The organism is Methylorubrum sp. Q1, from assembly GCF_004683995.1.
GTDB lineage: Bacteria > Pseudomonadota > Alphaproteobacteria > Rhizobiales > Beijerinckiaceae > Methylobacterium.
On sequence record NZ_SRHQ01000013.1, the window covers coordinates 114,597 to 155,275 of the forward strand.

The window sequence follows — 40,679 nt, forward strand, 5'->3', positions numbered from 1 at the left end:
CCAGCCAGAACCAGAGGCTGAGCAATGGACGCGATCCCGTTCGTGCGGAGATGGCTTAAATGGCGGCCTTCTCGATCAGGGCCTCACGGATGAAGCGCTGACGGGAGAGGCCTCGACGCTGGGCTGCGGCGTCGATGGCGCTGAGAGCCCGCTCGTCGAGGAGAGCGTCTTCATCGACGGAAACGACAACGGCGGCATGCCCCGCTGCCAGAGCCTCGGCCACCTCCGGATCCTCACGCAGGACATCGAGGCTGCGCACGGGCGGCGGTGTCATGCCGTCCTCGGCCAAACACTCAAGATAGAGCCGCAAGACCTCCGGTGCCTGACGTAGCGCGCCCTCAGCCGTGTCGGCCGCCGTCGTGCACCCGATTAGATCTGGGAACCATACACCCCACAGGGTGCCTGGCTCCTTCTCCAGAATGCCGATGGAGTGAATCATCGTTGTGATCCCTCAGCGAATCCAGCCGGCGCACGCGCGATGCTGCGTGCCGTGCCAAGCGGCAGGTCGCCGCGTCCGCGCGAGATCGGGATGTGCTGGGGTTTGTCGGGATGCTTGTCGACATCGTGATTCCCGCCCCGCGACTTGATCAGCCGCCAACCCTCGCGCTCCAGCCGACGGCGGATTTCCAGATTATCAAGCTCGAAGTCGCGCGGCGGCATGTCAAGCGCTGAGCCTCACCCGTTCGGCAGGTGCGTCGCCAGGGCTTCCAGGACGGCCATGCGCACGGCGACGCCCATCTCGACCTGCTCGCGGATCAGCGACTGCGCCCCGTCGGCGATGTCGGAGGCGATCTCGACGCCGCGGTTCATGGGTCCGGGATGCATCACCAGCGCGTCCGGCTTGGCGAGCGCCAGCTTGTCGCCGTCGAGGCCGTAATAGCGGAAATATTCCTTCACGCTCGGCACGAAGGAGCCGTTCATCCGCTCGCGCTGGAGGCGCAGCATCATCACGATGTCGCAGCCCTTCAGCCCCGCGCGCATGTCGGTGAACACTTCGACGCCGAAGCGCTCGATGCCGGTGGGCAGCAAGGTCGAGGGGCCGATCACCCGCACCCGGGCGCCGAGCGCCTGAAGCAGGATGATGTTCGAGCGCGCCACCCGCGAATGCAGGACGTCGCCGCAGATCGCGACGTGGAGCCCCTCGATGCCGCCCTTGTTGCGGCGGATGGTGAGCGCGTCGAGCAGCGCCTGGGTCGGGTGCTCGTGGGCGCCGTCGCCGGCATTCACCACGGCGCAATCGACCTTGCGGGCGAGCAGGTGCACGGCGCCCGCCGCGTGGTGGCGCACCACGATGATGTCGGGCCGCATGGCGTTGAGCGTCGCGGCGGTGTCGATCAGCGTCTCGCCCTTCTTCACCGAGGACGAGGCGACCGACATGTTCATCACGTCGGCGCCGAGGCGCTTGCCGGCCAGCTCGAACGAGGATTGCGTGCGGGTCGAGGGCTCGAAGAACAGGTTGATCTGCGTGCGACCGCGCAAGGTCGTGCGCTTCTTCTCGACCTGCCGCGACAGGGCGACGGCGGCGTCGGCGCGCTCCAGCAGCGATTCGATGTCCGGCCGGCTCAGGCCTTCGATGCCGAGCAAGTGCCGGTGCGGGAAGGCGGGTGCGGTCTGAGCGGTCATGCGGCGGTTCTGGCGTCGGCTCCGCGCTATAGGGGCCCGGGAAGGGCCCGGCAAGGCGCAGGCGTGTCCGGTCGGGCGGTGCGGGCGATGGCACGAGGAAAAACGGTCTCGCCGGGTTGCGGGCGAGAGATTTTCTTGATCATCGCGAGCCTGTGATCGAGAAAAATTTGAACGATCCAGCCTCGCTTCCGTTTTCCAAACATCCGTTGGGGTTTGAGTGCGTCGAATACCTGTCCCGGTATCCGTCTGCCTACCCGGAAACGAAAGGTAGCTTATGAATACGCGACTTCTCCTGACCGCCGGTGCGCTCTCGCTCGGTCTCGCTCTCTCGTCCGGCGCCTACGCTCAGGGCATGCAGCGGGGCGGCATGGAGCCCGGCATGGGCGGCCAGCCCGGCGGGCAAATGGGTGGCCAGATGGGCGGCCAAATGCAGCAGGGTGCCATGGGCGACGACATGGGCCAGGAGCAGCGCCCGATGAAGCGCGGCTCCAAGAAGATGAAAAAGCCGATGAAGAACAAGAAGATGATGCGCTCGAAGCGCATGAATTCCGGCTCCGGCATGGAGTCCGGCGCGGGCGGGATGTAATCCACCCGTCACCCGACTGTGACCACATCGCCATCTAGGCGATCCTCGGCCCGCCCGGTTAGACCGGGCGGGCTTTTTCGTCTCGAACGAAACCTTCCGAGTCTTCCTGCGCCGAACGGTCCATCCGCCCGGCGCGGGATGCTGCAACAGGGAACAGCCGCGCCGTGGCCGCAGGATCGACGCTCTCGGGGCCGGACATCGTCGAGACGGTGCGGCGGCGCTGGATGTTTCGCCATCCGCTGGTGATCCGGCTGGCGCACTGGCTCAACGTGGTCTGCCTCGCCATCCTGCTGATGAGCGGCTTGCAGATCTTCAACGCCCATCCGGCACTCTATTGGGGCGCAGCCTCGACCTTCGACAAGCCGTTCGTCGCCATCACCGACGACCAGCGGGACGACGGCACGCCGCGCGGCATCGTCTATGTGGCCGGCCACACCTTCGAGACGACGGGCGTGCTCGGCCTGTCGAACCTCAACGGCCAGCAAGCGGGACGCGCCTTCCCGGCCTGGGCGACCCTGCCGGCGCATCAGGATCTCGCCACCGGGCGGCGCTGGCACTTCCTGTTCGCCTGGGCCTTCGTCATCAACGGGCTGATCTACCTCCTCTACGGGATCGGTACGGGCCAGTTGCGGCGGCGCCTCGTGCCCGACGGCGACCAGATGCGCGGGTTCGGTTCCTCGGTCCGCGAGCACCTGACCCTGCACTTTCCGAAAGGGGACGAGGCCAAGCGCTACAACGTGCTGCAGAAGCTCACCTACCTCGTCGTGGTGGCGGTGCTGCTGCCGCTGATGGTGCTGACGGGGCTCGCCATGTCGCCGGGCGTCAACGCGGTGGTGCCCCTGCCCGACCTGTTCGGCGGACGGCAATCGGCCCGCACGATCCACTTCATCGTCACGAATCTGCTGGTGCTGTTCGTGATCGTCCACGTCCTGCTCGTGCTGCTCTCCGGCGTGGCCAACAATATGCGCAGCATGATCACCGGCTGGTTCGTGATCGAGCGCCAAAAACTTCCCACCGGCCCGGGAGAGACCCCATGACCCCCCGTCTCATGACCCCTCGCCTCCAGATCCCCTCATCGATCGCCCTGCCCCACCGCCGCGGTTTCCTCACCGCGGCGGCCGGCCTGCTCGGCGTCTCGGCCCTTGGCGGCTGCGACCGCTTCGCCGCGAGCGCCACGGGCCAGCGCGCGCTGAAGGCGGGGGAGGACGCCAACCTGTTCGTGCAGCGCCTGCTGCTGACGCCGGCCTCGCTCGCCAAGGAGTTTCCGGATTCGGAGATCTCGCCCTGGTTCAAGCCGAACGGCACGATCGAGCCGCCGGACCGGGCCTATAAGGCGCTCGCCGCCAAGAGCTTCGACGGGTTCAAGCTCCGTGTCGACGGCCTCGTCGAGCGGCCCCAGGATCTCAGTCTCGCCGATCTGCGGACCCTGCCCGCCCGTACCCAGACGACCCGGCACGATTGCGTCGAGGGCTGGAGCGCCATCGGCAAGTGGACCGGCGTGCCGCTCGCGGAGGTGCTTCAGCGGGCCGGCCTGAAGCCGAACGCCCGCTACGTCGTGTTCCACTGCGTCGACACGATGGAATATTCCGCAAGCGGCGGAGACGAAGACGTCGCGCCCGAAAAGACCGCCAATCCCGGCATGGAGACGCGGCCGGAGGGGGCCGAGAACCAAGCCAGCGATTCGCAGGCCGCGGGCGCGGAGGCACCGAACGCCGAGGACGAGGAGAACCAGGGTACGCCGGTTCGCTATTACGAGAGCATCGATCTCACCGACGCCTACCACCCGCAGACGATCCTCGCCTACGACCTGAACGGCAAGGCGCTGCCGGTTTCGAACGGCGCGCCGCTACGCCTGCGGGTTGAGCGCCAGCTCGGTTACAAGCAGGCGAAATACATCATGCGGATCGAGGTGACCGAGGGCCTGACCGGCATCGGCGACGGCAAGGGCGGCTATTGGGAGGATCGCGGCTACGAGTGGTACGCGGGGATTTAAGGGCAGGTCCGGCACGTTCACCCGATTTGACAACGCCGCGCGGCTCACCCACTTCTGCGCGGCGCGAGAGCCGGCCTCCGACCGGTACGCATCCGCGCCATTCCCAAAACCGTATCTGCGGTGAGGCTCTGGCGAGAGGCAGAGGTTCATGAAAGTCGTCGTCGTCGAGTCGCCGGCCAAGGCCAAGACGATCAACAAATACCTGGGGAGCGATTACGAGGTTCTGGCCTCGTTCGGCCATATCCGCGATCTGCCGGCCAAGGACGGCTCGGTCGATCCGGAGGCCGACTTCGCCATGATCTGGGAGGTGGAGGATCGCGGCGCCAAGCGCGTGTCCGAGATCGCCCGCGCCGTGAAGGGAGCCGAGAAGCTCATCCTCGCGACCGACCCGGATCGCGAGGGTGAGGCGATCTCCTGGCACGTCATCGAGGCGCTGACCGCCCGCAAGGCGCTGAAGGGCATCCCCGTCGAGCGGGTGACCTTCAACGCGATCACCAAGGCGTCGGTCGACGCGGCGATGAAGAAGCCGCGCCAGATCGACCAGGCCCTGGTCGATGCCTATCTCGCGCGCCGCGCACTTGATTACCTCGTCGGCTTCAACCTCTCGCCGGTGCTGTGGCGCAAGCTGCCCGGCGCCCGTTCGGCCGGCCGGGTGCAGTCGGTGGCGCTCCGTCTCGTGGTCGAGCGCGAGATGGAGATCGAGCGCTTCAAGCCGCGCGAATACTGGTCGATCATCGCCACGCTGGTGACGGAGGCCGGCGGCGTGTTCGAGGCCCGGCTCGTCGGCGCCGACGGCAAGCGCATCCAGCGCCTCGATGTCGGCAATGCCGAGGAGGCAGCGGCCTTCAAGCGCGACCTCGAACTCGCGACCTTCCAGGTGGCGAGCATCGAGGCCAAGCCCGCCAAACGTCACCCGCAGCCGCCCTTCACCACCTCCACGCTGCAGCAGGAGGCCTCGCGCAAGCTCGGGATGGCCCCGGCGCAGACCATGCGGGTCGCGCAGCGGCTCTATGAAGGCGTGGATGTCGGCGGCGAGACCGTCGGCATCATCACCTACATGCGGACCGACGGCGTCGACATGGCGCCGGAGGCGATCCAGGACGCGCGCCGGGTGATCGGCCGCGAGTTCGGCGACGCTTACGTCCCCGGTGCGCCGCGCAAATACACCGTCAAGGCCAAGAACGCGCAGGAGGCCCACGAGGCCGTGCGCCCGACCGATATGGGCCGGTTGCCGAAGCACGTTGCCCGCCACCTCGAACCGGAGCAGGCCAAGCTCTACGACCTGATCTGGACCCGCACCATCGCGAGCCAGATGGAATCGGCCGAGCTGGAGCGCACCACCGTCGAGGTGAGTGCGAATGTCGGCCCGCGCCGGATCGACCTGCGCGCCACCGGTCAGGTCGTGAAGTTCGACGGCTTCCTCGCCCTCTATCAGGAGGGCAAGGACGACGAGGAGGACGAGGACGCCAAGCGCCTGCCGGCGATGAAGGCGGGCGACGCGCTCAAGCGCGAGCGCATCGCCTCGACCCAGCACTTCACCGAGCCGCCGCCGCGCTACTCCGAGGCCAGCCTCGTCAAGCGGATGGAGGAGCTCGGCATCGGCCGGCCCTCGACCTATGCCGCGGTCCTGCAGACCCTGCGCGACCGCGAATATGTCCGCATCGAGAAGAAGCGCCTCCAGCCGGAGGACAAGGGGCGGCTCGTCACCGGCTTCCTCGAAAGCTTCTTCAAGCGCTACGTCGAGTACGACTTCACCGCGAGCCTGGAAGAGCAGCTCGATCGGGTCTCGAATGCCGAGATCGACTGGCGCTCCGTGCTGCGCGACTTCTGGCGCGATTTTTCCGCCGCGATCGGCGGCACCAAGGAATTGCGCGTCGCGGAGGTCCTCGAGGCGCTCAACGGCCTGCTCGGGCCCCACATCTTCCCCGAGAAGGCGGATGGCGGCGATCCGCGCGCCTGCCCGACCTGCGGGGCGGGCCAGCTCTCGCTCAAGCTCGGCAAGTTCGGCGCCTTCATCGGCTGCTCGAATTACCCGGAATGCAAGTACACCCGCCAGCTCTCGGCCTCCGGCGTCGAGGGCGAGGGTGACGGCTCCTCGGCCGAGGGCGGCCAGCCCGGCGTGCGCGTGCTCGGCGACGATCCGGCCACCGGCCTGCCCGTGACCCTGCGCGATGGCCGTTTCGGGCCGTTCGTGCAACTCGGCGAGGCGAGTGCCGAGAAGGGCGCGGAGAAGCCCAAGCGCTCCTCGTTGCCCAAGGGCATGACGCCGGGCAGCGTGACGCTGGAGATCGCGCTGCGCCTGCTCTCGCTGCCGCGCGAGGTGGCCAAGCATCCGGAGACCGGCGAGCCGATCCTGGCCAATCTCGGCCGCTTCGGCCCCTACGTGCAGCACGGGAAGACCTACGCCAATCTCGGCAAGGAGGACGACGTGCTGGAGATCGGCGCCAACCGCGCCATCGATCTCATCGTCGCCAAGGAGCAGGGCGGCGGGCGCGGCCGCCCCTCCTCCGATCCCGGCCGCACGCTCGGCCAGCATCCGGACGGCGCCGCACTCGTGGTCAAGGCCGGCAAGTACGGCCCCTATGTCAGCGACGGTTCGGTCAACGCGACGCTGCCGAAGACCATGGCCGCCGAGAGCCTGACGCTGGAGCAGGCCATCGACCTCGTCAACGCCAAGCGCGCTTCGGGCGGCGGCAAGAAGCCGGTCCGCAAGACGGCGGCCCGCGCCCGCGCTCCGGCTAAGAAGGCGGAGGCCGGCGAGGCGGCAAAGCCGGCCGTGCGCAAGACGGCGGCCAAGGCGACCACGAAGGCGGCGGGGACGAAGGCTTCCGCCAAGCCGGCGGCTGCCAAGAAGGCCGCCGCGAAGACGAAGGCGGGCTGACGCTCACGGGAAGCGGCCGCTTCCTCCGGATGTCGGGTCGTCTCGACATCCGGCCGACGGCCCGCGCGGCATCCGGGTCGAGACGGTGCACGGATGGCTCCGCCGCGCGTCCTCTTCTCGCAGGATCGTTCAGCCGGCTGTCATCGCGAGCGACCGCGCGACCCGTCCGAGACAAGCGGCGCGCTGGATCGCTTCGGCTTCGCTTGGCGATGATGGAAGGTTCGGCGGCCTGATCAGTCCGCGCCGACCCGCTCGAACGTGAGGTAGCTCGGCAGCCGGCCGGCCGCGAGGGCCTTGGCCTCGTAGCGGGTACCCGGCCAGCCCTCGAACGGCCTGCGCCAGTCGTCGGCGGTCTCCGCCGTCCAGCGGAGTTGCGGGCAGCGGGCGGCGCGGACCAGGGTCCAGCCCACATAGTCGTCGATATCGCTGGCGAAGCGGAAATGGCCGCCGGGGCGCAGCACGCGGGCGATCTCGGCGAGCGAGGCATCCGACACGAAGCGGCGCTTGCGCTGGCGGCGCTTCGGCCAGGGGTCGGGATAAAGCAGATAGACGCGGGCGAGGCTCGCATTCGGCAGGGCGGCGAGCAGGGCGGTCGCGTCCTCGTCCCAGACGCGGACATTGCGCAAGCCGCGATCGTCCACGGCGCGCAGCAGCTTGACCACGCCGTTGACGAAGGGTTCGCAGCCGATGATGCCGGCTTGGCGGTGGGCTTCGGCCTGCGCGGCGAGATGCTCGCCGCCACCGAAGCCGATTTCCAGCCAGACCTCGTCGACCGGCACCGGGAACAGGCTCGGCGGATCGAGGAATTCGCCGCGCTCGGGCAGCGCGACGCGAAGAGAAGGCAGCGCCCCTTCGAGGCGCTGCTCCTGGCCCGGGCGCAGGCGCTTGCCCTTGCGGCGCCCGTAGAAGGCCCGCTCGGTCTCCGCCGTCCCGCCCGTCTCGGGAGGGATGTCGTCATCCCTCCCCATCATGGTTCGGGCTTAGAAGGCCGACTTCAGCTTGTCGGCGAGGTCGGTCTTTTCCCAGGAGAAGCCGCCGTCGGCGTCGGGCTCACGGCCGAAATGGCCGTAGGCCGAGGTGCGGGCGTAGATCGGCTTGTTGAGCTGAAGCGCCGTGCGGATGCCGCGGGGCGAGAGGTCGAGGGCGTCCATCAGCACGCCTTCGAGCTTGGCCTCGTCCACGGTGCCCGTGCCGTGAAGATCGACGTAGATCGACAGCGGCTTGGCCACGCCGATGGCATAGGAGAGCTGGATCGTGGCCCGGCGGGCGAGGCCGGCGGCGACGACGTTCTTGGCCAGATAGCGGGCAGCGTAAGCGGCCGAGCGGTCGACCTTGGTCGGGTCCTTGCCGGAGAAGGCGCCGCCGCCGTGGGGCGCCGCGCCGCCGTAGGTGTCGACGATGATCTTGCGGCCGGTGAGGCCGGCATCGCCGTCGGGGCCGCCGATCACGAACTTGCCGGTCGGGTTGACGTGCCAGACGGTGCTCTCGTTGACCCAGCCCTGCGGCAGGGCTTTGAGGATGTAGGGCTCGACGATGGCACGCACGTCGGCCGAGTCGAGCGACTCGTCGAGATGCTGCGTCGAGAGTACGATCTGCGTCACCTCGACCGGGCGGCCGTTGACGTAGCGCACGGTGACCTGGCTCTTGGCGTCGGGGCCGAGCTTGGCCGCGTCACCCTGCTTGGCCTTGCGCGCGTCGGCGAGGTCCTTGAGGATCTTGTGGGCGTAGAAGATCGGGGCCGGCATCAGGGCCGGGGTTTCGTCGGCGGCGTAGCCGAACATGATGCCCTGGTCGCCCGCGCCCTCATCCTTGTTGCCGGCGGCGTCCACGCCCTGGGCGATGTCGGCCGACTGCGCGTGCAGGTGGATGGCCACCTCGTTGTTCTTCCAGTGGAAGCCCGACTGCTCGTAGCCGATGTCGCGCACGGCCTCGCGAGTCAGCTCCTCGAGGTCCTTGAAGGTCACGGAATCGGGGCCGCGCACCTCACCCGCGATTACGACGCGGTTGGTCGTGGTCAGCGTCTCGACGCCGAGACGCGCCTCCGGCATCGCCGAGAGATAGGCGTCGACCACGGTGTCCGAGATCCGGTCGCTCACCTTGTCGGGGTGGCCTTCGGAAACGGATTCGCTGGTGAAGAGGTAGTCGGAACGCGGCATCGTGTGCACCCCCGATTGTCGGGCGCGCCTCGTGTCTCACGGCGCTTACCCTGGTCTCCAGAGGCGCGGCTTGTCGCATCGCCGTTTCGGACGGTCAAGCCGGAATGGCGAAATCGTCCGTTTTAACGAACGCGGATGCGTGCATCCGCGCCCTGTGGTTCCGCGCCCGATAGGGATCGTGGAGGCACCGATACGGGGCTGTAACCGTCAGCCCTTGAGTTCCTGGCTCAGGATCTCGACGGCGGCAGAAAGTTCGCGGCGCTGTTGCTCGGTGAACGTTTCCGTGAACTGGCGAGCAAAGGCTCGGGCAAGATCAGACCACGGTTCGACAGCGTAAGCGCGCTGGCCATTGTCTGAAAAGCCGCGTTCCGTTTCCGGGTCCGGATGGGGAATGCCATCGAGAAAGTCGGAGACCGGAGTACTGGTGAGGCGACTGAGGATCGCGAGATGAACCGCGCTGATCCGGTTAACGCCTTTTTCGTACTTTTGGAGTTGCGCGGCAGACATCCCGAAGCTGTCGGCGACCGCTCGTTGCGTCAGTTTCGAGCGTTTGCGCTGCTCGGCAATGCGACGTCCGAGAAGGACGTCGCGCTCATCGGTCTTCTGACCTGCCATTTTCGTTCTACCCAAGTTCTTTCGGGCGATGCTTCGAACGAAAACTTTCTGCTTGCAAGGGCGCGTCGGGAGCCAATGGCAACGACACACAGATTATGTCATTTGTTATAGCCGCGGCGTGACGTCGCACTCACATTGCAGGAAGTATCGGATGTTCGACTGCAATCTGAGGCAGCGAAACGATTGGCGTCCCCGGCAGGGCTCGAACCTGCGACCCCAGGTTTCATACCACTTCGACTTTCGCCGCCACGCTGTTCGCGCGTTCGTGGTCTGGACTATCCCTTCACCGTGGGCTTCGGACGAAGCCTTTAGGTGCCACCCGTCTAGTCTCTACACCTTCCCGTGAGCCGTGACCGGACCGCGGGCTTGGCTCGGGATCGGCAGAGCGCCGCGGCGCCGGAAGCTTTCCCCGAATTTGAGTGGATCCGCCGTGCGGTTTCCCATCACGGCGCCCAATTGTGGAGTTTAGGAAACCTGTGCTCTGTCCAGCTGAGCTACGGAGACGTCGATTCAGGCTTAGCATCATCGCGGGGGGGCGCCAACCGCTCCGGCCTGGGCCGTCCGCGATTGTTGGGCAAGCGCCGAGGCGCGCGATTGGCGCGCTGTTGCCCGGGAGGCGCACGGGCCGGCAATCCGCGATTGTGCGCCGGCGACGCTCTCGCGTGCCGCGATCCCGGCACTTTTCGCGCGGCATCTTCGCCTGAATCGAACGGCCGAGCGCGAACGGTGACGATGTTGCCCGGTGATGGTCACGAGATCGGCTGGTATGGGAGCAGGACGAGCCGAGGCGGTGCCCCGGCTCTCGTCTGGCTGCTCGCGGCCGCCTGCGGCGCGCCCGGCGCCGCTTCGGGCGCTCCGCGGGTGGCGGAGGCCTGCGGGCCTTCGGCCTCGATCGAGGATCGCCTTGCCGACATCGGGCCCAGGGGCGAGCTGCGCCTCGCGTCGGGCCGCCGGGCCGTGCTCTCCGGGCTGCGCTGGCCCGACGAGCCCGCGCTCGACGCGGCCGCGCGAAGTTGGCTGCACGCCTTTCGCGGCGCGCCCCTGGTTCTGACCGAACGCGGTGCCGAGGACCGCTGGGGCCGCCGTCACGCCGACGCGATCGCTGGCGAAGCGGAGCCGGTCGATCTCGCCGGAGGATTGGTCGCGGCCGGGCTTGCCTATGCCGATGCCGGCGAGGCCGATTCGCTCTGTCGCCCGGCGCTCCGCGCCGTCGAGGAGGCGCCGCGCGCGGCCGGGCTCGGCCTGTGGGCCGGCGGCCCGCTCGCGGCGACGGATGTGGCGGCGCTGAACGCGCGCGCCGGGCGCTTCACGGTGGTGGAGGGGCGCATCCTGCATGTCGGCGAGCGGTCGGCCCGAACCTATCTCGACTTCGCGCGCCGGGGCGGGCAAGGCTTGACCGTAACCGTGCAGAAACGCTCTTGGCGGATTCTGAGCGAACATGGTTTGTCGGCGGCCACGCTGAGGGGCCGCCGCGTGAGAATCCGCGGCATGGTCGAGATCGGTCGGGGACCGTTCATCGATCTCGCCGGCGTCGACGGCATCGAGGTCATCGAGGGGGAGCGGGCGCTGCGGCGCTAGAACGGCATGACGGGGGATTTGCGGCATCAATCGGGGCGGCGGCGCGTGTACGGGGGCGTCCGTCGCAGACTTGCGCGGCGGAGACTTGCGCGGCGGAGATTTGCGCGGCTCGCCACGCTGGTCGCGCTCGCGGGCCTGCTCGCGGCCTGCGCCGCCGACCAGACCGGAAGCGTATTGACGCCTGCGGTCATCACGGTGCCCGAGCAGGCACCGAAGACCACGGGACGCACACGCTCCGACGAGGCGGACCACGCCAAGCTCGTGGCCTCGTTCGGCGGCGAGTACCGCGCGCCCGCCGCCCACCGGCTCATCACCGAGATCACCGACCGGCTGGTGCGCGCCAGCGACCGGCCGGAGGAGAGCTACGCGGTCACGCTGCTCGACTCGCCCGTCGTCAACGCCTTCGCCCTGCCGAGCGGCCGGCTCTACGTCACCCGCGGCCTGCTGGCGCTCGCCGGCGACAGCTCGGAGGTCGCGGCGGTACTGGCGCACGAGATCGCCCACGTGACGTTGCGCCATGCCACCGCCCGCAGCGAGATGGCCCTGCGCTCGCAACTCGTCAGCCGCGTGGTCGCCGACGTGCTGAACGACCCCGTCACGGGGGCGCAGCTCGAGAGCCAGTCCAAGTTCACCCTCGCCCGCTTCTCCCGCGAGCAGGAGCTGGAGGCGGACACGAACGGCGTGCGCGTACTGGCCCAGGCCGGCTACGACCCGTTCGGTGCCGGCCGCTTCCTCGATGCGCTTCAGCGCACCATGGCGCTCAAGGCCGGCAACGGCAGCGCGGCCGAGCCCGACATGCTCGCGACCCACCCGGCGACCGCCGAGCGCATCGCGCTGGTCACCCGCGCGGCCCGGCGCATCGGCGCCCCCGGCCTGGGCGCCGACGACCGCGCCCGCTATCTCGCGGCGATCGACGGGCTCGCCTATGGCGACAATCTCGGCGAGGGGCTGGTGCGCGGTCGCCGCTTCCTGCATCCGGGCTTGGGCATCGCCTTCGACGTGCCGGACGCCTTCGCCATCGAGAACACCCGCAACGCCGTGCTCGGCACCACACCTGAGGGCAGCCGCCGCCTACTGTTCGATCAGGTCGAGGCGAGCGGCGACCGCAGCCTGGAAGACGTGCTGCGCGCGACCTGGAACGATGCCATCGAAGCGGGCTCGGTCGAGAACCGCATCGTCGGTGGACGCTCGGCTGCGACCGCCCTGTCGCGGGGCAAGGACTGGACCTTCCGCCTCGCGGCGATCCGCATGGGCGAGATCACCTACCGCATGATCATGGCGGCCAAGGGCGCGACCGACCCGGAGCCGGCCTTCCGCCGCTGGCTGGAAAGCCTGCGCCCGATCGAGCCGGAGGAGACCGCCTCGCTCAAGCCGGCGGATCTGCGGATCGTCACCGCCGCTCCGGGCGACACCGTGGAGGGGTTGGCCCGCCGCATGAGCGTGCCCGACCGCGCCGTCGATCGCTTCCTCGTGCTCAACAGCCTGCAGCGCGGTGCGGTGGTGAAGCCCGGTCTGAGCTACAAGCTCGTCGTCGAGTGAGGTGCGAGGCCGTCGGGCTTGCGCGTCCGGGGGCCGGCGCTTAGGCCGATGCCTCGACGCAACGGGTCCGACGTGACGCCCTCCGAGCTTCCCACTGATACCGCCGTCGCGGTCGTGTTCTTCCGTCCCTCGCCCGAACAGGTCGCGCGGATCGTCGAGCGCTTTGCCGGGCGCCTGCCCGTCTTCGTCTGCGACAATGGCGGCATCCCACCCGAGGCGCAGGCGCAGTTGCGGGATGCGGAAGGGCTCACCCGGCTCGGCGAGGGGCGCAATGGCGGCATCGCTGCCGCCCTCAACGCCCTGGCCGAGGCGGCGACGGCCGCCGGGTTCCGCCGCGTGTTCCTGCTCGATCAGGATGCCGATGCCACCGTCGAGACGGCGCGGGCGCTGGGCCACGCCCTCGACCAAGCCGCAGGCGAAGACCCGCCCCCGGCCCTCGTCGGCCCGGCGCCCGCACCGAAGCCCGGCCACAAGGCACCGGTCTACCCGCTGCGGCCCGGCGTGCGGCCCCGCGAAAGCCTGCGGCCGGTCGAATTCCTCGCGACCTCCGGCTCGCTCGTGGATCTGGCGGCCTTCGCGAGGGTCGGCCCGTTCCGCGAGGACTTCTTCATCGACGCCGTCGATCTCGAATGGTGCTTTCGCGCCTGGGCGTGCGGCCGGAGCTGCTGGATGGACCCCGGCACGGCCATCCCCCACAGCGTCGGGCGCGGCACGATCCGGATGCGATTCCTGCCGGTGACGATGCCCGACCAGCCGCTGTTCCGCATGGCGGTCTACGTGCGCAACTCCGCCTATAGCTGGCGCCTGCCGCATGTACCGGCCCGGTGGAAGCTGAAGCAGGCCGCCTACCTGCCGCTTCAAATCGCGCTCTACTGGAGCCGTCACCGGTTCTCGCCCCGCGTTCTCGCCCGCCTTCTCGCGGCCCTGGCCCAGGGGCTGGGCGGGCACCTCGGCCGGCCGGCGGACGCGCCGCCGTGACCGCGACCCCCTTACCCTCGCCCTCTGCGGCGGTCCTCGACGTCGTCATCGTCAACTGGAATGCCGGCGACCAGCTTCGGGCCTGCCTCGCGAGCCTCGCCGCGAGCCAGCGGGCGGAGCAACTGCGCGTCGTCGTCGTCGACAACGCCTCTTCCGACGGCTCGGCGGAGGGGCTGGATCAGCCGGGCCTCGCGCTCACGGTGCTGCGCAACGCCGACAATCGCGGCTTCGCCCGTGCCTGCAACCAGGGCGCGGCTTTGGGCTCGGCCGCGGCCATCCTGTTTCTCAACCCCGATACGGGGGTGAGCCGGGACGGCCTCGCCGCCGCCCGCGCATGGCTCGACGCTGATCCCGGCACCGGCATCGTCGGCGCCCGGCTGGTCGATGAGGCGGGGCACACGCACCGCACCTGTGCCCGCCATCCGACGGGCGCACGCCTGATCGCCCACACCCTGTTCCTCGACCGGCTGCTGCCCGGCCGCGTCGCGCCGCACTTCCTGCTCGACTGGGACCATGCCGAGACGCGGGCCGTCGATGCGGTGATGGGCGCCTTCCTGATGATCCGGCGCCCGCTCTTTGACCGGCTCGGCGGGTTCGACGAGCGCTTCTTCGTCTACTGGGAGGATGCCGACCTCTGCGCCCGTGCCGCCGCCGCCGGCTTTGCCGTGTGTCACGTCGCAGGGGCCGAGATCCGCCACCGCGGCCAGGGCACCACCGAGGCGGTGAAGGACCGTCGCCTGTTCTACTTCCTGCGGGCGCAGACGCTCTACGCGCACAAGCATCACGGCCGGGCGGTGTCGCTGGCCGTGCTGGCGGCCGCGTTGGCCGTGAACCTGCCCGTCCGCCTCGGCCGGGCGCTGATGCGCGGCTCGGGCGGAGATGCGGGTGCGGTGATCCGCGCAGGGCTGATGCTGATACGGGCCATGCCGCGCCTGTTGACCGGCCGCGGTCGATGAGGCTTGCCTCGGTTGGGCATCTTGTTGTCCGCCGCGGCCTCCGTCATGGTGCCGCCCTCCGGACGGTCCCGCTTGCACCCGCGGCGGGCGGCTGAACGGGGAGTATCGTGTACGACAGCGCGGACAAGGGCTCTCGACCGGCGGACCTGTCGCCCGCCTTGTACCGCGCGGCCTTCGACCGCGCGCCGGTGGGGCTCGCCGTCTTCTCGCCCGATGGGCGCACGATCCGTACCGCCAATCCCTGCCTGTACCGCTGGCTCGGCTACCCCTCGGGCTTCCTCGATGGCCGCCCGATCGACCAAGTGATCGGCCGCGACGCGTTCGACGGGGAGACGCCCGGGCTGAAGGCCGGCATCCGCCGTTGGCTGCGGGTGGATGGCAGCAGCCTCGATCTGCGCCTGACTCTGTCCGGAGAGGACGGCGGCGAGACGGTCGCGGTCTTGACCCTCGTCGATGCCGACGATCTCGTCCGGGCCGAGCAGAACCGCGACGCCCTGACGGCGGCGGGTTTGGGCGAGTGGCGCTGGGATCTGGTCACCGGACAGATGGTGTTCTCGCGCCGCGCCGCGCAGATTCTCGGCTACGCGCCGGGGCGCTCCGTCACCTGGGAGGGGATGCGGGGCCAGGTCGATCCCGAGGACGCCGAGCGGATCCAGGCCGCGGTCACTGCCGCCATCGCCGAGCGGCGCCCCTACGCCTTCCAGACCCGTTTCCGCCGCGCCACCGACGACGCCGAGATCTGGATCGGCGCCCGCGGCGAGGCGCTCCTCGCCCCCGACGGTGCGCCCATCGGCATCGTCGGCGTGGTGCAGGACGTGACCACGCGGGTCGAGGCCCGGGAGGCCTTGACCGAGCGCGAGGAGCGCCTGCGGGTCGCCACCACGGTCGCCAATCTCGGCATCTTCGAGTGGCATGTCCTCGATGACCGGGCGACCTGGGAGAACGAGCGGATGTTCGCGATCTTCGGCCGCCGGCCGGAGGAGGGCAGCATCGGCAAGTCGGCCTTCCTCAAGGAAATCCTCCACCCCGAGGATCGCCCCGTCTTCCGGCAGGCGATCCTGCGGGCGCTGCGCGAGGACACGATCCTGCACGCCACCGGCCGCATCCGCCGCCACGACGACGGCCTCTGGCGCACCATCGACATGGCCGGCCGGTTCGAGCGGTCCCGGCCGGGCGGGCTGCCGCGGCGCCTGATCGGCGTCGTCGCCGACGTGACCGACCGCCACCACTCGGAAGAGCGCCGCAGCCTCCTGATCCGCGAGTTGCACCACCGGGTGAAGAACACGCTCGCCACGGTCCAGGCCATCGTCGGCTCGACCGCGCGCACCGCCACCAGCATCGACAGCTTTCACGAGGCCTTCGTCGGCCGCATCAAGTCGCTCGCCCACACCCACAGCGTGCTCACCGAGGCGACGTGGCAGACGGCGAGCCTGCGCGACCTGCTTGCCTCCGAACTGATGCCCTATGCCGAGAGCGAGACCGAGACCTCGCCGGACCTGCGCATCGTCCTCGACGGCCCGGCGGTCGATCTGCCCTCCGAGATCGCTGTGCCGATCGGCATGGCGATCCATGAATTGACCACCAACGCTGCCAAGTATGGTGCGCTCTCGACCGGGCGCGGCCGGATCGCGATCACATGGAGGGTCGAGGCCGGCGTGCTGCACCTCGATTGGCGCGAGAGCGGCGGCCCCCTCGTCACTCCGCCGACCCGCCAGGGTTTCGGTTCACGCCTGCTGCAACGGGTGCTGACCGCGCAGGTTCAGGCGCAGATCACCACCGATTACGCACCCGAGGGATTCCACCTCACGCTCGCAGCGCCCCTGCCCGCACGAAACCCGGCGCTCAACCCCCTGGCGTGAAGGGGCAGGCGTTCATCGGGCGCCAGCGCGGAGTTGCGCGAGTCTCGAAGTCGGCCGGGCCGCCCAGCCCTCAGGCCGCGCCCCGAGCCTCTTCGCCCCCGGCATTGACGAAGCTCTTCAGCTCGTCGAGCGAGGCGAAGGTGAACCGGCCGCGCGGCGTGTCCGCCTCGATCGAGCCGTCGGAGAACATCACGTAGGTGTTGGCGCCCGACGCGTAGGAGCCGACCGCGTGCCGCTCCTCCGGGGCACGCGCCTCCGGCTCGGGCTCCTGAGCGCTCGTTTCCTCAGCCACGATCTCCTGCGGCGCAGGCGTCACCGCCTCCGGCTCGGGCGGCGTTTCGGCGACCGGTGCGGGCGCCGGATCGTCGAGGAAGGAGCGCAGGCCGATCGGTTCGGCCGCCGGTGTCTGCGCTGCGATCCGCGCCTCGTCCCGCTCCTCGGCGGCCGGGTTCGGGAGCGTCACCGGCTCGGGTTCGTGCGCGGGCATGCGGAACAGGTCGTCATCGCTCGCCCGCGGCGGCTCAGCCTCCGGCAGCAAGTCTGGCAGCAGCGGTTCGGCGCTCGGCTGTGTTTTAGCCGAGGGCGCAGGATCCTCGAACACCGGCTCGGAGCCGCGCGCGCCCGGCCGCAGCGCGCCGATCGATAGCCCCGCCAGACCGGCCGCACCCGCGCCTGCCAGACCCGTGCCGGCGAGCGAGGGCCTTTCCGGCGGCGAAACCTCGGGAGCGGTGAAGGCCGGCGCCTCCGGTGCCGATGCCTCCCAGGGCACGACCCCGGCGGGCGTTGCGGCCGGGATGCCCAACTGGGGGGATGTCTCGCGCAAGCTCTCGACGGCGTCGTGGAGCGTGCGCAGGCGGTAGACGATGGCCGTCAGGCCGAGCAGAATGACGCCGGCCGAGGCCGCGGTCGAGCCGCCGATCACCATCGCCAGTCCGCTCTCCAGCCGGACATAGGGAAAGCCCTGGACCACGGCGGCAACGCCACCGAGGATCATGACGGAACTGAGCGCGAGCAGCGCGACGACCATGGTACTCTCGACTGACTGTCGCGGGCGGCGTGAGGGTTGCAGGATAACCCCCCGCCCGCTCATTGCAAAATCGCACGGCCACGCCATTCGCGGAAACCGGCCTTTCCGTCGCTCCATGCACAGCCGAGTGCCCGCCTTGCGGTGTCCTCACGCACGGCATCAAGCGATTGCGGCGGCGGACGCCCCCCGCAAAACGGTGGATGCCCCGCCCCGATCGGTAACAAGCGCACGGATACGGCTCCGCTGGCGTTGCCGAGCCCGGTCCCCCGACTTACCTACCCGCGCGTCACCTCGCCGGCCGCGCGCTTCAAACTCCTTGCGCGCTTCGCCTCCGCTCCCCGCGAGACCCGGACAACCTAGGAGACACGCATGACGTTCACCCTGCCCGAGCTGCCCTACGCCTACGATGCGCTGGGGCCCTACATGTCGAAGGAAACCCTCGAGTTTCACCACGACAAACACCACAAGGCCTATGTCGACACCGGCAACAAGCTGCTCGAAGGCACCGACCTCGCCGGCAAGAGCGTCGAGGAGATCGTCAAGGCGAGCTACAACACCAATCAGGCGCTCTTCAACAACGCCGGCCAGCACTACAACCACCTCCACTTCTGGAACTGGATGAAGCCCAACGGCGGCGGTCAGCCCCCTGCGGCGCTCGCTCAGAAGATCGACGAGGATCTCGGCGGCTACGAGAAGTTCAAGGCCGACTTCATCCAGGCCGGCATCGGCCAGTTCGGCTCCGGCTGGGCCTGGCTCGCGGTCAAGGAGGGCAAGCTCGCCATCCTGAAGACCCCGAACGGCGAGAACCCGCTGGTCCACGGCGCGACCCCGATTCTGGGCGTCGACGTGTGGGAGCACTCCTACTACATCGACTACCGCAACCGCCGCCCCGACTACCTCAAGGCGTTCATCGAGAACCTCGTGAACTGGGAGTACGTCGAGAAGCTGTACGGCGAGGCGAAGTAATCCATGGCCCGTTCCGGGCGGCGTGTGCGCCGCCCGGAACGGGCTCAGTGCATCGGATCGAGTCGGCGCACCCAGCGGCGGAAGAAATCCTCCGCCGCGGCACGGGCCTCCGGTGAGATCCGCACCATGGTGGTCGCGAAGGTCTCGCGGCCCCACGCGAATTCGTTGTCGATGAAGGCGGCCAGTTCCGGCGGGAGCGGTGCCCGCCCCAATTCCCGTGTTGCCGCCTTGCGCGCCAGCAGGTCGTCGCAGATCGTCCGCACCGCCACGGGCGGCTGACAGTCTTGCATGAGCTGCGCGAAGTTCATCGGGGCGACCGCCGCCTCCGGGTGATGGCGCAGCCATCGCAGGGCCGCCGCGGGGCGAACTACGTAAAAAATCTTCTTCTGCGGTACGTCCTCACCGGCTGAGAAGGCCAGAATCTTCTGCCGCTCGCCGAGGCGAAGGTAATGCCGCCCGATAGCCGAACGGTTTGCGACCGCATCGGCGAGCCGGAGGAATTCGGCGCGAAAGGCGGCGTCGCCCCGATAGACGATCGGCGACGTCAGCCATTCGAGAATGACGGCGTTGCCCTTGAGGAGCAGCGTCAGCGCCTTGCCGAGATCCCACCCGTTCACGTCGAGATCACCCTCGATCGGTGTCTCGATCACGTCGCGGGCCAGCCACGGCGTCAGATACGCATCGAGCGGGCGCACGAAGACGAAGCGGCAATCGTAGTCGCTGTCGAGGGAAGGATAACCCCAGGCGCGGCTCCCGCTCTCGATGGCGAGCGGGAGCGCGACCCCGTATTCGGCCCGGATCGCGTCGAGCCGGGCATCGACCTGCGCGACCGTCCGGGGCCGCATGCTCTCGGGAATGGCGCGGAGAGGCGGGATGGCAACGTCTGGAGGATGCATCGGGAAAGGCATGGAAAGTCGATGTCGTCCAAGCGACCGCAGCGGGTGACTTCCGGCCGCTGGCGGTGGGCAAATTCTCGCTCCCCGGTCGCGCCGCCGTTTTCTCGGCTCGGCTGGGCGCGATTCGCCGAAACGCGTCGAACCGCTATATACATGCGAGATGTGGTGCAGCCTAGCGTTGTGGGGGGGCGGCGTGCATGAGGATCGGATGAGACGGCGCTACGGTCTTCTTCTCGCAGCGATCCTGAGCTTTGCCGGAATGAGCGCCGCTCATTCAGGTTCGGCACGAATTTCTATCGACACACCTCTACCGGCGATCCTCAAAGAGCGGGTCGCGTCGATGCTCCGGATCGAACGGGCTGGGGACGCCGAAGCGGCGCTGGCCAACACCAGGGTCCTCGGCGACGCCTGGCAGGTAGGCGATACGGTTGTCCTGCGGATCGAGGTCGATTGCCGGGAAGAGCTCTGCATGACGGTCATCGCTCGATTGACCGACGAGGCCGTCGTCCCCGAATTGGTGCTCAATGCCGGCCCGAACATCGTCATGTACGCCTCTGGCGGCTCCCTGTGGAAGTCGGATCATCCGGTCTGGACCTTCGTCTTCGAAGGCGAGGACAGTTCTCGCCTGATCGCGAGGCGGCGAGAGGGGCGTTGGGTCCTGGAGGCGAACGGCCCGTGGCGAGCGCCGGCAGCGAACGTGACCCAGGAGCCCCGGCAGTCGTCCCCACCCGTGCCTTTGAACGAGTTCCGGCAGCAACTCGGTCTGGAGCCGTGAACCTGCCGGCTGGTGCCTTTTCGGCGTCGCCGTGACCTTGCGGCCCTAGCCGCACCCTGTCCCGGAGGCCTACTGCCACGACAGGGCGATCCCACCCGCGCCTTCATCCTGAGGTGCTGGCGCGTCGCGTCGGCCTCGAAGGATCCTCCAGTTCCCGCGCGATCCCTGGAGGATCCGTCGAGGCCGCTGACGCGGCACCTCAGGATGAGGATGTGGATCGGATGAGGCGCCGCCTGCCCCCTCGTCACGCACGGGATCAACAGCGAAAACATGATCCGCTCGATCCTCTCCGTCGGCGGCTGGACGCTGGTCTCCCGGGTCACCGGCTTTGCCCGCGACGTGGTCACGGCCGCCGTGATGGGCGCCGGGCCGATGGCGGATGCCTTCGTCGTCGCCTTCCGCCTGCCGAACCACTTCCGCGCGATCTTCGGCGAGGGGGCATTCAACACCGCCTTCGTGCCGGCCTACACCCATCTGGAACAGGCGGGCGCCGAGGGCGCCGCCGCGCGCTTTGCCGATCGCGTCTTCACCCTGATGCTGATCGTGCAGGTGGCCTTGCTCGCCCTTGCGCTGCCGGCGATGCCCTGGATCGTGCGGGCGCTGGCACCCGGCTTCTCCGAGGACGGGGAACGGTTCGCGCTGGCGGTCAGCCTGACGCGGATCACCTTCCCCTACCTGCTGTTCATGACGCTGGTGACGCTGTTCTCCGGCATCCTCAACGCGCATCGGCGCTTCGCCGCCGCGGCCGGCGCGCCGGTGCTGCTCAACCTTTCGATGCTGGTGGCACTCGCGCTGGCCTTCCTGTTCCCGAACGCGGCCAATGCCGCGGCCTGGGGCGTCTCGGTCTCCGGCGTTCTGCAATTCGCGCTGGTCTGGTGGGATGCGCGCGCCCGCGCCTACGCGCCGCGGCTGACGAAGCCGACCCTGCGCGACCCCGACATGATCCGGTTCTTCAAGATCCTGGGGCCCGCCGTGATCGGATCGGCCGGCTTCCAGATCGCGACCTTTGCCGACACCATCATCGCGAGTTTCCTGCCGACCGGTGCGGTTTCGGCGCTGTACTACGCCGACCGGCTCTACCAACTGCCCTTCGGCGTCATCGCCATCGCCGCCGGCACGGTGCTCCTGCCCGAGATGAGCCGGCGCATCGCCGCGGGCGACGTGGCCGGGGCGCATGCGGCGCAGAACCGGGCCGCGGGTTTCTCACTGGCGCTCTCGGCTCCGTTCACGGTCGCCTTCCTGACCCTGCCGGGGCTGATCATGGCGGCCCTGTTCCAGCGCGGTGCCTTCACCGCCGAGGATGCCGCCCGCGCCGCCTCCGTGCTCGCGGCCTACGGATTGGCCCTGCCCGCCGTGGTGATGGTGCGCTCGGCCGTGGCGAGCTTCAACGCCCGGCAGGATACGACGACGCCGCTCTATGCCTCATTGACGGCGATCGCCGTCAACGTCGCGCTGAAGCTCGTGCTGACCGGTCCCTATGGCGTCGCGGGTCTCGCCCTCGCCACCGCCATCGCCCAGTGGATCAACCTCGCTCTGCTCTACGGGCTGGCGCTGCGCCGTGGCTGGACCGCGCCGGGGCGGGTGCTCGGCGTCACCGTCGCCGCGGTCGTCGTGGCGAGCGCGGTGCTGGCGGTGCTCGCCGTCTACGGCCTGCCCTTCGCCGAGCGGATCGTGCCCGCCCTGCCCCATCTGCGTGAGATCGCGGTGCTGGCGCTCCTCGGCTTGGCCGGGGCGCTCGCCTACGCCGGCACCCTGCTCGCAGTGATGGGCGCGTTCGGCGTGCGATTGCGCCGCAGGTAGGCTTTCCGGATCGGGCGCGCGCCTCATCTCACCCGACATGGCCCTCCCCGATCTCCGCCCCGGCGAAAGCTACGCCGTCTTCGACGCCTACGGCACGCTGTTCGACGTGCATTCGGCGGTCGCGCGCCATGCCGGCGCGCTCGGGCCCCAAGCGGACAGCCTCTCCGAACTCTGGCGCACCAAGCAGCTCGAATATTCCTGGGTGCACGGCCTGATGGGCCGCTACGTCGCCTTCTGGGACCTGACCGAGCGTGCCCTCGATTTCGCGCTGGCCCGGCACCCCGAGATCGACCCGGCATTCCGCGAAAAACTCCTCGACGCCTATCGCGACCTCGACGCCTACGACGAGGTGCCCGGCGTGCTGGACCGCTTCCATGAGCAAGGCGCGAAGACGGCCCTGTTCTCCAACGGCAACGCCGCGATGCTGGAGCGGGCGGTGGCCTCGTCCGGCCTGGGCGACCGGCTCGACGCGGTGCTTTCGGTCGATCCCATCCGGACCTTCAAGACCGCGCCCGCCGCCTACCGGATGGTTCTCGACCGGCTCGCCACCGAGCGGAGCAACGTCTTGTTCTTCTCCTCGAACCGCTGGGACATCGCGGGGGCCACCGCCTTCGGCTTCGATGCGGTGTGGGTGAACCGGAAAGGCCAGCCCGACGAGTACCCCGACCAGCCGCCTCGCGCGGTCGTGAAGAGCCTCGACGCGGTGATCTGAACCGCCGGCAACGGCGCGTTCGCCAATCCTTAAGCTTGACCGGATTAATTGGGGCCACGTGCCTGATTAGTCCGGTTGCTCAAAGGATCGGTTCTCGTGCCCGCCCTGTCCCTCTCCGTCCTCGCCCGCAAGGGCATCTGCGCGGCGCTTCTCGGCGCTGCGGTTCTCTCCGCCGCTCCGGCCTCCGCCCGCGACGGCCGCAACGGGGCCCTGATCGGTGGCGCCGCGGCCGGCGTCATCGGAGGCCTCGCCGTCGGCGCGCTTCTCAACAACGGGGCCTCGCCCCCGCCGCCCGCGCGCCGGGTCTATGTCGAGGAAGAGCCGGTCTACGTCGCGCCGCCGCCGCGCCGGGGCCCGATCTGCCACTACGAGCGCCGCAAGGTGTGGCTCGACGAGGTCGAGTTCACCTACCGCCGGGTCGAGGTCTGCGAATAGGTCTCGCGACTTCGCGGTGCGTGAGGATGACGGGCGTCCGCTTCAGGCGGGCGCCTTTTTCGTCAGGATCCAGTCCTCGACCACGATGGCATCGAGGCCGGTGGTGTAGAACATCAGGATCGCGTCCTCCGCCGTGTGGAGGATCGGCTTGCCCATCACGTTGAAGCTGGTGTTGAGCAGGATCGGCACGCCGGTCAGCTCGGCGAAGGCCTCGATCAAAGCCGCGTAGGCCGGGTTGCGCGCGCGCGTCACGCTCTGGAGCCGGCCGGTGCCGTCCGCATGGACCACCGCCGGCACCTGATCCCGCACCGCCTCGCGCCACACGAGCGTGCGCTCCATATAGGGGCTGTCGGCGTAGTCCTCGAACCAGTCGGGCCCGGCCTCGGCCAGGACCGAGGGCGCGAACGGGCGAAACGCCTCGCGGTACTTCACCTTGGCGTTCAGCGATTCCTTGGCATGGGCCGGGCGCGGGTCGGCGAGGATCGAGCGGTTGCCGAGTGCCCGCGGGCCGAACTCCGCCCGGCCCTGGACCCAGCCGACGAGCCCGCCCTCGGCGAGGATTTTCGCCGCCTCCCGCGTCACGCCCTCGTGGCCGAGGCGGCGGGCGCGCGGCTCCCACTCGGCCATGCGCTCCAGCGGTTCGGTCGAGACGGTCGAGCCGAGATAGGGCGTGAGCGGGCGCGTCTCGCGCTTCGGCCCCTTCCAGTCGAGATCGTCCTCGGCGAGTGCCAGCCACGCGGCGCCGACGGCGTTGCCGTCATCGGCCGGAGCCGAGGGCACGTGCAGGCGACGAAAGCCCGCGCGCCCCAGCACGCGTCCGTTATAGGAGGAGTTGAGCCCGCACCCGCCGGCGATGACGAGGTTTTCGCCGGGTGCCAGCCGCCACGCCTCGGCCACCAGCACGTCCATGAGTTCGGAAAAAATGTCCTGGCCGCAGCGGGCGAGGTCGGCCCAGCCCTGCTCGCCGACATCCCCCGGGCGCCGCGACAGGATCTCGGCGGCGACCGCCTGCACGGTGGTCTCGTCGGCGAATTTCAGGCGCCCCTCTTCGATCGAGAACAGGCGGCGCAGCAGCGCCATCAGGTCGGGATCGGTCCGGCCGTAGGGCGCCAGCCCCATGATCTTCCATTCCTCGCCCTTGATCTGGTCGAAGCCGGCGAGATCCGTGACGAGCCCGTAGAGAAAGCCGACCGAGCCGCGCCCGCGCTGGCGCCGCACCTCCTCGATCCGCCCGTCCTTCAAGCGGTAGATCGCCGCGGCGCCGGTCTCGCCCATGCCGTCGACGATGAGCGCGGTCGCCTCTTCGAACGGGCTGCTCCACAGGGCGTAGGCCGCGTGCGCCCGATGGTGGGCGTAGCGCCGCCGCCCGGCGATGGTTGCCCGCGGCTTGCCGCGGAGCCCGCGGGTTTCGTTGTCGAGCGCCAGCACCGTGCCGTTGCCGGCCCGCGCCTGCATGGCGTGGAGGTCGGCGATGAAGACGCGCTCGGCCCGCTCCGGCACGAAGGAGCGGTTGAGGGTGGAGGGGTGCTCGGCCAGGGCCGGCAGCTCGAAGGCGCCGGACGCCGCCTGCCCTTTGAGAAACTCCGAGAACTGCTCGCCCCAGGAGGTGGCGATGACCAGATCCGTCCCCTCGGGCACGTGATGCTTCAGCAGGCCCGCCATGCGGGTGCCGGGATCGGGCTCGCAGTTCGGCGCGCGCTTGTATTGCAGGTAGCGCTCGGCGGCCTCGGCGAACAGCACGGTCCCGTCCGGCCCGACGAGGGCGAGCGCCGGGTCGTGGAAGGTCGTAGCGAGGCCGAGATAGGTGCGCATGCTGCCGGGCTACACGCCGGGCGCGGACGCGACAACTCCGTTGCCGTGGCACGGGTGCCGTGCGAGACGGACCGCCGATGACGGATGCTTTCCCCGCCTCGCCTCCCCTCGCCCTCGTGATCTTCGACTGCGACGGCGTGCTGATCGACAGCGAGCCGATGAGCCTTGCGACCCTGACGCGCGGGCTCAACGGGATCGGGCTCGCCATCAGCCTCGACAGCGTGCGGGAGCGGTTCGCCGGCACCTCCATGACCTCGATCATGGAACGCGTCGCCCGCGAGGACGGGGTCACGGCCCCGGACGGCTTCGTCGAGAGGGTGAAGGCGGAGACGCTCGCGGCCTTCGAGGCGGATCTGGCCGCCATGGCCGGGATCGCCGACGCGCTCGGCCTCCTGCATCTGCCGTTCTGCGTCGCCTCCAGCAGCGATCCGGTGCGGCTGCGCCACTCGCTCTCGCTCACCGGGCTGCTGCCGCTGTTCGAGGGGCGCGTCTTCTCCTCCGCACAGGTGGCGCGCGGAAAGCCGTTTCCGGATCTGTTCCTGTTCGCGGCGGAGCGGATGGGCTTCGCGCCGGAACATTGCCTCGTGATCGAGGACAGCGTGCCGGGGGTGCAGGCCGCGCGGGCTGCCGGAATGCGGGTCGTCGGCTTCACCGGAGGCGGGCATTGGAGCCACGACCGGGCCGGGCGGGATCTTCTCGATGCCGGGGCGGCGGCGGTCTTCTCCGCGCATGCGGATCTCGGGCGCATCGTGGCCGGGGCATAAGGCCGGTTTCGGCCCGGGCTTTGCTTGATCTGGCGTAGGCCCTTCCCCGACAGACGAGACGCGCCGCGGATCGCCCGAATCGCGGCGCGAACTTTCTCTGTCAAGCTGAACTTCGAAAGAACATTCCGTTGACGGTTAGGGTTGGACACCTCATCTTTAGACCGTGCGAACGACTTCGCGCCGCGGTGATTTGTAGTGGCAAGCTTGCGCCGCGTTATCAAACGCTAATGCATCACGACGCACTTGCGCCGTGGTCCTCGCGAGAGAGGAGGACTGGCCGTGAATGGTATCTTTATTTGGAAGAAGTCGAGGTTGCCCGGCGGATGGAGTGTCCGGGCGTGGGGATGTTGTCGGCAGACAGTCACATCCGTGGGCTAAAGCAGCGCCCGCGAACGCCTTGCCGATAACCGGCCGACGACGGCCGCAGGAGTTCACCCCGTCATGACCCGTGCCCAGACCGCTTACCTCGACGATGACACGCTCGATCTCTCCGTCGCGGATGCGCCCCCCGCCCGCGTGATCGAGATCGGCGACATCACCGCCGGCATCGCCGTGCCCGAGCGCGGCGGTGTCCGCTTCTTCTCGTCCGAGCGCCGCTTCGACGGGCTCGACGGCACGCTGTTCCGCACCGTGGAGCAAGCTGCCCGCGCAGCGCGCGAGAAAGGCCGCCAGCCACGCCTGCGCGCGGTGGTGTGACCCTCCGCGACGCTCCGCATGAAGACAGCCGGCGGCGCCGCTTCGGGCCGCCGGCTTGTTTTTGCGGCGTTCGTTTCAGACGCGTCCTCGATCGCGAGACGGTCACGCCCGTTTGGGATGATTCCGGATCGGCTGCCCGCGCGAAAGGCCGGCGATGCAGCCCTCGGATGCGAAGACCTACTTGCACTCCTCGCGTGCGCGCTTGAGCGCATCGGCAAAGCCGCCCAAAGCGTAGTCGTCCTGAGTCGGCTTGCCGCGTTGTGAGGTCGTGCGGACCGTCGCGGTCTGGGTCCGGCTCATCTCCGTGACGATGCGCGGCTCGTCGGCCTGGTTCTGGATCCAGGCGTTCTCGTCCTTCGCCACGAGGCCGTAGCGGGTGCTGCCGACCGTGAGGTAGGGGTCGCTCGGGGCGGCGGCCGCGCCGGGCTTTCCTTGCGCTGCGGCCGGCTTCGGCTTGAAGCCGAGCATCACCGCGATCTCCCCCTGGGCGCCGCCCTTGGGGAAGGTCACGAACAGGTAGCCGGTGTCGCGCGCGAGCGTCTTGGGGCTGCGGGCCGTCGGCTGGGCGATGACGTAGCAGAGCTTGTCGCGGCCCTGGGCGCCGTTGGTGAAGACGTTCCAGTCGCCGAACACCGCCAGCGGGACGGCCTGCTGCATCCCTGGCGGCAGCGCCGAACTCTTCGGTTGGCGGCGGCTCGACCGGGCGAGGATGATCTCGGCTCCCTGTATGCCCTCCTGCGCCTGGGCGTGACCGGACGGTCCGGGCAGAGATGCGGCGGCCGCGACGGCCAGCACGAGGGCCGCCAGGGGGCGGCCGGGACGAGAGGCGGGATGAGAGATCGAAAGGCGGTGCCGCTGCATCTTTACTCGGGTGTACGGACGGCCGGGCCGGCCATCTTCGCGCGCCGTCAGGATGACGGCCTGCAGCGGAACAGGAAACCCCTGACCGCTCCGATTAACCGTAAAACGGCCAGGGGCCGTACCCGTCGAGGCAACCTGAAGCCGTGTCAGGCCGCCCGCATCTCCGCAGCGAGCGTTGCAGAGGCGAGGGCCGCCGCGGGCAGGTCGATCGACGGATCGATCGCGGGAAGACGGATCTCGACCGCCGATGGGGCGGAGCCGGGCGCCGGCTCGACCGGCTTGGGCTGCGCCGGCTTCACCGGATCGTTGTAGGGCGTGTTGTAGGCCTTGCGGATCGAGGCCCAGAAGGCGCCCCGTTCCGCATCGGTGAGCCGTGCAAGGCGAGCGTCGATGACCGCCATCGCCTCCGCGGCCAAGGCCGGCGTCTCCTCGACAGTGATCCAACTCTCAACGTTCATCGACGGCACTCCGCAGGTTCGAACGGTCGGATAGCCAAGCTCAGCTAGCTGAAACCTGAACGCGGCATTTTCCGTGCCTGTTCCCGCAGGGTTACCCCTACTTCTCCACAGGGCCGAGCCTGTCCAGCCAGATTTCCGCCTGCCGGCGCACGTTGTCCGGCGCGGTGCCGCCGTAGCTGATGCGGCTCGCCACCGAGTTCTCGACGCCGAGAACCGCGAAGACGGCCCCCGTGATTCCCGGCTCGATCGCCTGCATGGCCTCGAGGGAGAGTTCCTCCAACCCGATCCCGCGCTCGGAGGCCGCCGCGACGACGCGGCCGGTGACGTGGTGGGCCTGCCGGAACGGCATGTTCAGTTCGCGCACCAGCCAGTCGGCGAGATCGGTCGCCGTGGCGTAGCCCGAACCCGCCGCGCGCTTGAGCGTCTCGGCCACGGGTTCGAGGTCGCGCACCATGCCGGCCATGGCCGCAAGGCACAGCGAGAGCGATTGCAGGGCGTCGAAGGTGCCTTCCTTGTCCTCCTGCATGTCCTTCGAATAGGCGAGCGGCAGGCCTTTCATCACGATGAGCAGGCCCGTGAGCGCGCCGATGATGCGGCCCGCCTTGGCCCGCACGAGTTCGGCGGCGTCGGGGTTGCGCTTCTGCGGCATGATCGACGAGCCGGTGGTGAAGCCGTCGGACAACCGCACGAAGCCGAACTGGGCCGAGGTCCACACCACCAGCTCCTCGGCGAAGCGCGAGAGGTGGACCGCGCAGATCGAGGCCGCCGAGAGCGATTCGAGCGCGAAGTCGCGGTCGGCCACGGAATCGAGCGAGTTCGCGGTCGGCCGGTCGAAGCCGAGGGCGGCGGCCGTGGCGTGCCGGTCGATCGGGAAGGAGGTGCCGGCGAGTGCGGCGGCGCCGAGCGGGCATTCGTTGAGCCGCGCCCGCGCGTCGCGGAACCGGCCGCGGTCGCGCGCCAGCATCTCGACATAGGCCAGGCAATGGTGGCCGAAGGTGACGGGCTGGGCCGATTGAAGGTGGGTAAAGCCCGGCATCACCGTCCCGGCATGCTTCACCGCCGTCTCGGCCAGCGCCCGTTGTAGGTCGGCGACCTGCGCGTCGAGGGCGTCGAGGGTGTCGCGCACCCATAGCCGCATGTCGGTGGCGACCTGATCGTTGCGCGAGCGGGCGGTGTGCAGGCGCCCGGCGGCGGGGCCGACGATCTCGGTCAGGCGGCTCTCCACCGCCATGTGGATGTCCTCCAACTCGCGCCGGAAGACGAATTCGCCGCGCGCGATCTCCGCCTCGACGGACTTGAGCCCGGCTTCGATGGCTGCCACATCCTCGGCCGGCAGGATGCCTTGGCTCCCCAGCATCGCGACATGCGCCAGCGAGCCGCGGATGTCCTGGGATGCGAGACGCCTGTCGAACCCGATGGAGGCGTTGATCTCCTCCATGATCTCGGCCGGGCCGCTGGCGAAGCGTCCACCCCACATCCGGTTGCTCATGGCTGATCCCACCTTCCGCACGCGAAACGAGGTTCGGCCGTGACGGCGACCCCGAAAATCCTTGCCGCGGGCGGCGCGCTCGCCGCCGTCCTCGTCGGCGGCCTTGCCCTATACGGGACGGGCTCGAACCTCGGCAACCTCGCGGCCTCCGGCCCCTGCGCCCAAGCCGCCCCGGTCGCGGCCCGGCTCGCGCCGCTGGCCCGCGGCGACGTGGCCGCTTTCGACGCGTCCGCTCCGCCGAAGCCGGCACCCGCCGTCGCCTTCAAGGGCCCGGACGGCGCGCCGACCGATCTCGCGTCCTTGCGCGGAAAACTGCTCCTGGTGAACCTGTGGGCGACGTGGTGTGCCCCCTGCAAGGCGGAGATGCCGGCCCTCGACCGCCTTCAGGCGGAACTCGGCGGCGACACGTTCCAAGTGGTGGCGATCAATGTCGAGACGCGCAACCTCGACAAGCCGCCCGCATGGTTCAAGGCCAACGGCATCGCGCATCTGACCTATTACGGCGATCCCGAGGGCAAGGTGCTGCCGGCGATCCAGTCGGCGGTCGGCTCCACGGGGCTGCCGACGACGATGCTGATCGACGCCAAGGGCTGCACGCTCGGTGTGATGAAGGGCCCGGCCGAATGGTCGAGCGAGGACGGCAAGCGGCTGATCCGGGCGGCGCTGGCAAAATCCTCCTGATTTTCCAAGGGGCCTGATTTTCCAAGGTGCCTGACTTTTCGAGCCAGCCGGGTTGCGGTGCCGGCCCGGGGCGGGCAACGGGTCTCGGCATGAAGCCGCCGCCGCCCTCCGTCCGTGCGCTCCCGCGCCCTCTGCAGCGCTCGTACTCGGCGACGCGCCGCTTTCTCACGAACGAGGCGGCCGGCGGCATCGTGCTCATGGCCGCCGCGGGCGCCGCGCTCGTGGTCGCCAATTCGCCCCTGGCACAGGCCTATCACGACCTGCTTCACATCCATCTCGGGCCCTTGAGCCTGATGCACTGGATCAACGACGGCCTGATGGTCGTGTTCTTCCTGCTGGTCGGCCTCGAGATCAAGCGGGAGGGATTGGACGGGCGCCTGCGCACGTGGCCCGACCGGGTGCTGCCGGGGCTGGCCGCCGCGGCGGGCATGGCCGTGCCGGCCCTGGTCTATCTCACCTTCAACGCCGGGCAGCCCACGGCTCGGGGCTGGGCGATCCCCGCCGCCACCGACATCGCCTTCGCGCTGGGCGTCCTCGCGCTCCTGGGCTCGCGCGTGCCCGTTTCGCTCAAGATCTTCCTGTCGGCTGTGGCCATCGTCGACGATCTCGGCGCCGTGGTCATCATCGCGCTGTTCTACACGGGGCAGCTCGATACCGCGATGCTGGCGGCCTCGGCCGGGATGCTGGCCGTGCTGTTTTCCCTCAACCGCCTCGGTGTGCGCGCGCTCCTGCCCTATCTCCTCGCGGGCCTCGTCCTCTGGGTGTTCGTCCTGCGCTCCGGCGTTCACGCCACGGTGGCCGGCGTGCTGCTCGCCCTGTTCGTGCCGATCCGTCCGAGTCCGGGCCGGCCGGAGGACGTGACGTCGCCCCTGCACCGTCTGGAACACGCCCTGACGCCCTGGGTCTCGTTCCTGATCGTGCCGATCTTCGGCTTCGCCAATGCCGGGGTGACGCTCCTCGGCTTGCCGGCGCGGGCGCTGATCGAGCCCGTGACCCTCGGCGTCGCGCTCGGCCTGTTCATCGGCAAGCAGGTCGGCATCTTCGCGAGCGTGCGGCTCGCCGCCGCCCTTGGCCTCGTTTCCCGACCGGCCGGTGCGACCTGGGTCCAAGTCTACGGCGTCGCCCTCCTCTGCGGCATCGGCTTCACCATGAGCCTGTTCATCGGGGCGCTCGCCTTCACGGATGGCCTGCACGAGACCGAGACCAAGCTCGGCGTTCTCGGCGGTTCGCTGCTCTCGGCGCTGTTCGGTGCCGTGCTGCTCGCCCGGGCGAAGGCGCGGGAGGCGAGCCCGCGCCGGGACCTCGAAGCCGGGTCCGACCGCTTGCCTTGACCTCCGGCCTCGGCCTACTCAGGCCGGAAGCGTCGCGGTGGCAGGTGGTCCGTCCTCCGGCCCGTCATCCCGCGCGAGGGCGAACATGCTGCGAACCGTTTCCCGTTTCCTCGGACTGCCGTTCTTCAGCCGGGCGCTCGGGCTCGTGGTGATGGCGGCGGGCTTCGTGCAGCTCTGCTACGACGGTGCCCGCTCCATCGCCAATAATGGCCTGCGGGTGACGAGCCTCGCCGAACTGATCCAGTCCCTGCCGCAGGAGCGGATCACCGCCCTGGGGGCCACGATCCGGAAGGCGGCGCCCTGGGCGGAAACGGTTCTGCTGACCCCGCTCGGCCTCGTCCCGGCGGCCCTGTTCGGGCTCGGTCTCGGGGCGGTGCTGGTCTGGCTCGGCCAGCCGCCGCGGGAGCCGATCGGGTTCCTGACGCGGCCGTAAGGCGTTCTCAGATCCCCCAATACGGCGCCGCGTTGTAGTAGCGGTGGACGTGCTCTTCCCAGGCGCGCTCGTCCTCCGGGTCGCCGCCCTCCGGCGAGCGGGCGGGCGCGTCGCGCAACTGCGCCTCGGTGATGTCGACGACGTAGGCGTCGAGACCGGTGTCGTATCGCAGCACCGCCCAGGGCAGCGTGAAATACGCCTCGCCCATGCCGAGAAAGCCGCCGAAGCTCATCACCGCATAGGCGACGCGGCCCGAGCGCTTGTCGAGCATCAGCCGCTCGATGCGGCCGACCTTGCTCCCGTCGGTCCGGCGCACCTCGGTGCCGATGACGCGATCGCTGGCGATCAGGCTGCGGGGCGGGGGCGCCGCATCGGCCGCAGCTTCGGAACGAACCGGATCCATGGCGAACATCCTGCAACGTTGTTACAGCTTGCCATAAAAAACGCCCATGCGGCCGGGCACGTTCCGGCCAGTCCTGCCCCTGCTCTTGCCGCCCCTTGCCCCATCCCGCCCCGCCATCCCGGACGAGCCACCGCGCATGCCGCTGACCCGCCTGACACTCCCTGCCCTCGCGCTTGCCCTTCCGGCGCTGCTGAGCCCGGCCGCGGCGCAGGACCGCGGCAGCGTCAACCCGAAGCCGCTGCCGCCGCTCGCCAACCCGAACGATCCTTCGACGCCGGCCAAGGCCCTGTTCGGCCGCGTCACCGGCCCGGCCAGCGGCCCGGCGCGGCCGTTCGGCTCCTACGCCAAGGGCTGCTTCTCCGGCGGCGAGGCGCTGGCCCTCGACGGTGCGACCTGGCAGGTGATGCGGCCCTCCCGCAACCGGATGTGGGGCACGCCCCATCTCGTGGACTTCATCGAGCGGCTCGCGGCCCGCGCACCGCAGGCCGGCTGGCCGGGGCTTCTCGTCGGCGACATGTCGCAGCCCCGCGGCGGGCCGATGCTCACCGGCCACGCCTCGCACCAGCTCGGCCTCGACGTGGACGTCTGGCTCACGCCGATGCCGGACCACCGCATGACCCGAGCCGAGCGCGAGGAGACCTCGGCCACCGACATGGTGCGCTCGGACCGGCTCGACATCGACCCCGACGTCTGGACGCGCCAGCATACCGCGCTGATCCGCATGACGGCCAAGCAGCCGGAGGTGGCGCGGATCTTCGTGAACGCGGCGATCAAGAAGGCCCTGTGCCGCGAGGCGGGCGGGGATCGCGGCTGGCTCACCAAGGTGCGCCCGATGTACGGACACAACTACCACTACCATATCCGCCTCGCCTGCCCGGCCGGCGACGGCGCCTGCGACGACCAGGCGCCCCCGCCCTCCGGCGACGGCTGCGGCTCCGAACTCGATTACTGGTTCAGCGCGGCGGTGCTGAACCCGCCCAAGCCCAAGACCCCGCCGAAACCCCGCCCGCCGATGACGCTCGCGGGCCTGCCCGACGCCTGCCGGGCGGTGCTGCACGCGCGGTAGAAGTCGCCTACTTCTCGTGGTGTCCGGCCGAGAGCCGGTCGGTCAGCGCCATCAGCAGGCCGGACACCACGAACACCATGTGGATGCCGACCAGCCAGTACAGGTCGCGGTCGCTGTAGTTCTTCAGGTCGAGGAACGACTTCAGAAGCTGGATCGCCGAGATCGCGACGATGGAGGAGATCAGCTTCAGTTTGAGCCCGCTGAAGTCGATCGTGCCCATCCAGGTGGGCCAGTCCTTGTGGTCGGTGTGATCGAACTTCGAGACGAAATTCTCATACCCTGAGAAGATCACGATGATCAGCAGCGAGCCGGTGAAGGTCAGATCGACGAGCGCGAGAACGGAGAGGATGGTCTGCGACTCGGTCGATTCGAACGCGTGCGTGACGACGTGGCCGAGTTCCAGCAGCAGCCGGACCAGGAGGACGACGAGCGCGATCGTCAGCGCGGCGTAGAACGGCGCCAGCAGCCACCGGCAGGCGAAGAGAAAGCGTTCGAAGCCACGTTCCAGCATTGTCTCTCGATCCCGGCCATCCGAGGGGCCGGGATTTGGCATGGGCGCAACGGCCCCGCAAGACGGTCAAGCTTGGGCCAGCCTTGCCGGGGCCGGGCGCAGACTCACTCCGCCGCGACGCCGACGCCGACGGGGCAGGACACGCCGGTGCCGCCGAGCCCGCAATAACCGCCGGGATTCTTGGCGAGGTATTGCTGGTGGTACTCTTCCGCGAAGGAGAAGGTCTCGAGCGGCACGATCTCCGTCGTGATCGGCCCGTAGCCCCGCGCGTCGAGCGCCTGCGCGTAGGAATCGCGCACCGCCCGCGCCGTCGCGGCCTGGGCCTCGCTGCCCGTGTAGATGCCGGAGCGGTACTGGGTGCCGACATCGTTGCCCTGGCGATACCCTTGCGTCGGGTTGTGGCTCTCGAAAAAGGTCTTGAGCACGGCCTCCAGCGGCAGAACGGCGGGGTCATAGGCGACCAGGACGACCTCGTTGTGGCCCGTGAGGCCGGAGCAGACCTCCTCGTAGGTCGGGTTGGGCGTGGTGCCCCCGGCATAGCCCACGGCGGTGACATGGATGCCCCGGGGCAATTCCCAGAATTTGCGCTCGGCGCCCCAGAAGCAGCCGAGCCCGAGCACGATCGTCTCGACGCCCTCCGGATAGGGTCCCTTCAGGGCATTGCCGTTGACGAAATGGCGCTCGGCGGTCGGCAGGGGATGCGGCCGGCCGGGCAGCACTTCGGACGGGGCCGGCATCTCGGGCCGTTTGCGGAACAGTAGCATCGCAGTTTCCTCTGGTGGTTGCAGGGCGTGGCGCGTTGTCGGCGCGCCGGTGTGCATCCCGCTCGATTTCGCTTGATATGGTCATCGCCGTCTGCTTTGGCGACAGGGTCAGGTGAGGCCGCGCCCTCGGCGGCTCCGGCCGTGCTCTTCGCGCCTGGGGAACGATCGGGAACAGATGGAGCCCGGCGACGACTGGCAACTGACGGAGCGGGTTCGGGCCAGCGTCCGTTCCGGCAAGGGCGATCCCTTCGCGGCGGCCGTGCGGGCCACGCGCATGGCGATGATCATCACGGATCCGCGCCGGCTCGACAATCCGATCATCTACGCCAACGACGCGTTCCTGCGGCTCACCGGGTACACGCGGCTGGAGGTGACGGGCCGCAATTGCCGCTTCCTGCAGGGGCCCGGCACCGATTTCGACGCGGTGGCGCGGATCCGTGCCGCGATCGATGCCGAGCGGGACGTGCATGAAGAGCTTCTCAACTACCGCAAGGACGGCTCGACCTTCCACAACGCGCTGTATATCAGCCCCGTCCACGACGAGGACGGCACGCTGCTGTTCTACTTCGCCTCGCAGTTCGACGTGAGCGAGCGCCACGCGCTCGCCGCCGAGCGCGACCGGACGCAGGTAGCCCTCGACGCGAACGACCTGTTGCTGCGCGAGATCGGGCATCGCGCCCGCAACGATCTCCAGATGATCTCGGCCATGCTGACGCTTCAGAGCGGCAACAGCGCCGATCCGGCGGTTCGCGCGGCGCTCGGCGAGGCGATCGGGCGCATCGATGCGCTCAGCACGCTCTATCGCCAGTCCGCCCCGACGGAAGAGAGTGCGGGCCACGATCTCGCCGATCTCGTCCGCGAGATCGCCGAGACCCTGGTCGAGGCCTCGGGCCGGAGCGACATTGCGCTTGCGCTCGATCTGGCGCCGCTCCGCGTCCGGCCCGAGGCGGCGGGACCGCTCGCACTCATCGTCAACGAGGTTGTCTCCAACGCCGTCCGCCTCGCGTTCCCGTCCCGGGCAGGACGGCTGACCGTTCGCATCGCCCGTGATGGGGCGGACGTCACGGTGGCGGTGGAGGATGACGGGATCGGTCTGAGCGCGGCGGGCGGCGGGAGCTTCGAGGCGACGCTGATCGACGTTCTGAGCCGGCAGGTCGGCGGTACGATCCGCGTCCGGCCGCGCGATCCGGCGGGCACCGCCGTCGAACTCCGCTTTCCGGCCGAGCGCATCGGGGCCTGAGCCCCAGGCTCCGCCGGGACGTCAGTGCCGGTCGTCCGGGGCCGGCGGCAGGGGCAGGACATCGATGCCTTCCTCGACCAGCGCCCGCGCCTCCTTCGGGCTGGCCTCGCCGTAGATCGGGCGCCCTTCCGCATCACCGTAATGGATCGCCCGCGCCTCGTCGGCGAAGCGGTCGCCGACATGCTCGGCGGTCGACACGACGTGCTCGCGCACGGCCCGCAGCAGGGCGCGCAACTGTCGCTCCGGCTCGGCGGCGAGCATCGGCATCGGCATCGGCACTTCGGCTGGCGCCGCCGGAACCGGAAGCTGCGGCGTGGGCGCCTCGGCCCGGCCACGGTCGGTGCGCGCCACGGCCGGGGCCATCGGTGCCTTGGCGACTCTGGCCGAGTCGCAGAACGGACAGGTGACGAGGCCGCGGGCCGATTGCTCGTCATAGGCCGTGTTGGAGGGAAACCAGCTCTCGAACCGGTGTCCCGAATCGCAGGCGAGAGTGAAAAGGATCATGACCCTTAGAGCATCGTCCTGGATACCGGATCCGGGACGATGCTCTATCCTCTTATTTTTGCATCATCCCGAAAGCCGGAAGCCACCTTTCGGGATGATGCTGAGATGGGATGGCTTCAAGCGCGGCGCACGCGGAAGCTGCGCGCGTGGGACAGGGCGGGAATGCGGGCGCGCGCATCCGCGACCCGCGCGAGGTCGATTTCGGCGAGGATGATGCCCGGCGCCTCGCCCTCGGCCTCGGCGAGGATGCGGCCCCAGGGATCGACGATGAGCGAGTGGCCGAAGGTCTCGCGTCCGTCCTCGTGCCGACCCCCTTGCGCCGCCGAGATCATGAAGGAGCCGGTCTCGATGGCCCGCGCCCGCTGCAGGATGTGCCAGTGCGCCTCGCCGGTCTGGCGGGTGAAGCAGGCCGGCGCGGTCATCACCGTGGCGCCCGCCTCGGCGAGTGCCCGGTAGAGGGCGGGAAAGCGGATGTCGTAGCAGATCGTCAGGCCGAGGCTGGCGAGCGGCGTCTGCGCGACGACGGCGCAGTCGCCGCCCGAATAGGTCGCCGATTCGCGCCAGCTCTCACCGTTGGGGAGATCGACATCGTAGAGATGGAGCTTGTCGTAAGCCGCTTGGATCTCGCCCGCGGCGTCGATCAGAAAGGCGCGGTTGGCGATCTTCTCGCCCTCGCGGATCGCCAGCGATCCGATCTGTAGAATGATCTGTTCCGCCCGCGCGACTTCGCGGAGGGCAGTGAGCGTGGCGTCGCTCTCCTGCGGCCCGACCTTTTCGAACAGGGCGGTGCGGTCGCGCTCGATCAGCGAGGTCGTCTCGGGCGTCTGCACATAGGCGGCACCCCGGCGAGCCGCCTCGCGCACCGCCTGCACGGCGGCCTCGCGGTTGACGGCCGGATCGCGCCCACCGCGCATCTGCACGCAGGCGGCGATGAAGGGCTTGTGTTCGGACAGGTCCGTCATGCCGCGAGCAGCGGATCGAGATCGCCGGCCCGCTCCAGCGCGTAGAGGTCGTCGCAGCCGCCGACATGCCGGTCGCCGACGAAGATCTGCGGCACCGACGTGCGCCCGCCGGCCCGCTGGACCATGGTCGCGCGGGCGCCCGACGTCTTCTCCACGTCGATCTCGTTGAAGGACACGCCTTTTTCGCGCAGCAGGCTCTTGGCCGCCGAGCAATAGGGGCACCAGGCGGTGGTGTAGATCGTGACCGGCTGCATAGGTCCGTCGCGTGCCCGAGTGGGGAGATGCGACGCATATAGGCGAGCCGCGAGGATCTTCCTACTGCGGCCGGGACACAGAGCCGGACGATCGCTGCGCCGGCTCTCCGCTCAGGCGGCCTGAGTGCCTCTCACGAAACGCCCGCCGCGCTGTCATCGCCGAAGCAAGAACGGTCTGGGACCGGGAGTTCTGCGAAGCGCTCTCAGGCGGCCAGCAGCTTCTCGACCTCGTTGACGAGGTCGCGCAGGTGGAAGGGCTTCGAGAGCACCTTCGCATCCTTCGGCGCCTTCGAGTCCGGGTTCAGCGCCACCGCGGCAAAGCCCGTGATGAACATCACCTTGATGTCGGGATCGAGTTCGGTGGCGCGGCGCGCCAGCTCGATCCCGTCCATCTCCGGCATGACGATGTCGGTCAGGAGAAGCTCGAACGGCTCCTCGCGCAGGCGATTATAGGCGGACAGGCCGTTGTCGAAGGACAGCACGTCGTAGCCGGCGTTCTGGAGCGCCTTGGCCAGAAACCGACGCATGTCGTTGTCGTCTTCCGCGAGCAGGATCTTCATCGAACGGCGTCCCGGTGCCCATGCGCCTTGGAGTGTCTCAGGAAACGCCGGTCGCTACCATGCCGCTTGAGGGCATGACAGCGCCGCCGGCGCTTTGCGAGAGATGCTCGGTGGGTGTTCATTTCATAAAGCGTCGGCTTGGTAAACAGAGCGTTAAACGCGCCCGGTGTCGCGACGCACCCGACAATCGCAAGGCGCCGTCCCGCTCTCTCCCGACTCTGTGCGGCGCATGGTGGACAGGGCGGACGAGGCGCCGCAAAGTGGCGCCATGTCCCTTCCGTGCCACGCTCAGGCCCCCGCGTCTCGATGAGCCCTTCACAGCCAGACGGAGCCGAGGCGTTCGATCCACCCTTCGCCGTGGACGAGCCGGCGCAGCACGCGATTCCCTTCGTGTTCAACACGCCGCATTCCGGCGCGCATTACCCGGACTCGTTCCTCGCGGCCTCCCGGCTCGACGCGCTGGCCCTGCGCCGCTCGGAGGATGCCCATGTCGACCGCCTGTTCGCTGCGGTCGTCGGCCTCGGCGCGCCCTTGATGCGGGCGAACTTCCCGCGCGCCTATCTCGACGTGAACCGCGAGCCCTACGAGCTCGACCCCCGGATGTTCGCCGGCCGTCTGCCGTCCTTCGCCAACACCCGCTCGATGCGGGTGGCCGGGGGGCTGGGCACGGTGCCGCGCATCGTCGCCGACGGACAGGAGATCTACCGGGAGCGGCTGCCGGTGGAGGAGGCGGTGCGGCGCATCGAGACGCTCTACAAGCCGTATCACCGAACCCTGCGCGGCTTGATCCATCGCACGGCACGGACCTTCGGCCGGTCCTTCCTGATCGATTGCCACTCGATGCCGTCATCGAGTCTCGGACGCGATGAGAGCGCCCAGGCCGATTTCGTGCTCGGCGACCGCTTCGGCACGGCCTGCCTGCCCTCACTGGTCGATGGGTTCGAGAGCCGGCTGAGGGCTCTCGGCTACAAGGTGGTGCGCAACAAGCCCTATGCCGGCGGCTTCATCACCGAGCATTACGGCGAACCCGGTCTCGGGCGGCATGCGCTGCAGATCGAGATCAACCGGGCGCTCTACATGAATGAGCAGTCGCTGGCGCTGACGGCCGGCTTCGTGACTCTTGCGGACCATCTCGCCGAGGTCATCGCCGGGGTCGCCGCCGAGACGGTCGAGCTGCCGTCCCACCGCATCGCAGCAGAGTAAAACCGGATCGGAACGCTGCTTCCAGGCGTCCCGAAGACACGCATCAGACAAAAAAAGGCCGCCCCGAAGGACGGCCCGAAGTCTAGGGAGGAAACGCCCAAGAAGGGCTGCGGGACCGCGACGCCATCGCGATCTCGCAATGCAAAAATCGCATCGCGCCGCACAAATCGCAAGGGCGCCGATCCCGTTTCCACATGTGCGCTGCGCATATCGATCCGACATGCGCGCATGGAACCGAATCAGTTCTCGCCGAGGAGCGCGCGGATCTCCGCTTTCAGGGCGTCGGCCAGGTCCGGCCGCTCCAGGCCGTAGGCGAGGTTGGCGGTGAGGAAGCCGATCTTGGAGCCGGTGTCGTAGGTGCGCCCATCGAAGCGCATCCCAAAAAACTTCTGCTGTTCGGCCAGCCGGATCATCGCGTCGGTGAGCTGGATCTCGCCGCCCGCGCCGGTCTCGCCCCGCTCCAGAATCGAAAAAATCTCGGGCTGGAGGATGTAGCGGCCGGAGATGATGTAGTTCGAGGGTGCGGTGCCCTGCTTGGGCTTCTCGACCATGCCGGTGATCTCGAAGGTCTGGCCGAAGGTCTCGCCGACGGCGACAATGCCGTACTGGTGGGTCTCCTCGGGCTTCACCTCCTCGACGGCGATGACGTTGCCGCCATGCTGCTCGTAGGCCTTCAGCATCTGGCCCATGCAGCCGCGGCTCAGCATGTCGGGCAGCAGCACGGCGAAGGGCTCGTCGCCGACGATCTCGCGGGCGCACCACACGGCGTGGCCGAGGCCCAGCGGCGCCTGCTGCCGGGTGAAGCTGGTCTGGCCGGCCTTGGGCAGATCCTTCTTCAGCGCCTCGTAGGCCTCTTGCTTGCCGCGCTCCTGCAGCATGTGGTCCAATTCGAACGCGATATCGAAGTGATCCTCGATCACCGCCTTGCCGCGGCCGGTCACGAAGATGAAGTGCTCGATGCCGGCCTCGCGGGCTTCATCGACGACATGCTGGACGACCGGGCGGTCGACGACGGTGAGCATCTCCTTCGGAACGGCCTTGGTGGCCGGCAGGAAGCGCGTGCCGAGACCCGCGACGGGAAGGACGGCCTTACGAATTCGTTTCATGTGGCGGGACCCGTTTTTTGGCGTTTGTCGGGGCGAGCCCTGATCGACAATGGATCAAATAGCACGCAGACCGCCGCTAACAGCCCCGCTTGGGTTAGGATTGGCAGGATTTCGTCATAAAACGTAGCTGACGTTTCGGCCGACGGCCGGCGAAGACGGATCAGGGGTGGGCGATGGCGGTTCTGGTCACGGGCGGCGCGGGCTAT

Annotated in this window: 43 protein-coding genes; 22 read left to right on the forward strand and 21 right to left on the reverse strand. The window is 69.1% G+C overall.

The features are described from left to right. Window positions 1–55 precede the first annotated feature (55 nt). From E4V01_RS14145 to E4V01_RS14155, 3 genes are read right to left on the reverse strand one after another with little or no spacing between them, the layout of a single operon-like run. The gene (locus tag E4V01_RS14145; protein WP_083530871.1) at window positions 56–439 is read right to left on the reverse strand and encodes a type II toxin-antitoxin system HicB family antitoxin; all 384 of its coding nucleotides are present in this window, start codon (window positions 437–439) and stop codon (window positions 56–58) included. After that, window positions 436–660, reverse strand: coding sequence for a type II toxin-antitoxin system HicA family toxin (locus tag E4V01_RS14150; RefSeq protein WP_135298772.1), 225 nt, complete (start codon window positions 658–660; stop codon window positions 436–438). Before E4V01_RS14150 ends, E4V01_RS14145 begins: the two co-directional genes overlap by 4 nt. A 15-nt stretch (window positions 661–675) precedes the next feature. Continuing rightward, the gene (locus E4V01_RS14155; RefSeq protein WP_135298773.1) at window positions 676–1,623 is read right to left on the reverse strand and encodes an aspartate carbamoyltransferase catalytic subunit; all 948 of its coding nucleotides are present in this window, start codon (window positions 1,621–1,623) and stop codon (window positions 676–678) included. Between the two features lie 274 nt (window positions 1,624–1,897). Here E4V01_RS14155 and E4V01_RS14160 point away from each other — a divergent pair, with 274 nt between their 5' ends. The 4 genes from E4V01_RS14160 (at window position 1,898) to topA (ending at window position 7,083) form a co-directional block, all read left to right on the forward strand. Further along, a complete protein-coding gene (locus E4V01_RS14160; RefSeq protein ID WP_060770673.1) occupies window positions 1,898–2,209 on the forward strand; it encodes a hypothetical protein in 312 nt (103 codons plus the stop codon). Between the two features lie 164 nt (window positions 2,210–2,373). Then, window positions 2,374–3,246 (forward strand): cytochrome b/b6 domain-containing protein, encoded by an 873-nt coding sequence (locus E4V01_RS14165; protein ID WP_135298774.1) that lies wholly within the window; start codon window positions 2,374–2,376, stop codon window positions 3,244–3,246. Further along, entirely contained in the window at window positions 3,243–4,202 is a 960-nt protein-coding gene (locus E4V01_RS14170) for a molybdopterin-dependent oxidoreductase (protein ID WP_135298775.1), read from the forward strand. The genes E4V01_RS14165 and E4V01_RS14170 overlap by 4 nt, the downstream gene beginning before the upstream one ends. A 148-nt stretch (window positions 4,203–4,350) precedes the next feature. After that, window positions 4,351–7,083, forward strand: a complete 2,733-nt coding sequence (topA, locus tag E4V01_RS14175; protein ID WP_135298776.1) for a type I DNA topoisomerase — start codon at window positions 4,351–4,353, stop codon at window positions 7,081–7,083. A 233-nt stretch (window positions 7,084–7,316) separates the two neighbouring features. Here the strand turns inward: topA and E4V01_RS14180 are convergent, their stop codons facing one another. The 3 genes from E4V01_RS14180 to E4V01_RS14190 all read right to left on the reverse strand — a co-directional run bounded on the left by E4V01_RS14180 (window position 7,317) and on the right by E4V01_RS14190 (window position 9,854). Further along, the gene (locus E4V01_RS14180) at window positions 7,317–8,054 is read right to left on the reverse strand and encodes a tRNA (guanosine(46)-N(7))-methyltransferase TrmB (RefSeq protein WP_060770670.1); all 738 of its coding nucleotides are present in this window, start codon (window positions 8,052–8,054) and stop codon (window positions 7,317–7,319) included. 9 nt (window positions 8,055–8,063) lie between these two features. Next, a complete protein-coding gene (gene metK, locus E4V01_RS14185) occupies window positions 8,064–9,239 on the reverse strand; it encodes a methionine adenosyltransferase (RefSeq protein WP_135298777.1) in 1,176 nt (391 codons plus the stop codon). A gap of 207 nt (window positions 9,240–9,446) precedes the next feature. Then, entirely contained in the window at window positions 9,447–9,854 is a 408-nt protein-coding gene (locus tag E4V01_RS14190) for a helix-turn-helix domain-containing protein (protein ID WP_060770668.1), read from the reverse strand. 732 nt (window positions 9,855–10,586) lie between these two features. Here E4V01_RS14190 and E4V01_RS14195 point away from each other — a divergent pair. From E4V01_RS14195 to E4V01_RS14215, 5 genes are all read left to right on the forward strand, one after another. Next, a complete protein-coding gene (locus E4V01_RS14195; protein WP_135298804.1) occupies window positions 10,587–11,432 on the forward strand; it encodes a DNA-binding protein in 846 nt (281 codons plus the stop codon). A gap of 6 nt (window positions 11,433–11,438) precedes the next feature. Beyond that, a complete protein-coding gene (locus E4V01_RS14200; RefSeq protein ID WP_135298778.1) occupies window positions 11,439–12,971 on the forward strand; it encodes a M48 family metalloprotease in 1,533 nt (510 codons plus the stop codon). Between the two features lie 72 nt (window positions 12,972–13,043). Further along, window positions 13,044–13,949, forward strand: a complete 906-nt coding sequence (locus E4V01_RS14205; RefSeq protein WP_135298805.1) for a rhamnosyltransferase — start codon at window positions 13,044–13,046, stop codon at window positions 13,947–13,949. Further along, window positions 13,946–14,905 (forward strand): glycosyltransferase family 2 protein, encoded by a 960-nt coding sequence (locus E4V01_RS14210; RefSeq protein WP_135298779.1) that lies wholly within the window; start codon window positions 13,946–13,948, stop codon window positions 14,903–14,905. The genes E4V01_RS14205 and E4V01_RS14210 overlap by 4 nt, the downstream gene beginning before the upstream one ends. Before the next feature lie 107 nt (window positions 14,906–15,012). Further along, window positions 15,013–16,764 carry an HWE histidine kinase domain-containing protein gene (locus tag E4V01_RS14215; RefSeq protein WP_060770663.1) on the forward strand — a complete coding sequence of 584 codons (1,752 nt, stop codon included), beginning with the start codon at window positions 15,013–15,015 and terminating at the stop codon, window positions 16,762–16,764. Window positions 16,765–16,834: 70 nt separating this feature from the next. On the opposite strand, the gene E4V01_RS14220 is transcribed toward E4V01_RS14215, so the two are convergent. After that, the gene (locus E4V01_RS14220; protein WP_135298780.1) at window positions 16,835–17,791 is read right to left on the reverse strand and encodes a hypothetical protein; all 957 of its coding nucleotides are present in this window, start codon (window positions 17,789–17,791) and stop codon (window positions 16,835–16,837) included. A gap of 369 nt (window positions 17,792–18,160) precedes the next feature. Between E4V01_RS14220 and E4V01_RS14225 the strand changes: the two genes are divergently transcribed. Then, window positions 18,161–18,757 carry a superoxide dismutase gene (locus E4V01_RS14225; RefSeq protein WP_060770661.1) on the forward strand — a complete coding sequence of 199 codons (597 nt, stop codon included), beginning with the start codon at window positions 18,161–18,163 and terminating at the stop codon, window positions 18,755–18,757. A gap of 44 nt (window positions 18,758–18,801) precedes the next feature. Here the strand turns inward: E4V01_RS14225 and E4V01_RS14230 are convergent, their stop codons facing one another. Beyond that, window positions 18,802–19,602: a nucleotidyltransferase domain-containing protein gene (locus E4V01_RS14230; RefSeq protein ID WP_060770660.1), complete on the reverse strand. Its 801-nt coding sequence runs from the start codon at window positions 19,600–19,602 to the stop codon at window positions 18,802–18,804. Between the two features lie 259 nt (window positions 19,603–19,861). Here E4V01_RS14230 and E4V01_RS14235 point away from each other — a divergent pair, with 259 nt between their 5' ends. The 4 genes from E4V01_RS14235 (at window position 19,862) to E4V01_RS14250 (ending at window position 23,375) form a co-directional block, all read left to right on the forward strand. Then, window positions 19,862–20,428: a hypothetical protein gene (locus E4V01_RS14235; protein WP_135298782.1), complete on the forward strand. Its 567-nt coding sequence runs from the start codon at window positions 19,862–19,864 to the stop codon at window positions 20,426–20,428. A gap of 270 nt (window positions 20,429–20,698) precedes the next feature. Further along, entirely contained in the window at window positions 20,699–22,228 is a 1,530-nt protein-coding gene (gene murJ / locus E4V01_RS14240; protein ID WP_060770658.1) for a murein biosynthesis integral membrane protein MurJ, read from the forward strand. A gap of 37 nt (window positions 22,229–22,265) precedes the next feature. Continuing rightward, complete coding sequence (locus E4V01_RS14245) at window positions 22,266–22,940, forward strand: haloacid dehalogenase type II (protein WP_135298783.1); 675 nt, start codon at window positions 22,266–22,268, stop codon at window positions 22,938–22,940. Between the two features lie 96 nt (window positions 22,941–23,036). Then, window positions 23,037–23,375 (forward strand): hypothetical protein, encoded by a 339-nt coding sequence (locus tag E4V01_RS14250; RefSeq protein ID WP_135298784.1) that lies wholly within the window; start codon window positions 23,037–23,039, stop codon window positions 23,373–23,375. Between the two features lie 42 nt (window positions 23,376–23,417). Here the strand turns inward: E4V01_RS14250 and E4V01_RS14255 are convergent, their stop codons facing one another. After that, window positions 23,418–25,187: a carbamoyltransferase C-terminal domain-containing protein gene (locus tag E4V01_RS14255; protein ID WP_135298785.1), complete on the reverse strand. Its 1,770-nt coding sequence runs from the start codon at window positions 25,185–25,187 to the stop codon at window positions 23,418–23,420. 77 nt (window positions 25,188–25,264) lie between these two features. On the opposite strand from E4V01_RS14255, the gene E4V01_RS14260 reads away from it, so the two are divergent. Both E4V01_RS14260 and E4V01_RS14265 read left to right on the forward strand, forming a co-directional pair. Beyond that, window positions 25,265–25,951 carry an HAD family phosphatase gene (locus tag E4V01_RS14260; protein ID WP_135298786.1) on the forward strand — a complete coding sequence of 229 codons (687 nt, stop codon included), beginning with the start codon at window positions 25,265–25,267 and terminating at the stop codon, window positions 25,949–25,951. Window positions 25,952–26,392: 441 nt separating this feature from the next. After that, window positions 26,393–26,647 (forward strand): hypothetical protein, encoded by a 255-nt coding sequence (locus E4V01_RS14265; protein ID WP_135298787.1) that lies wholly within the window; start codon window positions 26,393–26,395, stop codon window positions 26,645–26,647. Between the two features lie 177 nt (window positions 26,648–26,824). On the opposite strand, the gene E4V01_RS14270 is transcribed toward E4V01_RS14265, so the two are convergent. From E4V01_RS14270 to argH, 3 genes are all read right to left on the reverse strand, one after another. Next, window positions 26,825–27,508 (reverse strand): invasion associated locus b family protein, encoded by a 684-nt coding sequence (locus tag E4V01_RS14270; protein WP_135298788.1) that lies wholly within the window; start codon window positions 27,506–27,508, stop codon window positions 26,825–26,827. A 146-nt stretch (window positions 27,509–27,654) separates the two neighbouring features. Further along, a complete protein-coding gene (locus E4V01_RS14275; RefSeq protein WP_135298789.1) occupies window positions 27,655–27,966 on the reverse strand; it encodes a hypothetical protein in 312 nt (103 codons plus the stop codon). 97 nt (window positions 27,967–28,063) lie between these two features. After that, complete coding sequence (argH, locus tag E4V01_RS14280; protein ID WP_135298790.1) at window positions 28,064–29,455, reverse strand: argininosuccinate lyase; 1,392 nt, start codon at window positions 29,453–29,455, stop codon at window positions 28,064–28,066. A 39-nt stretch (window positions 29,456–29,494) separates the two neighbouring features. Between argH and E4V01_RS14285 the strand changes: the two genes are divergently transcribed. The 3 genes from E4V01_RS14285 (at window position 29,495) to E4V01_RS14295 (ending at window position 31,900) form a co-directional block, all read left to right on the forward strand. After that, a complete protein-coding gene (locus tag E4V01_RS14285; RefSeq protein WP_135298791.1) occupies window positions 29,495–30,136 on the forward strand; it encodes a TlpA disulfide reductase family protein in 642 nt (213 codons plus the stop codon). An 89-nt stretch (window positions 30,137–30,225) separates the two neighbouring features. After that, complete coding sequence (gene nhaA, locus E4V01_RS14290) at window positions 30,226–31,467, forward strand: Na+/H+ antiporter NhaA (RefSeq protein ID WP_135298792.1); 1,242 nt, start codon at window positions 30,226–30,228, stop codon at window positions 31,465–31,467. An 85-nt stretch (window positions 31,468–31,552) separates the two neighbouring features. After that, window positions 31,553–31,900: a hypothetical protein gene (locus E4V01_RS14295; protein ID WP_060770648.1), complete on the forward strand. Its 348-nt coding sequence runs from the start codon at window positions 31,553–31,555 to the stop codon at window positions 31,898–31,900. Window positions 31,901–31,907: 7 nt separating this feature from the next. Here E4V01_RS14295 and E4V01_RS14300 read toward each other — a convergent pair whose 3' ends face one another. After that, the gene (locus E4V01_RS14300; RefSeq protein WP_135298793.1) at window positions 31,908–32,303 is read right to left on the reverse strand and encodes a PRC-barrel domain-containing protein; all 396 of its coding nucleotides are present in this window, start codon (window positions 32,301–32,303) and stop codon (window positions 31,908–31,910) included. A gap of 136 nt (window positions 32,304–32,439) precedes the next feature. Between E4V01_RS14300 and mepA the strand changes: the two genes are divergently transcribed. After that, the gene (mepA, locus tag E4V01_RS14305) at window positions 32,440–33,369 is read left to right on the forward strand and encodes a penicillin-insensitive murein endopeptidase (RefSeq protein WP_135298794.1); all 930 of its coding nucleotides are present in this window, start codon (window positions 32,440–32,442) and stop codon (window positions 33,367–33,369) included. 7 nt (window positions 33,370–33,376) lie between these two features. Here the strand turns inward: mepA and E4V01_RS14310 are convergent, their stop codons facing one another. Then, entirely contained in the window at window positions 33,377–33,880 is a 504-nt protein-coding gene (locus E4V01_RS14310) for a TIGR00645 family protein (protein ID WP_060770646.1), read from the reverse strand. Window positions 33,881–33,984: 104 nt separating this feature from the next. Then, window positions 33,985–34,644, reverse strand: coding sequence for a peptide-methionine (S)-S-oxide reductase MsrA (msrA, locus tag E4V01_RS14315; protein ID WP_135298795.1), 660 nt, complete (start codon window positions 34,642–34,644; stop codon window positions 33,985–33,987). A 175-nt stretch (window positions 34,645–34,819) separates the two neighbouring features. Between msrA and E4V01_RS14320 the strand changes: the two genes are divergently transcribed. Next, window positions 34,820–35,884, forward strand: coding sequence for a PAS domain-containing protein (locus E4V01_RS14320; RefSeq protein WP_135298796.1), 1,065 nt, complete (start codon window positions 34,820–34,822; stop codon window positions 35,882–35,884). 21 nt (window positions 35,885–35,905) lie between these two features. Here E4V01_RS14320 and E4V01_RS14325 read toward each other — a convergent pair whose 3' ends face one another. The 4 genes from E4V01_RS14325 to cpdR all read right to left on the reverse strand — a co-directional run bounded on the left by E4V01_RS14325 (window position 35,906) and on the right by cpdR (window position 38,164). Then, window positions 35,906–36,388 carry a DUF1178 family protein gene (locus E4V01_RS14325; RefSeq protein WP_135298797.1) on the reverse strand — a complete coding sequence of 161 codons (483 nt, stop codon included), beginning with the start codon at window positions 36,386–36,388 and terminating at the stop codon, window positions 35,906–35,908. Window positions 36,389–36,504: 116 nt separating this feature from the next. Beyond that, window positions 36,505–37,350 (reverse strand): carbon-nitrogen hydrolase family protein, encoded by an 846-nt coding sequence (locus E4V01_RS14330; RefSeq protein WP_135298798.1) that lies wholly within the window; start codon window positions 37,348–37,350, stop codon window positions 36,505–36,507. Next, window positions 37,347–37,604 (reverse strand): glutaredoxin 3, encoded by a 258-nt coding sequence (gene grxC / locus E4V01_RS14335; protein ID WP_060770641.1) that lies wholly within the window; start codon window positions 37,602–37,604, stop codon window positions 37,347–37,349. Before grxC ends, E4V01_RS14330 begins: the two co-directional genes overlap by 4 nt. Window positions 37,605–37,807: 203 nt before the next feature. After that, window positions 37,808–38,164 carry a cell cycle two-component system response regulator CpdR gene (gene cpdR, locus E4V01_RS14340; RefSeq protein WP_003603128.1) on the reverse strand — a complete coding sequence of 119 codons (357 nt, stop codon included), beginning with the start codon at window positions 38,162–38,164 and terminating at the stop codon, window positions 37,808–37,810. A 306-nt stretch (window positions 38,165–38,470) separates the two neighbouring features. On the opposite strand from cpdR, the gene E4V01_RS14345 reads away from it, so the two are divergent. Beyond that, window positions 38,471–39,367, forward strand: a complete 897-nt coding sequence (locus tag E4V01_RS14345; protein ID WP_060770640.1) for an N-formylglutamate amidohydrolase — start codon at window positions 38,471–38,473, stop codon at window positions 39,365–39,367. A 239-nt stretch (window positions 39,368–39,606) separates the two neighbouring features. Here the strand turns inward: E4V01_RS14345 and galU are convergent, their stop codons facing one another. Further along, a complete protein-coding gene (galU, locus tag E4V01_RS14350) occupies window positions 39,607–40,473 on the reverse strand; it encodes a UTP--glucose-1-phosphate uridylyltransferase GalU (RefSeq protein ID WP_060770639.1) in 867 nt (288 codons plus the stop codon). Further along, window positions 40,470–40,679 (reverse strand): hypothetical protein (locus E4V01_RS26000; RefSeq protein WP_210234749.1); only part of this gene is annotated, 210 nt, incomplete at its 5' end. The genes galU and E4V01_RS26000, both read right to left, overlap by 4 nt.

Bases quoted from the DNA above. Each gene is read 5' to 3' on its own strand.
- metK (WP_135298777.1), bottom strand. From the start codon at position 9,239: ATGCCGCGTTCCGACTACCTCTTCACCAGCGAATCCGTTTCCGAAGGC.
- E4V01_RS14180 (WP_060770670.1), bottom strand. From the start codon at position 8,054: ATGATGGGGAGGGATGACGACATCCCTCCCGAGACGGGCGGGACGGCG.
- E4V01_RS14235 (WP_135298782.1), top strand. From the start codon at position 19,862: ATGAGACGGCGCTACGGTCTTCTTCTCGCAGCGATCCTGAGCTTTGCC.
- E4V01_RS14345 (WP_060770640.1), top strand. From the start codon at position 38,471: ATGAGCCCTTCACAGCCAGACGGAGCCGAGGCGTTCGATCCACCCTTC.
- E4V01_RS14200 (WP_135298778.1), top strand. From the start codon at position 11,439: ATGACGGGGGATTTGCGGCATCAATCGGGGCGGCGGCGCGTGTACGGG.
- E4V01_RS14225 (WP_060770661.1), top strand. From the start codon at position 18,161: ATGACGTTCACCCTGCCCGAGCTGCCCTACGCCTACGATGCGCTGGGG.
- E4V01_RS14170 (WP_135298775.1), top strand. From the start codon at position 3,243: ATGACCCCCCGTCTCATGACCCCTCGCCTCCAGATCCCCTCATCGATC.
- galU (WP_060770639.1), bottom strand. From the start codon at position 40,473: ATGAAACGAATTCGTAAGGCCGTCCTTCCCGTCGCGGGTCTCGGCACG.
- grxC (WP_060770641.1), bottom strand. From the start codon at position 37,604: ATGCAGCCGGTCACGATCTACACCACCGCCTGGTGCCCCTATTGCTCG.
- E4V01_RS14230 (WP_060770660.1), bottom strand. From the start codon at position 19,602: ATGCGGCCCCGGACGGTCGCGCAGGTCGATGCCCGGCTCGACGCGATC.
- E4V01_RS14190 (WP_060770668.1), bottom strand. From the start codon at position 9,854: ATGGCAGGTCAGAAGACCGATGAGCGCGACGTCCTTCTCGGACGTCGC.
- cpdR (WP_003603128.1), bottom strand. From the start codon at position 38,164: ATGAAGATCCTGCTCGCGGAAGACGACAACGACATGCGTCGGTTTCTG.
- E4V01_RS14265 (WP_135298787.1), top strand. From the start codon at position 26,393: ATGACCCGTGCCCAGACCGCTTACCTCGACGATGACACGCTCGATCTC.
- E4V01_RS14260 (WP_135298786.1), top strand. From the start codon at position 25,265: ATGACGGATGCTTTCCCCGCCTCGCCTCCCCTCGCCCTCGTGATCTTC.
- nhaA (WP_135298792.1), top strand. From the start codon at position 30,226: ATGAAGCCGCCGCCGCCCTCCGTCCGTGCGCTCCCGCGCCCTCTGCAG.
- E4V01_RS14300 (WP_135298793.1), bottom strand. From the start codon at position 32,303: ATGGATCCGGTTCGTTCCGAAGCTGCGGCCGATGCGGCGCCCCCGCCC.
- E4V01_RS14145 (WP_083530871.1), bottom strand. From the start codon at position 439: ATGATTCACTCCATCGGCATTCTGGAGAAGGAGCCAGGCACCCTGTGG.
- E4V01_RS14325 (WP_135298797.1), bottom strand. From the start codon at position 36,388: ATGATCCTTTTCACTCTCGCCTGCGATTCGGGACACCGGTTCGAGAGC.
- topA (WP_135298776.1), top strand. From the start codon at position 4,351: ATGAAAGTCGTCGTCGTCGAGTCGCCGGCCAAGGCCAAGACGATCAAC.
- E4V01_RS14155 (WP_135298773.1), bottom strand. From the start codon at position 1,623: ATGACCGCTCAGACCGCACCCGCCTTCCCGCACCGGCACTTGCTCGGC.
- E4V01_RS14330 (WP_135298798.1), bottom strand. From the start codon at position 37,350: ATGACGGACCTGTCCGAACACAAGCCCTTCATCGCCGCCTGCGTGCAG.
- argH (WP_135298790.1), bottom strand. From the start codon at position 29,455: ATGAGCAACCGGATGTGGGGTGGACGCTTCGCCAGCGGCCCGGCCGAG.
- E4V01_RS14320 (WP_135298796.1), top strand. From the start codon at position 34,820: ATGGAGCCCGGCGACGACTGGCAACTGACGGAGCGGGTTCGGGCCAGC.
- E4V01_RS14195 (WP_135298804.1), top strand. From the start codon at position 10,587: ATGTTGCCCGGTGATGGTCACGAGATCGGCTGGTATGGGAGCAGGACG.
- E4V01_RS14245 (WP_135298783.1), top strand. From the start codon at position 22,266: ATGGCCCTCCCCGATCTCCGCCCCGGCGAAAGCTACGCCGTCTTCGAC.
- E4V01_RS14220 (WP_135298780.1), bottom strand. From the start codon at position 17,791: ATGGTCGTCGCGCTGCTCGCGCTCAGTTCCGTCATGATCCTCGGTGGC.
- E4V01_RS14150 (WP_135298772.1), bottom strand. From the start codon at position 660: ATGCCGCCGCGCGACTTCGAGCTTGATAATCTGGAAATCCGCCGTCGG.
- murJ (WP_060770658.1), top strand. From the start codon at position 20,699: ATGATCCGCTCGATCCTCTCCGTCGGCGGCTGGACGCTGGTCTCCCGG.
- E4V01_RS14295 (WP_060770648.1), top strand. From the start codon at position 31,553: ATGCTGCGAACCGTTTCCCGTTTCCTCGGACTGCCGTTCTTCAGCCGG.
- E4V01_RS14270 (WP_135298788.1), bottom strand. From the start codon at position 27,508: ATGCAGCGGCACCGCCTTTCGATCTCTCATCCCGCCTCTCGTCCCGGC.
- E4V01_RS14275 (WP_135298789.1), bottom strand. From the start codon at position 27,966: ATGAACGTTGAGAGTTGGATCACTGTCGAGGAGACGCCGGCCTTGGCC.
- E4V01_RS14255 (WP_135298785.1), bottom strand. From the start codon at position 25,187: ATGCGCACCTATCTCGGCCTCGCTACGACCTTCCACGACCCGGCGCTC.
- E4V01_RS14310 (WP_060770646.1), bottom strand. From the start codon at position 33,880: ATGCTGGAACGTGGCTTCGAACGCTTTCTCTTCGCCTGCCGGTGGCTG.
- E4V01_RS14160 (WP_060770673.1), top strand. From the start codon at position 1,898: ATGAATACGCGACTTCTCCTGACCGCCGGTGCGCTCTCGCTCGGTCTC.
- mepA (WP_135298794.1), top strand. From the start codon at position 32,440: ATGCCGCTGACCCGCCTGACACTCCCTGCCCTCGCGCTTGCCCTTCCG.
- msrA (WP_135298795.1), bottom strand. From the start codon at position 34,644: ATGCTACTGTTCCGCAAACGGCCCGAGATGCCGGCCCCGTCCGAAGTG.